The organism is Rhizobium sp. P38BS-XIX (genome assembly GCF_012641435.1).
GTDB lineage: Bacteria > Pseudomonadota > Alphaproteobacteria > Rhizobiales > Rhizobiaceae > Rhizobium.
On the sequence record NZ_JABAIJ010000011.1, the window covers coordinates 57,292 to 114,962 of the forward strand.

At 59.0% G+C, this 57,671-nt stretch carries 52 protein-coding genes and 1 riboswitch (2 of these 53 only partly in view); of the genes, 33 read left to right on the forward strand and 19 right to left on the reverse strand.

Features of this window, described 5'->3' with window-relative positions; genetic code table 11:
- The 4 genes from htpG to HGP17_RS27340 all read left to right on the forward strand — a co-directional run.
- Positions 1-1,077, forward strand: the 3' portion of a protein-coding gene (gene htpG, locus HGP17_RS27325; RefSeq protein ID WP_168813864.1) for a molecular chaperone HtpG. The gene continues 813 nt to the left of window position 1, outside the view; 1,077 of the gene's 1,890 nt are visible here — the last part of the coding sequence; its start codon lies beyond the left edge, outside the window; the stop codon is at positions 1,075-1,077.
- A gap of 251 nt (positions 1,078-1,328) precedes the next feature.
- Positions 1,329-2,099, forward strand: coding sequence for a siderophore-interacting protein (locus tag HGP17_RS27330; protein WP_168814098.1), 771 nt, complete (start codon positions 1,329-1,331; stop codon positions 2,097-2,099).
- A 325-nt stretch (positions 2,100-2,424) separates the two neighbouring features.
- Positions 2,425-4,161: a type I secretion system permease/ATPase gene (locus tag HGP17_RS27335; RefSeq protein ID WP_168813866.1), complete on the forward strand. Its 1,737-nt coding sequence runs from the start codon at positions 2,425-2,427 to the stop codon at positions 4,159-4,161.
- Positions 4,158-5,468, forward strand: coding sequence for an HlyD family type I secretion periplasmic adaptor subunit (locus HGP17_RS27340; RefSeq protein ID WP_168813868.1), 1,311 nt, complete (start codon positions 4,158-4,160; stop codon positions 5,466-5,468). The genes HGP17_RS27335 and HGP17_RS27340 overlap by 4 nt, the downstream gene beginning before the upstream one ends.
- 27 nt (positions 5,469-5,495) lie before the next feature.
- On the opposite strand, the gene HGP17_RS27345 is transcribed toward HGP17_RS27340, so the two are convergent.
- Positions 5,496-6,935, reverse strand: coding sequence for a family 16 glycosylhydrolase (locus HGP17_RS27345; protein WP_168813871.1), 1,440 nt, complete (start codon positions 6,933-6,935; stop codon positions 5,496-5,498).
- 305 nt (positions 6,936-7,240) lie between these two features.
- Between HGP17_RS27345 and msuE the strand changes: the two genes are divergently transcribed.
- From msuE to HGP17_RS27365, 4 genes are all read left to right on the forward strand, one after another.
- The gene (msuE, locus tag HGP17_RS27350; protein WP_168813873.1) at positions 7,241-7,801 is read left to right on the forward strand and encodes an FMN reductase; all 561 of its coding nucleotides are present in this window, start codon (positions 7,241-7,243) and stop codon (positions 7,799-7,801) included.
- 59 nt (positions 7,802-7,860) lie between these two features.
- The gene (locus HGP17_RS27355; RefSeq protein ID WP_168813875.1) at positions 7,861-8,040 is read left to right on the forward strand and encodes a hypothetical protein; all 180 of its coding nucleotides are present in this window, start codon (positions 7,861-7,863) and stop codon (positions 8,038-8,040) included.
- Between the two features lie 66 nt (positions 8,041-8,106).
- Positions 8,107-8,691: an alpha/beta fold hydrolase gene (locus HGP17_RS27360; RefSeq protein ID WP_168813877.1), complete on the forward strand. Its 585-nt coding sequence runs from the start codon at positions 8,107-8,109 to the stop codon at positions 8,689-8,691.
- A gap of 112 nt (positions 8,692-8,803) precedes the next feature.
- Positions 8,804-9,463 (forward strand): peroxiredoxin, encoded by a 660-nt coding sequence (locus HGP17_RS27365; RefSeq protein ID WP_168813880.1) that lies wholly within the window; start codon positions 8,804-8,806, stop codon positions 9,461-9,463.
- A gap of 57 nt (positions 9,464-9,520) precedes the next feature.
- Here the strand turns inward: HGP17_RS27365 and HGP17_RS27370 are convergent, their stop codons facing one another.
- The gene (locus tag HGP17_RS27370; protein WP_168813882.1) at positions 9,521-10,423 is read right to left on the reverse strand and encodes a LysR family transcriptional regulator; all 903 of its coding nucleotides are present in this window, start codon (positions 10,421-10,423) and stop codon (positions 9,521-9,523) included.
- A gap of 92 nt (positions 10,424-10,515) precedes the next feature.
- Between HGP17_RS27370 and HGP17_RS27375 the strand changes: the two genes are divergently transcribed.
- The gene (locus HGP17_RS27375; protein ID WP_168813884.1) at positions 10,516-11,550 is read left to right on the forward strand and encodes an aldo/keto reductase; all 1,035 of its coding nucleotides are present in this window, start codon (positions 10,516-10,518) and stop codon (positions 11,548-11,550) included.
- A 59-nt stretch (positions 11,551-11,609) separates the two neighbouring features.
- On the opposite strand, the gene HGP17_RS27380 is transcribed toward HGP17_RS27375, so the two are convergent.
- Entirely contained in the window at positions 11,610-12,641 is a 1,032-nt protein-coding gene (locus HGP17_RS27380; protein ID WP_168813886.1) for an aldo/keto reductase, read from the reverse strand.
- Between the two features lie 259 nt (positions 12,642-12,900).
- Between HGP17_RS27380 and recX the strand changes: the two genes are divergently transcribed.
- Positions 12,901-13,437: a recombination regulator RecX gene (gene recX, locus HGP17_RS27385; protein WP_168813889.1), complete on the forward strand. Its 537-nt coding sequence runs from the start codon at positions 12,901-12,903 to the stop codon at positions 13,435-13,437.
- 131 nt (positions 13,438-13,568) lie between these two features.
- Positions 13,569-14,117, forward strand: a complete 549-nt coding sequence (locus tag HGP17_RS27390) for a DUF922 domain-containing protein (protein WP_246704252.1) — start codon at positions 13,569-13,571, stop codon at positions 14,115-14,117.
- Between the two features lie 55 nt (positions 14,118-14,172).
- On the opposite strand, the gene HGP17_RS27395 is transcribed toward HGP17_RS27390, so the two are convergent.
- Both HGP17_RS27395 and araD read right to left on the reverse strand, forming a co-directional pair.
- Positions 14,173-14,898, reverse strand: a complete 726-nt coding sequence (locus HGP17_RS27395; protein ID WP_168813893.1) for a ribonuclease activity regulator RraA — start codon at positions 14,896-14,898, stop codon at positions 14,173-14,175.
- 18 nt (positions 14,899-14,916) lie between these two features.
- Positions 14,917-16,653: an L-arabinonate dehydratase gene (gene araD / locus HGP17_RS27400; RefSeq protein WP_168813896.1), complete on the reverse strand. Its 1,737-nt coding sequence runs from the start codon at positions 16,651-16,653 to the stop codon at positions 14,917-14,919.
- A 214-nt stretch (positions 16,654-16,867) separates the two neighbouring features.
- On the opposite strand from araD, the gene HGP17_RS27405 reads away from it, so the two are divergent.
- From HGP17_RS27405 to nadC, 5 genes are all read left to right on the forward strand, one after another.
- Positions 16,868-17,560: a GntR family transcriptional regulator gene (locus tag HGP17_RS27405; RefSeq protein ID WP_168813899.1), complete on the forward strand. Its 693-nt coding sequence runs from the start codon at positions 16,868-16,870 to the stop codon at positions 17,558-17,560.
- 113 nt (positions 17,561-17,673) lie between these two features.
- Positions 17,674-18,576 (forward strand): hypothetical protein, encoded by a 903-nt coding sequence (locus HGP17_RS27410; RefSeq protein ID WP_168813902.1) that lies wholly within the window; start codon positions 17,674-17,676, stop codon positions 18,574-18,576.
- A 69-nt stretch (positions 18,577-18,645) separates the two neighbouring features.
- Positions 18,646-19,617, forward strand: a complete 972-nt coding sequence (nadA, locus tag HGP17_RS27415) for a quinolinate synthase NadA (RefSeq protein ID WP_168813904.1) — start codon at positions 18,646-18,648, stop codon at positions 19,615-19,617.
- Positions 19,614-21,155, forward strand: a complete 1,542-nt coding sequence (locus HGP17_RS27420; RefSeq protein WP_168813906.1) for an L-aspartate oxidase — start codon at positions 19,614-19,616, stop codon at positions 21,153-21,155. Before nadA ends, HGP17_RS27420 begins: the two co-directional genes overlap by 4 nt.
- Position 21,156: 1 nt before the next feature.
- Positions 21,157-22,014, forward strand: a complete 858-nt coding sequence (gene nadC, locus HGP17_RS27425; protein WP_168813908.1) for a carboxylating nicotinate-nucleotide diphosphorylase — start codon at positions 21,157-21,159, stop codon at positions 22,012-22,014.
- Positions 22,015-22,135: 121 nt separating this feature from the next.
- On the opposite strand, the gene HGP17_RS27430 is transcribed toward nadC, so the two are convergent.
- Both HGP17_RS27430 and HGP17_RS27435 read right to left on the reverse strand, forming a co-directional pair.
- Complete coding sequence (locus HGP17_RS27430) at positions 22,136-22,912, reverse strand: SDR family oxidoreductase (protein ID WP_168813910.1); 777 nt, start codon at positions 22,910-22,912, stop codon at positions 22,136-22,138.
- 100 nt (positions 22,913-23,012) lie between these two features.
- Positions 23,013-23,873: a MurR/RpiR family transcriptional regulator gene (locus HGP17_RS27435; RefSeq protein ID WP_168813912.1), complete on the reverse strand. Its 861-nt coding sequence runs from the start codon at positions 23,871-23,873 to the stop codon at positions 23,013-23,015.
- Between the two features lie 224 nt (positions 23,874-24,097).
- Between HGP17_RS27435 and murA the strand changes: the two genes are divergently transcribed.
- From murA to HGP17_RS27490, 11 genes are all read left to right on the forward strand, one after another.
- Positions 24,098-25,354, forward strand: coding sequence for a UDP-N-acetylglucosamine 1-carboxyvinyltransferase (gene murA / locus HGP17_RS27440; RefSeq protein ID WP_168813914.1), 1,257 nt, complete (start codon positions 24,098-24,100; stop codon positions 25,352-25,354).
- Positions 25,351-26,241 (forward strand): N-acetylglucosamine kinase, encoded by an 891-nt coding sequence (locus HGP17_RS27445; protein WP_168813916.1) that lies wholly within the window; start codon positions 25,351-25,353, stop codon positions 26,239-26,241. Before murA ends, HGP17_RS27445 begins: the two co-directional genes overlap by 4 nt.
- Before the next feature lie 459 nt (positions 26,242-26,700).
- Complete coding sequence (gene murQ, locus HGP17_RS27450; protein WP_168813918.1) at positions 26,701-27,624, forward strand: N-acetylmuramic acid 6-phosphate etherase; 924 nt, start codon at positions 26,701-26,703, stop codon at positions 27,622-27,624.
- Between the two features lie 81 nt (positions 27,625-27,705).
- A complete protein-coding gene (locus HGP17_RS27455; protein ID WP_168813920.1) occupies positions 27,706-29,226 on the forward strand; it encodes an ABC transporter substrate-binding protein in 1,521 nt (506 codons plus the stop codon).
- A 121-nt stretch (positions 29,227-29,347) separates the two neighbouring features.
- Positions 29,348-30,307: an ABC transporter permease gene (locus tag HGP17_RS27460; RefSeq protein WP_168813922.1), complete on the forward strand. Its 960-nt coding sequence runs from the start codon at positions 29,348-29,350 to the stop codon at positions 30,305-30,307.
- A complete protein-coding gene (locus tag HGP17_RS27465; protein ID WP_168813924.1) occupies positions 30,307-31,146 on the forward strand; it encodes an ABC transporter permease in 840 nt (279 codons plus the stop codon). The genes HGP17_RS27460 and HGP17_RS27465 overlap by 1 nt, the downstream gene beginning before the upstream one ends.
- Complete coding sequence (locus HGP17_RS27470) at positions 31,143-32,882, forward strand: ABC transporter ATP-binding protein (RefSeq protein WP_168813926.1); 1,740 nt, start codon at positions 31,143-31,145, stop codon at positions 32,880-32,882. The genes HGP17_RS27465 and HGP17_RS27470 overlap by 4 nt, the downstream gene beginning before the upstream one ends.
- 36 nt (positions 32,883-32,918) lie before the next feature.
- Positions 32,919-33,920 carry a serine hydrolase domain-containing protein gene (locus HGP17_RS27475; RefSeq protein ID WP_168813928.1) on the forward strand — a complete coding sequence of 334 codons (1,002 nt, stop codon included), beginning with the start codon at positions 32,919-32,921 and terminating at the stop codon, positions 33,918-33,920.
- Between the two features lie 10 nt (positions 33,921-33,930).
- Complete coding sequence (locus tag HGP17_RS27480) at positions 33,931-35,046, forward strand: anhydro-N-acetylmuramic acid kinase (RefSeq protein ID WP_168813930.1); 1,116 nt, start codon at positions 33,931-33,933, stop codon at positions 35,044-35,046.
- Between the two features lie 108 nt (positions 35,047-35,154).
- Complete coding sequence (locus HGP17_RS27485; protein ID WP_168813932.1) at positions 35,155-36,105, forward strand: lytic transglycosylase domain-containing protein; 951 nt, start codon at positions 35,155-35,157, stop codon at positions 36,103-36,105.
- Between the two features lie 122 nt (positions 36,106-36,227).
- Complete coding sequence (locus HGP17_RS27490; protein WP_168813934.1) at positions 36,228-38,498, forward strand: FdhF/YdeP family oxidoreductase; 2,271 nt, start codon at positions 36,228-36,230, stop codon at positions 38,496-38,498.
- A gap of 102 nt (positions 38,499-38,600) precedes the next feature.
- On the opposite strand, the gene HGP17_RS27495 is transcribed toward HGP17_RS27490, so the two are convergent.
- Positions 38,601-40,217, reverse strand: a complete 1,617-nt coding sequence (locus HGP17_RS27495; protein WP_168813936.1) for a GMC family oxidoreductase N-terminal domain-containing protein — start codon at positions 40,215-40,217, stop codon at positions 38,601-38,603.
- Positions 40,218-40,696: 479 nt separating this feature from the next.
- Positions 40,697-44,401 carry a trifunctional transcriptional regulator/proline dehydrogenase/L-glutamate gamma-semialdehyde dehydrogenase gene (gene putA / locus HGP17_RS27500; protein WP_168813938.1) on the reverse strand — a complete coding sequence of 1,235 codons (3,705 nt, stop codon included), beginning with the start codon at positions 44,399-44,401 and terminating at the stop codon, positions 40,697-40,699.
- A gap of 184 nt (positions 44,402-44,585) precedes the next feature.
- Between putA and HGP17_RS27505 the strand changes: the two genes are divergently transcribed.
- On the forward strand, positions 44,586-45,047 hold the full coding sequence (locus tag HGP17_RS27505) for an Lrp/AsnC ligand binding domain-containing protein (protein WP_168813940.1): 462 nt from the start codon (positions 44,586-44,588) through the stop codon (positions 45,045-45,047).
- A gap of 144 nt (positions 45,048-45,191) precedes the next feature.
- Positions 45,192-45,458: a hypothetical protein gene (locus HGP17_RS27510; RefSeq protein ID WP_168813942.1), complete on the forward strand. Its 267-nt coding sequence runs from the start codon at positions 45,192-45,194 to the stop codon at positions 45,456-45,458.
- Positions 45,459-45,502: 44 nt separating this feature from the next.
- On the opposite strand, the gene HGP17_RS27515 is transcribed toward HGP17_RS27510, so the two are convergent.
- A complete protein-coding gene (locus HGP17_RS27515; RefSeq protein ID WP_168813944.1) occupies positions 45,503-45,688 on the reverse strand; it encodes a 4-oxalocrotonate tautomerase in 186 nt (61 codons plus the stop codon).
- 116 nt (positions 45,689-45,804) lie between these two features.
- Between HGP17_RS27515 and HGP17_RS27520 the strand changes: the two genes are divergently transcribed.
- The gene (locus HGP17_RS27520) at positions 45,805-46,689 is read left to right on the forward strand and encodes a LysR family transcriptional regulator (RefSeq protein ID WP_168813946.1); all 885 of its coding nucleotides are present in this window, start codon (positions 45,805-45,807) and stop codon (positions 46,687-46,689) included.
- A 68-nt stretch (positions 46,690-46,757) separates the two neighbouring features.
- Complete coding sequence (locus tag HGP17_RS27525) at positions 46,758-47,762, forward strand: LacI family DNA-binding transcriptional regulator (RefSeq protein WP_168813948.1); 1,005 nt, start codon at positions 46,758-46,760, stop codon at positions 47,760-47,762.
- Here HGP17_RS27525 and HGP17_RS27530 read toward each other — a convergent pair whose 3' ends face one another.
- The gene (locus HGP17_RS27530) at positions 47,763-48,635 is read right to left on the reverse strand and encodes a LysR substrate-binding domain-containing protein (RefSeq protein ID WP_168813950.1); all 873 of its coding nucleotides are present in this window, start codon (positions 48,633-48,635) and stop codon (positions 47,763-47,765) included.
- Positions 48,636-48,796: 161 nt separating this feature from the next.
- Between HGP17_RS27530 and HGP17_RS27535 the strand changes: the two genes are divergently transcribed.
- The gene (locus HGP17_RS27535; RefSeq protein ID WP_168813952.1) at positions 48,797-49,657 is read left to right on the forward strand and encodes a DUF1989 domain-containing protein; all 861 of its coding nucleotides are present in this window, start codon (positions 48,797-48,799) and stop codon (positions 49,655-49,657) included.
- A 102-nt stretch (positions 49,658-49,759) separates the two neighbouring features.
- On the opposite strand, the gene HGP17_RS27540 is transcribed toward HGP17_RS27535, so the two are convergent.
- The 7 genes from HGP17_RS27540 to HGP17_RS27570 form a co-directional block, all read right to left on the reverse strand.
- A complete protein-coding gene (locus HGP17_RS27540; protein ID WP_168813954.1) occupies positions 49,760-50,119 on the reverse strand; it encodes a hypothetical protein in 360 nt (119 codons plus the stop codon).
- A 160-nt stretch (positions 50,120-50,279) separates the two neighbouring features.
- Entirely contained in the window at positions 50,280-50,891 is a 612-nt protein-coding gene (locus tag HGP17_RS27545) for a thiamine phosphate synthase (RefSeq protein ID WP_168813956.1), read from the reverse strand.
- Complete coding sequence (locus HGP17_RS27550; RefSeq protein WP_168813958.1) at positions 50,888-51,661, reverse strand: thiazole synthase; 774 nt, start codon at positions 51,659-51,661, stop codon at positions 50,888-50,890. Before HGP17_RS27550 ends, HGP17_RS27545 begins: the two co-directional genes overlap by 4 nt.
- 2 nt (positions 51,662-51,663) lie before the next feature.
- On the reverse strand, positions 51,664-51,861 hold the full coding sequence (gene thiS / locus HGP17_RS27555) for a sulfur carrier protein ThiS (RefSeq protein WP_168813960.1): 198 nt from the start codon (positions 51,859-51,861) through the stop codon (positions 51,664-51,666).
- Between the two features lie 11 nt (positions 51,862-51,872).
- Positions 51,873-52,832 carry a glycine oxidase ThiO gene (gene thiO, locus HGP17_RS27560; protein ID WP_168813962.1) on the reverse strand — a complete coding sequence of 320 codons (960 nt, stop codon included), beginning with the start codon at positions 52,830-52,832 and terminating at the stop codon, positions 51,873-51,875.
- 4 nt (positions 52,833-52,836) lie between these two features.
- Positions 52,837-54,660 carry a phosphomethylpyrimidine synthase ThiC gene (gene thiC / locus HGP17_RS27565; protein ID WP_168813964.1) on the reverse strand — a complete coding sequence of 608 codons (1,824 nt, stop codon included), beginning with the start codon at positions 54,658-54,660 and terminating at the stop codon, positions 52,837-52,839.
- Positions 54,661-54,751: 91 nt separating this feature from the next.
- A riboswitch (TPP riboswitch) is annotated at positions 54,752-54,884 on the reverse strand.
- Between the two features lie 109 nt (positions 54,885-54,993).
- The gene (locus HGP17_RS27570; protein WP_168813966.1) at positions 54,994-55,737 is read right to left on the reverse strand and encodes a hypothetical protein; all 744 of its coding nucleotides are present in this window, start codon (positions 55,735-55,737) and stop codon (positions 54,994-54,996) included.
- Positions 55,738-56,351: 614 nt separating this feature from the next.
- Here HGP17_RS27570 and HGP17_RS27575 point away from each other — a divergent pair.
- Positions 56,352-57,446: a porin gene (locus HGP17_RS27575; RefSeq protein ID WP_168813968.1), complete on the forward strand. Its 1,095-nt coding sequence runs from the start codon at positions 56,352-56,354 to the stop codon at positions 57,444-57,446.
- A gap of 147 nt (positions 57,447-57,593) precedes the next feature.
- Here HGP17_RS27575 and HGP17_RS27580 read toward each other — a convergent pair whose 3' ends face one another.
- Positions 57,594-57,671 carry the 3' portion of a TetR family transcriptional regulator gene (locus HGP17_RS27580; RefSeq protein WP_168813969.1) on the reverse strand. 564 nt of this gene lie beyond the right edge of the window, so 78 of the gene's 642 nt are visible here — the last part of the coding sequence; its start codon lies off the right edge, out of view — the gene reads right to left on this strand; it ends in the stop codon at positions 57,594-57,596.

A 57,671-nucleotide genomic window follows, 5' to 3' on the forward strand; every position in this document is an offset into this window, starting at 1 on the left:
GGGCGCCATGAATATTCGGCGCTCGCCTTCGTGCCCGGTTCGCAGCCATTCGATCTGTTCGATCCGGACCGCAAGGGCCGCATGAAGCTCTATGTGAAACGGGTCTTCATCACGGATGAAGCGGAATTGCTGCCGCGCTATCTCCGTTTCGTGCGCGGCCTTGTCGATACTGCCGATCTGCCGCTGAACGTCTCGCGTGAAATGATCCAGGAAAGTGCGATCCTTTCGGCGATCCGAAAGGGCGTCACCAACCGCATCATCACGGCGATCGAAAAGCAGGCCGAAAGCGATCAGGATGCTTTCCTCAAGCTGTGGGCGAATTTCGGCAGCCTGATCAAGGAAGGGATTTACGAGGATTTCGAGCGTCGCACGCAGTTGCTGGGTCTTTCGCGGTTCCGCACAACGGCCTCGGGCGAAGGCTATCGGTCGCTTGCCGACTACGTCAAGGATGCCAAGGAAGGCCAACAGGCGATCTACTATCTCGTCGGCGGCAGCCTGGAGCAGCTGAAGGCCTCTCCGCAGCTGGAAGGCTTCCGCGCTCGTGGCATCGAAGTTCTGCTGTTGACGGATTCGGTCGATAGCTTCTGGGTAACCAACGCTCCGGAATTCGAAGGCAAGAGCTTCAAGTCGATCACCCAGGGCTCGGCCGACCTTGCTCAGTTCAAGAAGCTGGAAGATGATAAGAAAGACAACGATAGCGCTCCGGTCGAGGTCCAGGCGTTTATCGATTTCGCCAAGGAGACGCTTGTCAACGAAGTCTCGGACGTGCGTGCGTCCGACCGGCTGATCGAAAGCGCCGTTTGCCTGGTCGCGCCCGAGCAGGGGTATGATCGCCAGCTCGAAAAGATCTTGCAGGGCGCCGGGCGTATCGAGGCCGGTGCGAAGCCGATTCTGGAAGTCAATATGGACCATCCAGTAGTCAAGGCTATCGCGGCCAAGATCGACGCACCGTCGCTGCGTGATGACGCAGCGTTCTTGCTGCTCGATCAGGCGCGTGTTCTGGATGGCGACAAGCCTGCCGATCCGCGCGCCTTTGCCGAGCGCCTGGTCCGCGTTATGGAGAAAGCCCTCCAGTAGAAAAAATGATGCCGGCATGGCGCGGGCGCGTCGTGCCGGCATCGTTCCGACCATATAAACTTGTATCTCATACTCATATTTTCGTTGCGCGGTGAATTTCCTTCTTTTATAGAAGGATCGACATTGGCCCGGTTTCGCCCGGCCACGTAAGCGTTAACGTCACTCAACGCGTATGATCGAGCGGCCCGGCGGGCTCGGTCTGCGCGGCTATGTCCTGCAGATCGAGATTTAAGTGCCTCGAAAGGACAATGATGGACAATCCCACCTCAAATTCGAATGGTTCAGTTCCGAAAATAGAGCGCGTGCGTCATGAATTGAAGCGGCGCTCGCTGACGGTCTCCAAAATCGAGAAGATCACGCCGGCCATGCTGCGCATTGAGCTTGCGGGCGAGGATCTCGCAGATTTCGTCAGTCTCGCGCCGGACGATCACATCAAGATTTTTGTCGCCGGTAGCGGCGACGAAATGGAGCGGCGCGACTACACGCCGCGTCGATACGATAATGATGCCCGCACGCTCGTGGTCGACTTCGCAATCCATGAAGCCGGACCGGTCACCAAATGGGCGTTGGATGCACAGCTTGGCGATACGCTCGAGATTGGTGGCCCCCGCGGCTCAGCTGTCGTCTCGGCCGATGTCAAACATTGGCTCTTGATCGGCGATGAGACGGCGTTGCCGGCGATCGGCCGGCGGATCGAGGAAGCAGGCAGCGATGTACATATGACTGCGATAGTCGCGGTTGCGTCTGCCGCCGAGCAGCAGGAATTTCAAACGAAGGCTGAACTGAAGACGCATTGGGCGCATCGACCCTTATCCGATGCGACTGACCCATCGGCGCTCCTGGCCGTTCTGAAAACGGTGGATGTCGCGCCCGGTACCTTTGTCTGGATTGCGGCCGAGGCCTCGGTGACCCGCGCGCTTCGCAGCCATCTCGTCGAGGAGCGCAGCTATCCGTTGAGCTGGATCAAGGCATCCGGATATTGGGTCAAGGGCAAGGCGGATACGACCGAGAAATTCGAATAGGGGTCTATATGGTGGGCCGCCATCATCGGTATGCCCGCCAAACCCAATGCGAGGACCCGCCGCCTGTCGCAGGGATTGTTGTTCCGCAGCGTGGCACAACTGTCCCGTAACTGGACGCCATAAGATTGGGTTCACCTCGACTGCAATCAAGGCAAATTTCGACTTCCTAAATTGAGTGGGATCGCGGAAGGTTGCTGCAAGGCGCAAAGGGCGACGGCATCGTCGCCTCTCGTCTCGCAGTTCCAGGCGCCGGGCGGGAGGCGGCGCCGGTGAACATTTTGCAACCCCCGCCGCACGCGCCGGCCAAATTAAGGATCGAAGCGAGGTGCATGCCGTCTCGAAAGAACAGCCGCAGACCTTTGGCGCGTTGATGCTCTCCTCGCTGCGCAGGGCCTTTTTCAGCATCGCGCTTGCGAGTGGCGGCATCAACATACTGGCGTTGACCGGGTCCTTTTTCATGCTGCAGGTATACGATCGGGTCATTCCGAGCCGTAGCTTGCCGACGCTGTTTGGCCTTGCGGTCATCGTCGCGACGCTGTTTCTGTTTCAGGGTGCGTTGGAGCTTTTGCGCTCGATGCTGCTTGCGCGCATCGGCATGGCATTGGACGAGCGCCTGAACCACAAGATTTTTCGTGCGCTGCTGTTGCTTCCCACCCAGAAGCAAACATCCGACGACGGATTGCAGTCGCTTCGCGATCTCGAGCAAATTCGTACATTTATGTCCGGCAACGGCTCTGCCGCGCTCTTCGATTTGCCCTGGATGCCCTTCTATCTTTTGCTCTGCTTTCTGTTTCACGTCTGGATCGGCATCACCGCGCTCAGCGGCGCCATTCTGCTCATTGGCATTACCGTGCTTGCGGAAACCTTGTCACGACGTCCAGCGCTTGAGGCATCCAAAGCTTCGGCGACGCGTCTCGGTTTTGCCCAGGCCGCACGGCGAAACTGGGAAGCAGCGATCTCGATGGGATTTGCCGGCCGGCTGACCGCGAAATGGACAGGCATGAATGACGATTATTTGCGACATCAGAGCGTTGTGGGAACCACCGTCGGCGCGCTGACGATTACTGCGAAGATGGCGCGCATGATGCTTCAATCCGCCGTTCTGGCGGTCGGAGCCATCCTCGTCATTCGCCAGCAGGCAACGGGCGGCATCATCATCGCAAGCTCGATACTGGTAACGCGTGCCCTAGCGCCCGTGGAGCTTGCAATCGGGCAGTGGAAGGGGTTCGTTACCGCGCGTCAGGGCTGGAAGCGGCTTTCAGGCCTGCTCGACGCCGTGCCGTCGGCACGGCACTCACTCGACCTGCCGGCGCCGACCAGCGAACTTAGTGTCGAGAATATAACCCTGACTGCTCCCGGCGGTCGCGATCTGATCCTGCGCAATGTCTCGTTCAAGGTCAAAGCAGGAACCGTGCTCGGCGTGATCGGACCAAGCGCATCTGGCAAGTCATCGCTTGCCCGGGCGTTGACTGGTCTCTGGCCCGTCGTAATCGGCAGCGTAAGGCTCGACAAGGCGGCGCTTTCCCAATGGGATATCAACAAGCTCGGCCAGCACATCGGCTATCTTCCGCAGGATGTCGGCCTGCTCGAAGGCTCCATAGCGGAAAATATTTCGCGGTTTGACAGCGATATGATCGCCGAGGAGATCATCGGCGCGGCCAAGGCCGCGGGTGTCTACGATATGATCGTCAAGCTGCCGGACGGTTTCGACACGATAATCGGGGAAGGGGGATCAGGGCTTTCGGCCGGCCAAAGGCAGCGTATCGCACTGGCGCGCGCCCTATACGGAGATCCTTTTCTGGTCGTCCTGGATGAGCCCAACTCCAATCTCGACGCGGAAGGAGAAACCAGCCTGACTGCCGCCTTGAACGGTGTGCGCGCGCGTGGTGGTATCGCTGTTGTCATTGCCCACAGACCAAGCGCTCTTGCGGCCGCCGACACGGTGATGATTGTTGCCGCAGGACAGTTGCAGGCTTTCGGCGCCAAGAAGGATGTTCTTGGATTGCCGCCCAAGCCTGTCGGATCTGCAGCGCTTTTGACTGCTTCGGGAGACGTGCGATGAGCGACGGAGCCTCACCTGCAACCGAACGCGCCATTCGTCGCCTGTCTCTGTTGATAGTATCGGCGATATTGCTTCTGTTCGGCGTCATGGGCGGTCTTGCGGCTGCAACCAAAATTTCCGGCGCGGTGATCGCTTCCGGCAGCCTTGTGGTCGACAGCTATGTGAAGCCGGTGAAACATCTGAAGGGTGGTATTGCGAGCACCATCTTGGTGAAGAACGGCGATCGAGTGAGCGCCGGACAGGTGCTCCTGAAGCTGGACGACACTCAGACGAATGCCAATCTTGCGATTATCCGCAAACGTCTGAACGAACTCTCCGCCCGAACGGCTCGTCTGGTTGCGGAGCGGGACGGAAAGAACGAGATCACGTTCCCGGCCGATCTGCTGTCGGCTGCGGGCAAGGCGGATATGAGAGCCGTTCTCGATGGCGAGCGGCAGCTTTTTCTAGACCGCAAGACATCGCGCGAAGGCCAGAAATCGCAGCTGCGTGAGCGAGTTCAGCAATTGAACCGCGAGATCGAAGGACTTGTTGCGCAGGAAGAAGGCAAGCGACACGAGATTGCCTTGATCGGCAAAGAACTCGGCAGCCTTGAAGGTCTGCTCAACCAGGGCATCATTTCTGCGACAAAGGTCTATTCGCTGCAGCGTGAAAGTGCTTCCCTCACCGGCGATCTCGGCAATCTTGTCTCTTCGATCGCCCAGACCCGCGGGAAGATCGCCGAAACGCAATTGCAGATCTTGCAGATCGATGCCGATCAGAGTTCTCAGGTCTCCGAGCAACTGCGCCAGGCGGAAAGCGATATCGGACAGTTCTCAGAGCGACTTGTCGCGGCCGAGGATGATCTCAAGCGTATCGACATCAGGGCGCCACAGGCGGGTGTCGTGGACCAATTGAGTGTTCACGCCGAAGGCGCTGTCATCTCACCTGCCGAGACGATCATGCTGATCGTTCCTGATAAGGACGCGCTTGTTGCGGAGCTTAAGCTTTCGCCGCAGGATATCGATCAGATTACTGTCGGGCAGCCGGTGTCGCTGCGGTTTCCCGCCTTCAATCAGCGGATCACTCCTGAGCTGAACGGGCGCGTAGAGACCGTGTCCGCGGATCTGGCGACCGACCAGCGATCCGGCCAAAGCTATTATGTGGTGCGCGCTCGTATCTTGAAGCCGGAATGGGATCGGCTGGGACGGCTGACGCCGCTGCCGGGCATGCCTGTGGAGGCTTTCATGCAGACCGGCAACAGAAGCATCCTGGCCTATCTCACGAAGCCGATGACCGACCAGATCAGGCGTGCGTTCAAGGAAGATTAGGGTGCCTCGAAAGGCACCCTTATACTTCTAGATATGCCAGTCCGATGCATGAGCGGACTGGGCGTTGGCCGCAAGCTGTGAGGTATGGTCATCAAGCGAATAGGCCTTGATGTAATCGATCTTCATTTCAGATCCATTGTGCAGCCCATCTGCCGGGGTGCCCGCCACGCCACCGACCGCGAGATCGACGAGCATATACATGGGGCCGTGCATGTCGGCAGGCGTGGCAGCATGGGCGACGGCAACATCATCGAAATACCAGGTAATCTGGTCCTTGTCCCAGAGCACGCCGTAATTGTGAAAGCCATCCGTGTTGGGCACTTCGACGGGGATGGAGGTCATTGTGTGCTCGCCGCTGGCATTCGAATGAACTGTCACATTCACAGTATTCGGGTTTTGCCCGCGCATCTCGACGACGTCGAGTTCCGGCGGCCATGAACCGTCCTCCGGCAGCAGCCAGAAGGCCGGCCAAACGCCCTGATTATGCGGCATTTCTGCTCGCATTTCGAAGTAGCCATAGGTTTGCGAGAACGTGGAATGGGTGGTCAGCAGGCCGGATGTGTAGTCGTGATTGTCAACGATCGACTTCAAGGCATCGGGCGTCGGCTTGGCCGTAATGGTCAGAATGCCGTCTGAGGAGATCGAGAACGGATTGGCGGATGCCGTCGGCGCATAGGACGGGTTGATGTACCACTGCAGCTCGGTGTTAAGGCTGCTACCTTTTTCCGGTGCCCAGGAATATTTCGCATCCCAGGTGCCCTGTGTCCCCTCATGCAGAGAGAGCGTGTTGAAATCGTCCGAAAAGGTCTGCGTCAGCGCGGATCGATCGAGCCCAAGCTGGAACTGGTCCGCATGCAGGTCGCCAATGGCTTTGTTGGCCAGCACCAAGCTTTCGCCATTGCCAAGATCGAGCCGCACGTTGGCGCCTTCCTGGGTGGAATGGCTGATCACTTGATCGAAGGATGTGAGGCCATATTGATTGAGGCGAACCTTGTCGTCATCACTGAAATCGGTGATCAGATCGCTGCCGTTCCCCTTTGTGATGATGAAAGTGTCTGCTCCGCCGCCGCCGGTCAGCACATCGTTGCCGGCGCCACCGTCAATGGTCTGGCTGCCGCTGCCACCAGTGATGATGTTGTCGGCATCGTTGCCATAGGCGTGGCGGTTGTTGCCCGTCACGGTCAGATTTTCGAAGTTCTCTGGAAGCGTATAGTCCATCCAGGTGTTGATGGTATCCACGCCGGAATTGGGCGCTTCGTAGGCGTGGTTGAGGCTCGAATACAGATAATAGATATCGTCACCGGTACCGCCCATCATCGTCACGTTGACGGAACTGTCGCCCCACATGGAATCGTTGCCGGCGGTGCCATGGAGCACCGGGCCTGATCCCGTCGCGGAAAAGAATCCCGTCGAGGTGTCGCTATAATAAAGGGGCTGGCCAAGAGCATTCAAAACAGAATTGGGCATGGGGAACCTCTTCCTTCCTGCAGGACTTTCTCCTCCGTCGACCTAATATTTCTCCCCGCTCATATACATCAGATAGCGTGCTTTGCTTTCCCGCACACCCCTGACGGTAGGTTTTTTGGCGAGAGGTGCTGAATGGGTGCTTAACGTCCCTTTCACCTGCCTCAAGAAGGGTCGGCCAACCTCGTATCAGAGAAGAGATTTTCGGTTTTGCCGCCAAGGTGAGACAGCTGTTCCTTTTAATCTACTATTTTTATCGACAATATTCGCATGATCGAAAACATGCCCGATGTTCGGAAGGGATCAGAATGAGTGCGCCTAAAATTATCGGTATCGCCGGCAGCTTCAATCGGCCATCCAAGACCTACTCGCTGGTGAAGACCGTCGCTGATCTGGCGAGCGACCGGTATGGCTTCGCCAGCAAGGTTTATGATTTGCATGACGTCGGCCCCTCGCTTGGAACGGCGCAATGGCGCAGCGACCTTGATGCTCAGGCCGCAAGCGTGATCGACGACATCGTCTCCGCCGATGCGCTGATTGTCGGCTCCCCAACCTTCAAGGGATCGTATCCCGGCCTCTTCAAGCATCTGATCGATCTGATCGACCCGCACGAGCTGCGGGCAAAGCCGATCATTATCACCGCAACCGGCGGCGGGGACCGACATGCGCTGATGGTCGAGCACCAGTTGCGGCCGCTCTTCGGCTTCTTCATGTCCCATACACTGCCAACGGCAGTTTACGCCTCGGATCGCGATTTCACCGATTACAAGGTTTCGTCCGCGCCGCTTTCGAGCCGCATCGACGACGTCGTCGCCGAACTCGGCGCGTTCTTTCCGCAGGCAGTGCCCCTGCTGGCGGCGGCGGAATAGCGTTCGTCGAGCCCGTTCGGCAGGCAGCGAATTTCGAATTCAACGAAATGGAGGGTTGCATGACGTCCAATATCATCAGTCGCCTGAAGGCGCTTTTGGGTTTTCTCAAGGTCGATCAGGCAAACGAGAAGTCCGTATCCACGCACAGCTTCGCCTCGGCCAATTATCCCGAGCGGGAGCCGTCGGCGCGAGACTACGAGATCTATTACTGGTGTGCTTCGCCGGCCCCTTGGTATTGAAGAGGAGGCGTCTTTGGCTTCTTGTCGTCCGATGGGTTGTTTGCCGGCATCCGTTGTGAGGCCGATATGAGCAAAGTGCTGATACTGCCCGGATTGTTTGGGTCAAATGAAGGGCATTGGCAGCGTCACTGGCTGCAAGACCACTCAGACGTGCGGCTCGTTGAGCAGCAGGACTGGGATTTTCCACATGTTTGCGATTGGATGGAGCGCCTGGAGGCGGCTCTCGAAGATGCCGGTGACGCCTATCTCGTCGCCCACAGTCTTGGCTGTATCCTGGCTGCGAGACTGGCTGGGCGTCCAGCCGCGCGAAGGGTCAAGGGCGCGCTTCTCGTTGCCCCTTGCGATATTCCGGCGACCGAAAGGCTCCACGCCGGCCATCTCTCTTTCGGATCCATGCCGACCGACGCATTGCCGTTTCCAAGTATCACCGTCGGTAGCCTGAACGATGTCTACATGACGCTCGATCGGCTCACGCTGTTCGGGCGCCTCTGGAATTCCGATGTTCGCAACATAGGCCTTGCCGGCCACATCAACATCGCCAGTGGCTTCGGACGCTGGCCAAGCGGCTATGGCTTTCTAGACATGTTGAAGGCTCGCGCCAGGCATCGCCGACCGCGTGGATTTTCGACAGCAATCGCCGCTTCCGTTTGAAAGAGGGCTTTTCATATGAAGCATTCGACGCCATTGTGCGGCCGAATTTTTGACCGTGTTCTTTGATCGCCATCAGGGCATGCGACGAAGGTCACATTTTGGAGGTAGTCTCATGAGTTTGCGTATCAACGATATTGCTCCCGATTTCGCCGCCGACACCACGCAGGGCGAAATCCAGTTTCACGACTGGATTGGCGATGGCTGGGCCGTTCTGTTTTCTCACCCAAAGAATTTCACGCCTGTCTGCACGACCGAACTGGGCGCTATGGCTGGCCTTGAAGGCGAATTCCGCAAACGCGGGGTTAAGATTGTCGGTATCTCCGTGGATCCGGTCGAAAGCCATGCTCGCTGGAAGAACGACATCAAGACGGCGACCGGCTTCGAAGTCGACTATCCGCTGATCGGCGACAAGGATCTCAAGGTCGCGAAGCTCTACGACATGTTGCCCGCCAGCGCCGGGGACAGCTCCGAGGGCCGCACACCGGCAGATAACGCCACGGTTCGCTCCGTTTTCGTGATCGGCCCGGACAAGAAGATCAAGCTGATCCTCACCTATCCGATGACGACTGGCCGCAATTTCGGGGAAATCCTGCGGGCGATCGACTCGATCCAGCTGACCAGCAAGCATCAGGTTGCAACGCCTGCTAACTGGCAGCAGGGCGACGATGTCATCATTACCGCGGCCGTTTCCAACGAAGATGCGATCACCCGCTTCGGTTCTTTCGATACGGTATTGCCGTATCTCCGCAAGACCCGCCAGCCATCTGCCTGAGCGGCGACAGATATCATGCAAGTCGATGCAATGCGGCCTCTACGGCCGCATTGCTTTTTAGAGCTTCACGTTTTCGCGCAGAAATTCCAGAAGTGCACGTACGCGGGCGGGTAGCGGTCCCCCCTGACCTATATAGACGGCGTAAAATTCCTCGACGTCTCCCGGATTGAGGTCTTCCAGGACCGGCCGCAGCCGGCCGGAGGCGATGTCCGATTTGACGGTGAAGGCAGCAAGTCGCGCCATGCCGGCTCCCGCAAGCGCCAGATGGCGCATGGCTTCGCCATCTCCCGCCCGTAGGCTCAGCGCCATAGGGATGGTCTTGATGTCGCTGCCGAACCGCAGGGGCCACGCTTCGACGGCACGAGAATAGGCAAAATCGATGCGGCAGTGCTTTTCAAGCTCGGCAGCGGAGCGGGGCTTTCCATGCCGTTGCAGATAGTCGGATGACGCGACGATTATGTTGCGAGCCGTCCCAAGCTTGCGCGCCGTCAGCCTTGAGCTTTTCAACGGCCCGGTACGGATCGCGACATCGGCCCGCTCCTCCATCAGGTCAACGACCTTGTCGGTGTGGAAGATTTCCAGCGTGACGTCCGGATAGAGCGTCATGAAGGCGGGCACGAGCGGCGCCAGTACATGATTGCCGAAGGAGGCGCTGGTGTTGATGCGGATATGGCCGGCAGCCCTTTCGCCCGCCGAGGCATGCCGCTCTGCCTCGGTGATATCGGCGAGGATCGCCATACTGCGCTCATAAAAGGCGCAGCCCTCCGGTGTCAGCTGCAACCGTCTCGTGGAGCGGTTGATCAGGCGGGCGCCGAGACGCTTTTCGAGGCGCGTCACCAGTTTGCTGACGGCTGAGGGCGTCATCCGGCATGCGGCAGCGGCGGCTGTGAATCCGCCGAGTTGCACGGTACGGACAAAGACCTCCATTTCACCGGAGCGATTGATGTCTTGGCGGGACATGATGAATTCAAGTCACAAATCTGTTTCTTACAGGCAATCTATATCATGCAAGTGCGGGCGTCTATCTATTGGGAAAGCAAAGGAGATAGACGATGGACTACAGAAATCTTGGTGCTTCTGGCCTCAGAGTGCCCGTCCTAAGTTTTGGGGCAGGGACGTTTGGCGGTAACGGGCCGCTGTTCAGCGCATGGGGCTCTACAAACGCGGCGGAAGCAACCCGCCTCGTCGATATTTGCCTGGAGGCAGGGCTCAATCTGTTCGACACTGCCGATGTCTATTCGGCCGGCTCTTCCGAGGAGATACTGGGCGCGGCAATCCGGGGAAGGCGCGATGCGGTGTTGATCTCCACCAAGACCGCGTTGCCGATGGGTGATGGACCGGCTGATTGGGGCACTTCGCGGGCGCGCTTGATAACATCCGTCGACGCCGCGCTGCGCCGTCTCGGGACGGACTATATCGATCTGCTGCAATTGCATGCCTTCGATGCCTCGACACCGATAGAGGAGGTGCTTTCTGCCCTTGATGGCTTGGTGAAGGCGGGCAAGATTCGCTACATCGGCGCGTCGAATTTTGCCGGCTGGGAACTGATGAAATCGCTCGCCGTTTCGGAACGGCACTCTCTCGTTCGCCATGTGGCGCATCAGGTCTATTACTCGTTGGCCGGTCGCGATTATGAATGGGAACTCATGCCGCTCGGTGCAGATCAGAAGGTGGGTGCACTTGTCTGGAGCCCGCTGGCGTGGGGTCGCCTGACCGGCAAGATCCGCCGTGGTCAGCCCCTGCCGGAGAAAAGCCGCCTGCACGAAACCGCATCTTTCGGTCCGCCCGTCGATGATGAGAAACTTTTCGATATCGTCGATGTGTTGGATCAGATCGCCACCGAAACCGGCAAAACCGTGCCGCAGATCGCGATCAATTGGCTGTTGAACCGTCCGACCGTGGCGAGCGTGATCATCGGTGCGCGCAACGAAGAGCAACTGCGCCAAAATCTCGGCGCTGTGGGCTGGACACTGTCCACAGAGCAGATCGAAAGGCTGGACAAGGTCAGCGCCGTCGCAGCACCCTATCCCTACTTTCCATATCGGCGTCAGGAGGGTTTCGCCAGGCTTAATCCTCCGGTGGTCTGATAAGCCCTTGCGGTGAAGGCGGCGGCGAGACCAAGAATTGCCTCGCCGCCATCCATATTTTAACGGCCACCCTCAATCTTGCGGTGGCGCTGGTTCCGGCCGCTTTCGCCATAGGGGTAGGCTGCGGGCTGCGGCGCGCTGATGTCGTTCAGCCTGTCCATCTCGGCGTCCGTCAGTGTTAGTTTCGCGGCACCCAGATTGTCGGCGAGCTGTTCGGACGTTCGGGCGCCGAGAATGACGGATGTCACGGCCGGGCGCGCCGCAGTCCAGGCAAGGGCGACCTGCGCCATGCTGACGTCGCGCGCCTTCGATATATCCCGGACAGCATCGATGATGGCCCAGGTGCGCTCTTGGGCATTGCGGCCGGCATAGGCCTCGCTGCCGCGGTTGGGGTTTTCGCCGAGCCTGGTGGCACCCGTTGGCGCCTCGTCGCGCTTGTATTTACCCGTCAGCCAGCCGCCACCAAGAGGCGACCATGGAAGCATGCCCATGCCGGCATCCAGGCATGCGTCGACGATCTCGAGTTCGATGTCGCGAATGAGAAGATTATATTGCGGCTGAAGCGTCACCGGCCGCGTATAGCCTTGCGCCTTGGCGATCTCGACGGCCTTGGCGATGTGCCAACCCACATAGTTGGAGAAGCCGTAATAGTCGATCTTGCCGGCGCGCACGGCATCGTCGAGAAATCGCAACGTTTCCTCGATCGGGGTCAAGGCATCCCACGCATGCATTTGATAAAGATCGATATGCTCGATGCCCAATCGGTGCAGAGAGTCGTCCAGAGCCTGGTTCAGATGCCGGCGCGAGAGGCCGATGTCATTTGGCCCGCTGCCCATTGGGAACCGGCCCTTGGTGGCGATAACTGCCTGGCGTGCTTCGCTCGGACGCGCCTTCAGCCAGCGGCCGATGATCTCTTCCGATTTACCCGCACTATAGACATCGGCAGTGTCGATGAAGTTGCCGCCCCAGGCGAAATAATCGTCGAGCAGCTTGTGGGATGCGGCTTCGTCGGCTTCCGCGCCGAAGGTCATGGTGCCAAGGCAATAGGCTGTGACGACGGCCCCGCTTGGGCCGAGCTTGCGATAATCCATTCCTGCCTCCTCTGAACGGAGCGCCGGTGCCCGATCGGCAAAGCCGTTGGGTGAGCCGCAGGCTCCGTGATCCATAGCAATGTGGTGCTTGAGACGGCCTCCACCGTCGATGGGATTCGACGCGCAGCATGTTCAATGCTGTGGCCGCAGAGCTACTTTAGCCAATCATCCCATCATTACCAAGCGCATTCATTGCCTGCGCTGCGTGGCTTGCGTAAAATTATGCGTGATGATTCCTTTTTCGCCAGATGTTCCATCGATGGATGAAACACCAACAAGCCGCATGCTCTCCTGGGCGCGCAACTCGACCATTTATCGGCTCGAGCGCCGTATGATGACCGAGAAGCAATTGTTCGATGCGATCACCAAAAAGGCGAAAAAGAAATTCGAGGATATCAGCGATCAGCAGATCAAGGCGCTCGCCGACTTCGCCGTCAAATTCGCCTATGAGCTGAAAGTGCTCGACGATGTCGCCTTCGCCGAGATCAGCACGCGCTCGGCGGTTCGCTCCGGCAAGTCGAAGAAAGCCATCGCCTTCAAGCTAGCCTCCAAGGGTATTGACGGCGAAACCGTCACGGCAGCCGTTGAGGACGTGGACGATCTTCAGTCCGCCGTCATCTTTGCCAGGAAACGCGGCTTTGGACCTTTCCGCCGTGGCGAAATGGACGACAAACGCAAAGTGAAAGAACTCTCCGCCTTTGCTCGCAATGGCTTCAGTTTCGCGACCGGTAAAAGGGTCTGCGAGATGGAGCGCGAGGACGCCGAGGACATGCTGAGCGCGAGTTCGTCATTTTGACGCCATAAGCGCGTTGAAATACCCACAACCTCCAGCTAGCTTCGCCGCGCTTGATGGGGGTGAATATGGGGACGTTCGTGAAGGCAGTGATTCGATCGATCGTAGCGGCACTATGCATTGCTTCGTTCCCAATGGCCGCTCATGCGGACTGGCAGGCGGCTGAGACGATCAAAACCTATGCGATCACTGGAACATCGGGGCGCGAGCTTTACGATTCCATCGGCGAGCGCGGCCCGCTGCTCGGACCTAAGATCAGGGCGATTGCCCATACCGACTTCAAGCTCACCTGGACGCGGAAATATGAGCCGCAGCCAGACGGCGCCTGTACGATCACGGTCAATGTACCAAAGCTGGTTATTAGCTACACCCTGCCGAAACCCTCGTCCCAGCTGTCGGCGACCGTCCGCAAAAGCTGGCAGAAATTCATCGCCGGCGTGGAAGCGCACGAGCGCGTGCATGGCGGGTATATCAAGGACATGGTCCGGGAAATAGAGGCGATGAGCGTTGGTTTTTCCGTGCCCGACGATCCGAAGTGCAGCAAGATCCGCGTCGAGTTGACGAAGCGCCTAGGCGAGATTTCCAATAAGGAGCGGCGACGAAACAGCGATTTCGACAAGGTCGAATTCAGCGACGGCGGTAACCTTCAGCAGCTTGTTCTGAAGCTGGTCAAGGAAGAGTAGCGGATAGGCAGTGCAGCCGGCGGCATGCGTCCGGCTGCGTCTTTGTGACAAACGATTAGCGACCTTTCTGCTTTCGCCATTCGGCGAATTTCTGCTTCGGCGCGTCGCTTGTCGCCGGATAAAGGCCGATAATGGTTGCGCCGTTCATGACTTCCTCCGTGACGAAGTCCTCGTAAGCCGTCATTTCCACGGTCTCGTTGGCGATCTCATCGGCGAGATGCGCCGGAATGACAATAACACCTTCATTGTCACCGACGAGAACGTCGCCGGGAAAGACGGCAACGTCGCCACAGCCAATCGGGCCATTGATTTCGATCGCCTGATGCAGCGTGAGGTTCGTCGGAGCGGATGGGCGATGATGATAAGAGGGGATATTGAGAGCGGCGATTTCGGGGCTATCGCGGAAACCACCGTCGGTGACAACGCCGGCGACGCCGCGCACCTGCAGTCGCGAGATGAGGATGGAGCCAGCCGAGGCGGCACGGGCGTCCTTGCGGCTGTCCATGACCAGAACGAAGCCGGGTGGGCATTGTTCGATCGCGGCACGCTGCGGATGTTCTGGATTGCGGAAGACCTCGAGAGTGTTCAAATCCTCGCGCGCCGGAATGTAGCGCAGCGTGAAAGCCTGGCCGACCATGTTCGTCTTTTTCGGCGAAAGCGGTCGCACATCCTGGATGAACTGGTTGCGCAGGCCGCGCCGGAAAAGCGCGGTGGCGATCGTCGGTGTCGCGACGCCCATCAGTTTGTCGCGTGTTTCGTTGCTCAGCACATAATTGCTCATGCGATATATCCTTTGGAATCAATAGATGTCGGGTTCGCCCGGCGTCGGGCCGAAGCTGTTTTCAAGGAAATCGAAATCGCAGCCGGTATCGGCCTGCGCCACATGGCGCGAAAACATCCAGCCGTAACCGCGGCCAAATTTCTCAGGCGGCTTGACCCAGGTGTCGCGCCGGCGCTGGAGTTCGTCTTCGTCAACAAGCATGTCGATGCGCCGTGCTTCGAGGTCCAGGCGGATAATGTCTCCGTTTTTAAGCAGCGCCAGCGGACCCCCGACATGGGATTCCGGCGACACATGCAGGATACAGGCGCCATAGCTCGTGCCGCTCATGCGGGCATCGGAGAGGCGCAGCATATCCCTGTGCCCCTTCTTGAGCAGCGCCTTCGGGATCGGCAGCATGCCCCATTCCGGCATGCCTGGTCCTCCTTGGGGACCTGCGCCGCGCAGGACCATAACGTGATCTGGCGTGATATCGAGATTTTCATCATCGACCGCAGCCTTCATCTCGGGATAGCTGTCAAATACCAGTGCAGGGCCCTGATGCTTGTGGAAGCGGGGGTCGCAAGCGGCCGGCTTGATGACGGCGCCAGTCGGCGCGAGATTGCCCTTCAGAACAGCCAGGGATCCCTCGTGATAGATCGGGTCGTCCAGCGAGCGGATCACGTCATCATTGTAGCACTTTGCCCCTTCCAATGTTTCGCCGAGGGTGACGCCGGATACGGTGAGTGTTGTAAGATCGAGCTTGGAAGAAAGCTTTGACATCAGGGCACGCAGGCCGCCGGCGTAATAGAAGTCCTCCATCAGATAGGCCTTGCCCGTCGGTCTGATATTGGCAAGCACCGGCGTCGTGCGTCCAGCCTGATCGAGATCGTCGAGCGAGAGTTTGGTGCCTGCGCGTCGCGCCATCGCGATCAGATGGATGACGGCGTTGGTGGAACAGCCCGTCGCCATCGCGACGGCCACGGCATTGTTGACGGCGGCCTGTGTGACGATCTTCGAGGGAACGAGATCTTCCCAGACCATTTCGACGATCCGGCGACCGACAGCCGAGGACATGCGAATATGATTGGCATCCGGTGCGGGAATGGAACTGGCACCGGGCAAGGTCAGGCCCAGGGCCTCGGCGATGGCCGTCATCGTGCTTGCCGTCCCCATGGTCATACAGTGGCCGTAGGAACGAGCGATGCCGGCCTCGACATCGACCCATTCCTTTTCCGAAATGGTGCCGGCGCGACGTTCGTCCCAGAATTTCCAGGCGTCAGATCCGGATCCCAGATATTCGCCGCGATAATTACCGCGCAGCATCGGCCCGGCCGGCAGGTAGATCATCGGCAGCCCCATGGAGAGCGCGCCCATTACGAGGCCGGGCGTGGTCTTGTCGCAGCCGCCCATCAGAACGGCACCGTCGACCGGATGCGAGCGCAAAAGCTCTTCGGCCTCCATCGCCAACATGTTGCGATAGAGCATCGTCGTCGGCTTCACATAGCTTTCCGACAGCGACAGGGCAGGCAGCTCCAATGGAAAGCCGCCGGCCTGCAGGATGCCGCGCTTCACGTCCTCGACGCGATGCTTGAAGTGGGCATGACAGGGATTGGCATCGGACCAGGTATTGAGGATGGCGATGACGGGTTTGTCCACCCATTCCTCCGGTGCATAGCCCATCTGCATGGTGCGCGAGCGATGCCCCGAACTTCTAAGATCATCCGGTGCAAACCACCTTGCACTGCGAAGTTCCGACGGCGTTTTCCTGCTGTTCATAGTCTTCGAGCCTTGTTTGTGACGATGGTCGAAAAGGGATGTGACCTTCGGCTCCCGGCATGCTTGCCGATAGCGAAACCTCAGCGCTCACTCCTCCCAAGCGGTCCAACTGCAAGAACAGAGTTGGCACCAATGGACTAAAGCACTAATGTATCAGTGCTTCAACCCTGAAGCTGTGGCTAATCAACCCAACGCTCCGACAGAAAGGCTGCCAGTGAAGCTCAATCCGAAAGAATTTGCGCTGGATCGCTCGCGGCAAGTCGCGCCGCAGATCCTGGAGATCCTGAGATCCCGCATTCTTTCGATGAGCCTGCCGCCGACGACGGTCCTGTCCCGCCTCTCGCTGCAAAGCGAGTTCAATGTCAGTCAGACTCCGGTTCGCGACGCCCTGATCCGCCTTGAGGAGGAAGGGCTCGTCGAAGTCTATCCGCAGTATGCGACCGTCGTTTCGCGGATCGATGTCCGCAATGCCATCGAGGCACATTTTCTGCGTCTGTCCATAGAGCTTGAAGCCATTCGGCGGCTTACTCTGGAATCGCCCGCCGAGACGGCCGAGGCGTTCGCCGCCATCCTGTCCCGCCAGAAACGCGTGATGTCGCCCGAAACCTATGACCTCTTTGATACCCTCGACAAGGATTTCCACCGGGTTCTTTATGAGCGGGCCGATATTCTCGGCCTTTGGTCGACGGTTCGGCGCCAAGGTGTCCATCTCGACAGGCTGCGGATGCTGAATTTGCCAATGCCGGGAAAACTTGAGCAGATCATCGCGGATCACCAGATGATCGTTGATGCCGTCGGCGCAGGTGATCCCGAGGCGGCGGTCACAGCGCTTCGCAAACACCTATCTGGAACATTGTCGATTATCGATCTCATCTGCGAACAGCATCCGGATTATGTGAGCCGATAGTCGTCCGGAAGTCTCTGGGTCTATTCGGACATGTGGAGCAACAGATCCTGCGCATTGGCTTGGACCCGGCTTCATGCGAGAAAGATAGCGATGAAACATATCATGGGGTTCGCTTGACCATCGGGCTTGCACATGCCGAGTTGATTGCGGTTCTGACGGCCGTTACCGGCGGCGATCCGAGGGTCATGACAGTTCGGTCCGGCGATACATTGCCGTCCGGTCCCTTCGAACTCGGCCATCGGACGCTACAAAGTGGACTGCGGGAATGGGTCCAGGAGCAGACGGCTCATCCTGTCGGCTATCTGGAGCAGTTGTACACCTTCGCCGATCGCGATCGAAACAACGAGATTCTCGGCGGTCGAACGATTTCCATCAGCTATCTCGGCCTGGTACGCGAACAGGCCGCCTCCGGCGCCGGCATGGCGGGCTGGCACGGCTGGTACGAGTATCTTCCCTGGGAAGATCATCGGAATGGCGTGCCTCCCATTCTCGACAGGATTTCCGCGCGCCTCGTTTCTTGGATCGAGGAAGACGACACGCGGCGGGACCAGCGTCGCAGGCGCGCCGATTATGATTTTGGGCTGAACGGCTTGCCATGGAACGAGGATCTCGCTCTGCAGCGCTATGAGCTGCTTTACGAGGCGCGGCTGGTCACAGAGGCGGGTTGCGACCTCAAGGAGAATTTCGGCAGACCGATGTTTGCCGATCATCGTCGTATTCTGGCGACCGGTATGGCGCGACTGCGGGCCAAGATCAAATATCGCCCCGTGGTGTTCGAACTCATGCCCGCGACGTTTACTTTGCTGCATTTGCAGAAGGCGGTTGAGGCTCTGGCGGGGTTGACGCTGCATAAACAGAATTTTCGCCGGCTAATCGAGCAGCAGGATCTGGTCGAGGAGACGGGTGGCACAGAAAGCGAAACCGGCGGCCGCCCTGCCAAGCTCTTCCGCTTTCGCAGAACCGTGCTTGAAGAACGCGAATTCGCCGGAACGAAATTACCGCTCTCCCGCAATTGACATATACTCAAACTGAGAATATCTATTTGCGCATAATATACTCAAAATGAGCATAATAAGGAGTCGGTCATGAATTCCCCCGTATCCGCATCCTCCCTCTATGATCGTGTCAGCCGCGTTATCCCGAAAGCCGAATGGCTGTCGTTTCAGGATGATGTCGAGGCGATCCTCGAATTGAAGCGGCGACACAACGCCGTCATCCTTGCTCATAACTATCAGACGCCGGAGATCTTCCATGGGGTTGCCGATATCGTCGGCGATAGTTTGGCGCTCGCCCGCAGGGCGGTCGAAGTGGATGCAGATATCATCGTCCTTGCCGGTGTGCACTTCATGGCCGAGACGGCCAAGTTGCTCAACCCGGAAAAGACGGTGCTGATCCCCGATATGGAAGCTGGCTGTTCCCTGGCGGAATCGATCACACCAGAGGACATCGCGTTGCTCCGCCAGGCACATCCGGGAGTACCCGTCGTGACCTATGTCAACACGTCGGCGGCCGTTAAGGCCGCGTCGGATATCTGCTGCACCTCGGGCAATGCGCGGCAAGTGGTGGAATCTCTCGGCGTGCCGAAGGTGCTGATGCTTCCCGACGAATATCTGGCGCGCAATGTCGCGCGTGACACCAATGTCGAACTGATCGCCTGGCATGGCCATTGCGAGGTTCATGAGCTTTTCACGGCGGGCGATATTCGCGATCTCCGCGAGAATTATCCGGGCGTGACGGTGCTTGCCCATCCGGAATGCCCGCCAGATGTCGTCGAGGCAGCAGATTTCGCCGGCTCCACCGCCGTCATGTCCGATTATGTAGGCAAGACGCGTCCATCACGCGTCGTGCTGCTGACTGAATGTTCGATGAGCGACAATGTCGCCGTGCATCATCCGGCAGTCGAATTCATCCGCCCCTGCAATCTCTGCCCGCACATGAAGCGCATTACCCTCGGCAATATACGCAAGGCCTTGGAAGAGGGGCAGCATGAGGTGACGGTCGACCCCGCAATCGCCGTCGATGCGCGCCGTGCCGTGGAAAGGATGCTGGCGATATGAGCGAGATCCTCGAAGAACTGAACGGCCGCACCGTCATCGTCGGCAGCGGCCTTGCTGGGCTAATGACTGCTTTGACATTGGCGCCCGAACCGACCGTGATCGTCACCCGTGCCTTGATCGGCGGGGAGACGTCGAGTGCCTGGGCGCAAGGTGGTATCGCCGCCAGCATAGGTGAGGGCGATTGTGCGGCGCTGCATCTGGCCGACACGCTGGGTGCGGGCGACGGGCTCTGCGACGCGACGATGGCTGCTGGGATCGTTGCCGAAGCCTCCGACACCATTGCCGCGCTGGAGCGTGCCGGCGTCGAATTCGATCGTGATGACGCCGGCCAACTGTCCCTTGGTCTTGAAGCCGCGCATTCGTTGCGACGCATCGTCCATTCCAAAGGGGATGGTTCGGGTGCCGCCATCGTGCGCGCACTTGCCGGAGCCGTTGCTCGCACGCCGTCGATCACGGTGCTTGAAGGCTGCCAGGCACAGCGATTGTTGCTGGACGGCGATCGTGTTGTTGGCCTTCTTTGCCTTGGCGAGAAGGGGAGCGTCGTATTGCCATCCTCGAAGGTCGTCCTGGCGACCGGCGGTATTGGTGGCCTGTTTGACGCCACCACAAATCCTGTCGGCAATTTCGGGCAGGGCATTGCTCTTGCGGCCAGGGCAGGTGCCAAGCTCGCCGATATGGAATTCGTGCAATTCCACCCGACGGCGCTCGACAGCCGCAGGCGGCCGCTCGCGCTTGTCAGCGAGGCGGTTCGAGGCGAGGGCGCGCTTCTCGTCAATGAAGGCGGCGAGCGCTTCATGGCTGCGGTTGACGGTGCCGAGCTTGCGCCGCGAGATATCGTCGCAAGAGCCATCAGCGCCGAAATCGCCCGTGGCGGCAAGGTGTTCCTTGATGCACGAAACGCGCTCGGCCAGCGCTTTGCCACGCGTTTTCCAGTCATCGAGACCCTTTGTCGCGAAGCGGGCGTTGATCCGGCCAGCGATCTCATTCCCGTCCGTCCCGCCGTTCACTATCACATGGGCGGCGTAGCGACCGACGAACGTGGGCGTAGTTCTGTCCCTGGCCTCTGGGTCGTAGGCGAGGCGGCGTCGACCGGTCTGCATGGCGCAAATCGATTGGCCAGCAATTCGCTGTTGGAGGCCGCCGTCATGGGTATGCGGGCAGCGCGCGATATAGCCGGTAGAGATGGGCGCGTAAGAAGGTTGCAAAGTGATCTTCCCACGACCTTCGCTCCGGATCTGACCCTCGTCCGGCAGATCGTATCCCGTCATCTCGGTGTCCTGCGCAATGGCGGCGCCATTCACGGAGCGATCGCTGCTCTGCTACCGCTTTGCGAAAGCGAGAGCCCGACAACTGACCCGGCCATCGTGGGCCTTCTGATCGCCGTCTTCGCCAGTTTGAGAATGGAGTCGCGCGGCGCTCACGCCCGCACGGATTTTCCACTGAAGCTGCCGCACGCGCAACGCCGCACGATGCATTTGTCCGACGCACGGGATGTTGCCAGATCCGTCCTCACTCAAACCATGGCAAGGAGTGCCTGATATGATGCTTGCCCCCCTCCCGCGTCTTATTGTTGAACCGCTGGTACGCAACGCGTTGGCTGAAGATCTTGGCCTTGCCGGCGACGTCACCTCCACCGCCGTGATACCGGCGGAGCATCGCTCTCGCGTCGAAATGGTCACCCGTCAAGCGGGTGTGATTGTCGGCCTCGATACCTGCGAGCTGGCATTTCAGCTGGTTGATCCCGGAATTATCATGACGCGCCACGTGCCTGATGGAACGAAGGTCGGCATAGGCGAAATCGTCGCGACGATCGAAGGGCCTTCGCGCGGCCTCCTGACCGCAGAGCGCACTGCCTTGAATTTCCTGGGGCATCTATCCGGCATTGCTTCCGTGACCGGCGCAATCGTTGCGGCGATCGCGGGCACCAAGGCGTCCATAGTCTGTACACGCAAGACCACACCGGGTCTGCGCGCTCTGGAAAAATACGCAGTGCGTGCTGGTGGCGGTATGAACCATCGGTTCGCGCTCTATGACGCGGTGTTGATCAAGGACAATCACGTGGCGATCGCCGGCGGCATCAGCGAGGCCATCCGTCGCGCCAAGTCAGGCGTCGGCCATTTGGTCAAGATCGAGGTCGAAGTGGACACGCTGGTACAGCTTCGCGAGGCGATGCAGGAGGGCATCGATGCCGTATTGCTCGACAATATGACGCCGGATCAATTGCGCGAAGCGGTCGATATTGTCGGTGGCCGTGCCATCACTGAAGCCTCGGGTCGCATCACGCCGCAAACCGCTGCCATCGTTGCCGCGTCCGGTGTCGATCTCATATCCGTCGGCTGGTTGACGCATAGCGCGCCGACGCTCGACATCGGGCTGGATTGGAAGGCCGTCGCTTGAGGCGGCCGATCTCAGGTCTGAAGCCCATCGCAATCTCCAGGCCTTGCGTCCGGCGCTTTCAGCTTTTGATCTTGCGAATGTCATTACCGCGCAAACGCCGAACACCGCTGCGTGACCTTGTCTAAACGACGACCGGCGCCTGTGCACCGTCCATACTGATCACGACTCCGGTCACGTAGCTTGCCTTGGCCGAACTCAGGAAGGCGACAACGTTGGCGATATCGGCGGGATCGGCCATGCGACCGATTGGAATGCGCTTCAAAGCGTCGGCAAGCGCGTCCTGTTCGCTCATGCCGCCGGCCTTTGCCGACGCCTTCAAGCCTTCGGCGACACGATCCGTTTCCGTCAGGCCGGGATTGAGCCCGACGACACGTACGCCGTTGCCGGCATAGGCGTTGGCGAGGCCAACGCTTGCCAGCATGAGCGCGGCATTGGCCGAGCCGCCGGCCAAATGAACAGGCGAGGCGATCTTCCCGCCATTGCCGATGATATTGATCACCGTACCCGATCGGCGGGCGCCCATGCGCTTGATGACTGGATCGACCACGTTGATATAGGAGAAGAACTTTGCATCCATGGCGGCTCGCCAGATGGCGGGATTGAGATCGTCGGCTGGCGTACGGGCCGCCGCACCGGCGCTGTTGACGAGAATATCGATCGGGCCGATATCCGCCTCGACCTTGTTCACCATGGCAAGTGCCTGTGCATCGGAGGTCAGGTCCGCGGCGTAGCCACGTGCGCCGGAAAGCCTGGAAAGAGCCGCGTCGATATTGGACTGCGAGCGCGAGCAGATGGCGACCCTTGCTCCTTCCTGCAGGAAGAGGGCTGCGCAGGCATAACCGATGCCCTTAGAGCCGCCCGTAATCACAACGACTTTATCCTTGAGGCCAAGGTCCATGGAATTTCTCCTGTGTGATTTGCTGTGGTGCAAAGCTACGTGGCGATATCGCGGTCGTACAGGGCCGTGATCGTCACAGCTTGGTGACCGGGAGGCGATCTCAGGAGAGACGCTTTGCCTTCAGCACGGAAACGGCCGTCTCGCTATTATGAACATAATCGTAAGCATCGGGTTGACGCTGTACCAGGAGAATGAACAGCAGATCGGTCAGCATGAGCTGGGCGTCGCGGGCGGTGATGGCCGAGGAGCGCACGCGGTCCTCATCACCGACGGTGTGAAGGCAAATATCAGCGACGTGGGCGAGCGGGTTATCCTGCAGTCCGGTGACCACAATGACGGTTGCCTGGCGCTGGCTTGCGAGTTCCGCGATGCGCAAAGTTTCGATACTTGTCCCTGAATAGGAAAGCGCGAAGAGCAGATCATCCGGCCCCAGCGTCGAGGCGTTGGCCATTTGCACATGGCTGTCGCTGTCGTGCAGCACATTGCGGCCAAGTTTCATAAGCTTGTAGGAAAAATCGCGTGCAACCAGCGAGGAAGCTCCGACACCGGCAAGATGAATGCGCCGGGCATCGTGGAGAGCCTCGAGCGCCTTCTCGATATCGGATTCGTTGTTGACTGAGATGGTTTGCTGCATTGCCTGCAGCTTGCTGCTGAACAGCTTTTGCAGGATCGTGAGATAGCCGTCACCAACTTCGATCGTTCCGTGGATCATGCCGGCGGGCGCCTGCCATTCCTGCGCCTTGGCCTCGCTCACGGCAAGCTTCAGTTCCTGATAGCCGGCATAACCGAGCTTCTGGCTGAACTTGACGACGCTCGACTGGCTTCGGCCTGTTTCCACCGCCAGAGCCGCTGACGACAGCCGCAACATCTGATCAGGATTGTCGATGATGAATTGCCCGATCTGACGATCGGCAGGGGCCATGGTTTCGAGCTGGGCGCTGATTTTCCTGAGAATAGACATGTGTCCTTTCCAGCCATCGCGGCCGTTTCAAAGATCAAAGCGAGGACGGCGAAGATACCACTCGTCTCAAGGTCGGCAATCGCGCTTAAACCGATGAGACCTTAGCACAGCAAATTGGAATAAAAAATTCCAATTCCCGTTGACAGAATGGAATGGTCGAATAGTCTTGAACATGACTGACAGCGACGCGTTATCGTCTGCCTTTTCCTAGACGGATTTTCAGCATGGACAAACTTCGCATCTCTGGCGGCAAGAGACTGCAGGGCGCGGTGACTATTGCCGGCGCCAAGAATGCTGCGTTGCCGCAGATTGCCGCCGCGCTCTTGAGTCCGCATCCCGTGGAGTTGACGAACCTACCGCTTGTGAGCGACGTCGAAAACATGCTCGGCGTCGTCGCACTCCATGGTGCCAAGGTGACACGAGGTTCGCACGGAACGACGCTCGATGCAGGCAACATCGTGTCGACCGAAATCTCCTATGATACCGTCAGGCGTATGCGCGCAACCGTACTGGTGCTTGCGCCCTTGCTCGCTCGATTTGGTCAGGCGCGCGTCTCGCTTCCGGGTGGCTGCGCCATCGGCGCGCGACCCGTCGACATGCATATCAAGGCGCTTTCCATCCTGGGTGCCGATATCGCGATCGAAAGTGGCCTGATCGTCGCGTCGGCGCCAAACGGGCTGAGAGGTGCTCGGATCGTCTTGAGTTCACCATCCGTCGGTGCGACAGAGACGGCGATGATGGCGGCCTGTACCGCCAAGGGCGAGACCGAGATCCTTAATGCTGCACGCGAGCCCGAGGTGGCGGATCTCGCGGCCTGCCTGAGCGCCATGGGCGCGCGGATCGAAGGGGCGGGGACGCATCGTATCCTCGTCGACGGCGATACCGCCTGGCGCGCCGCCAAACATCATGGCATTCCCGATCGAATCGAGGCCGGCACTTATGCTGTGGCAGCGGCGATCACCGGCGGTCAGCTCGAGCTTATCCATGCGCGCTTGGAGAATTTGGCGTCCGTCGTGCAGGCGCTCGAAGCCATGGGCGTCAGTGTCTGGCCGAGCGATCGCGGTCTGGTCGTTTCGAGAGACGGTCCGCTCAAGGCAGCCGATATCACCACCGAACCCTATCCCGGTTTCCCGACGGACCTGCAGGCACAGTTCATGGCTCTTGCCTGTTGTGCTGAAGGCGCGACATTGATCCGCGAGACGGTATTCGAAAACCGCTTCATGCATGTACCGGAACTGATGCGGCTTGGCGCCAATATTACCTTGCAGGGGACGACGGCGCTGGTGCGCGGCGGCGCGCCGCTCAAGGGGGCGCAGGTGATGGCGACCGATCTGCGTGCCTCCGTGTCTCTGGTTCTCGCAGCGCTCGTTTCCAAGGGCGAAACGATCGTAAATCGCGTTTACCATCTCGATCGCGGCTACGAGCAGCTCGATCGCAAATTGCGCCTGTGCGGTGCCGATATCGAACGGCTGACATCATGACCACCGCAGCGCACCGTACGCCATATTTTCTCGGGATCGACGGAGGTGGCACCGGCTGCCGCGCGCGCATCGAAGATGCCGAAGGGACGATCCTCGGGCAGGGATTGTCTGGGCCGGCCACCACTCGTCTCGGGATTGCTGAAGCGTGGGCATCGATTTCACGGGCCTTCGATGCAGCCATCGAGGAAGCGGGGCTGGGTGCCCCTGACATCGCACGCATACATGCCGGGGTTGGACTGGCGGGGATCGGTCGCAAGGGTGCGCTTGATGCATTAAAGGCAATTGAACACCCCTTTGCCAGCGTCGATTTCGTCAGCGACGGTGAGGGCGCATGCCTTGGTGCGCATTCCGGCCGGGATGGCGCTATCGTCATTGCCGGCACCGGGTCCATCGGCCTCGGTCTCGTCGAAGGGCGGCAGTTGAGGGTTGGCGGTTATGGGTTTCCGATCTCGGACGAGGGCAGCGGTGCCTATCTTGGGCTGAAGGCCGTGCAACTGGCGCTGCGCGCCAATGACGGCCGCGAGCAGAAGACGGCCTTGCTGGCTGAAATGATGCAGCGCTTCCAGAACGAACCGATGGAGGCGGTCGCCTGGATGGACCGAGCATCGGCAACGGATTATGCGACATTCGCGCCCATGGTCCTGCGCCATGCCGATCAGGGCGATGCGATCGCGCGCCGGATCGTGCAAAGTGCTGCCGGCCATGTGGATACGCTCGTGCGCAGTTTGTTTGACAAAGGGGCGCCGCGGGTCTGCCTGCTTGGAGGACTTGCAAGCCCATTGGAACCATGGCTTGCGCCTGATGTGCGTCGTCGCCTGAAGCCGATCGACGGGGATGCGGTCTCCGGAGCGATCATTCTGGCGAAGCGATCCGTTTGCCAGGACTGACGATTGCGGGTGGCTCGTCGTCATAGGTTCTACAGATAAGGAAGGTCTGTTCCATACATTGGACGAGCAAATCGCCGGGCGCTAGCAACGGTCCGCACGGACCGTGGTGAGATCTAGACCTTCATTCATGTGCTCGCCCCGCCGATGATCATTGACCGCCTAATCGCAGCGTAAATCTTGTCCGAGACGTCGAGATCGCGCGACGTTTTTCGTGAACCCATCATGGAATATTTTATTCCTTTATGCGTTGACGATGGGAATAAACGGACATAATATTAACCTAGGTAAACAGGGAGTGGACGGGGAATGAAGCCGTAAAGGCCGTCTCGCGTCCCGGGTGACTTCGGTCGTCCGTCAACTCGAAAATGCTAATCTTTGCTATGGCGGGTCCGATCAACAACTGATCGAACCCGTCATTCTGACCCATTGATATCGAAGCGTTATTTCGCGAGCGAGCCCATGACAGAGCAGAAGTTGATATCCGAACTGGAGCAATTGGTTTCCGAAGGACGCAATCCGAACACGATGCATATCGATCTCCTGCCGACCTTCGATATTCTGCGCGAGATCAATTATGAGGATCAGACGGTTCCGGTTGCCGTCGAGAAGGTCATTCCGGCAATCGCTGCCGCCGTCAATCAGATCGTTGCCGCCTTCCAGAAGGGAGGGCGACTGGTCTATATGGGCGCCGGCACGAGCGGCCGCCTTGGTGTTCTCGATGCCTCGGAATGCCCACCGACGTTCAGCGTTCCCCCGAGCATGGTTGTTGGATTGATCGCCGGTGGTCCGGATGCCCTGCGCCGCTCGATCGAAGGCGCGGAGGATGATCCGGAGCAGGGGCGCCAGGCATTGGAGGATATCAAGCTGACGAAGGTCGATGTCGTCGTCGGTATCGCGGTCAGCGGCCGCACGCCTTACGTCATCGGAGGCCTGAACTACGCCAAGAGCATCGGCGCCTTCACGGTCGCGCTGTCCTGCAATCCGAATTCCATCATCGCAGGTATTGCCGATCTTGCCATTTCGCCTGTTGTCGGTCCGGAGATCCTGACCGGTTCGACGCGATTGAAATCCGGCACGGCGCAAAAGCTCATTCTCAACATGCTGACGACGGCTAGCATGATCCGGATCGGAAAGAGCTATCAGAATCTGATGGTCGACGTCAGTGCCAGCAACAAGAAGCTCGTGGCGCGCGCCTCGCGTATCGTCATACAGGCGACCGGTTGTACGCAGCAGGAGGCACGCCGCGTCCTCGATCTGACCGGAAACGACGTGAAGCTCGCCATTCTCATGGAAATTACTGGTATGGGCATTGAAGAAGCTCGCGCGGCATTGCAAAACGCTGGAGGATTCCTGCGCAAGGCTATCACCGCTCGCACTGCTTGAAACAACCATCGCGGCGCGCCGCGGCGGCAATCAATAGGCCAAAATCGGCCGGGAACATTTAAGAAATTTGGAGGACAGGCAATGAAAGGGAATTTTGGAAGGAAACTATTTTCAGGAGCGGCACTGGCTGTCGGACTTGGGCTGGCGATAGTTGCGATGCCGGTGGAGGCGGCAACCTTGCGCATGGCATGGTCGCAGGACGCAACCGGTCTCGACCCGCACAAGCAGACGGCTTTTTCCTCCATCCGCCTGTTGGAACTGATTTACGAGCCTCTGGTGCGCCTCGACGGCAATCTGCAGATCGTGCCCGGAGTTGCCGAAAGCTGGCAATTCTCGTCCGATGGCAAGCAGCTGACCTTCAAGCTCAATGCCAAATCCAAATTCCAAAATGGCGCGCCCGTCACGTCGGCTGACGTCAAGGCTTCGTTCCAGCGTATTCTTGATCAGGCAACCGCGGCCGTCGCCCGTGCCAATTTCCTGTCGATTGCCAGCATCGATACGCCCGATGCCAATACGGTGGTTTTCAATCTGTCGCAGCCCGACGTTCCGCTTTTGACGGCAATGACGAGCCTGAATGCTGCCGTCGTGCCGGCGAGCGAAATTGCCGCCGGCACCATCGGCACGAAAGCCATCGGCTCCGGCCCGTTCAAGCTCGACAGCTGGGTACCGAACTCCAAGGAAGTCTTGAGCGCCAACAAGGATTGGGCCGGCGGCCCTGTTGCTGTCGATGGTATCAACATCAGCGTGTTGCCGGATGAAACGGCAATCCTCGCTTCGCTGCGCACCGGCCAGATCGACTTTGCGCTGCTGAACGATCCGCTCGTCGCAACGCTGGTGCCGAAGGAGCCGAAACTGCAGCTCACCCGTACACCTGTTCTTTCCTACAACGTCCTGCAGCTCAATCCCTCGCGCAAGCCAACGGATCAGCTGGCCGTGCGCCAGGCGATTTCCTGCGCCATCGACCGCAAGGACGTGATGGATACCGCCGCTCTTGGCGAAGGCAAGGTGACGGGGCCGCTGACGATGCCGCTCTATGCAACTGACCCAAGCAAGCTCTTCTGCTACACGCGCGACGTTGCCAAAGCAAAGAAGCTGATGGCCGATGCCGGCTTCGCCAACGGCTTTTCCGCAACCGTGATTGCCGCAACCGGCGAACCGCCCACTGCAACGGCCGAAGCGCAGGTCATCCAGTCGCAGCTAGCCGAAATCGGCATAAAGCTCGATATCAAAGTCATGGAACTCAACGTCTACGTCGATACATGGCTCAAGGGTAATTTCGACATGGCAGTCGCGCTTAACGGCGGCAGTGCCGACCCCTATTCGATGTACAACCGCTACTGGACGAAATCGGGCAATCTGCAGAAGGTCGCCAACTATATCGACGATACGCTCGACAGCCTGATGCAGAAGGGCCGTGTCGAGACCGATCCAGCCAAGCGCAAGGAAATTTTTGCCGAGTTCGAGAAGCATATCGCGGAAGTTTCGCCCTGGATCTGGCTCTATACGGCTTACGGCTACACGGCCGAGCAAAAGAACGTCGAGGGTTTCGTCCCGACACCGACCGGCTCGCTCTTCGGTCTAAGCAAAGTGACCATCAAGTAACGGCAGGCGGTATCTGGAGCATTTTCGGTTCAATTCGAGAAATGCTCCAGCTCCGCCTTCATGCGGCTTCGGAGGCAGGCGCCAGCCCTGCATCGATCGAGACTGCTCTAGAGGAATTGCAATGGCATACCTGACACGCCGGCTGATGACATTCCCCCTGATCATGCTGGGCGTGTCCATCTTCGTCTTTGTCGCCATACGACTGGTGCCAGGCGATGCGATTACGGCGATGCTTGGAACCAATGCGGGCTTGCTGACACCGGAGCAGCGCGAGGCTCTCACCACCTATTTCGGCATCGACCAGCCCTGGCCTGTTCAATACTGGCATTGGCTGCTCGGCGTATTCGGCGGTAATCTCGGCATCTCGGTCACCTACGGCAAGCCGGTGCTGGATATGATCCTGGAGCGCTTCCCGCTCACGCTCGAGCTTGCTTTGCTTTCGATGGTCATCGCACTTGCAATCGGCCTGCCGGCAGGCGTCTTTGCAGCGACGCGAAACGAAAAACTGTCCGATCTTCTGGTGCGCATCGTCGCGATGATAGGACAATCCACGCCGAATTTTGTTCTCGGGCTGCTGCTGATTTATGCCTTGTCCGCAGGATTTGGCGTGCTGCCGACGATGGGCGCCTTCACCCCTCTTTGGGAAAACCCACTCGAAAACCTCGGCCAGATGATCCTTCCCGCACTCACGCTTGGTTTTGCCTTTGCGGCATCTGTCACTCGCGTCGTGCGCTCAGCGATGCTCGATGTCCTGAGCGATGATTATGTGCGCACGGCTCGTAGCCGTGGCGTTCCGGCCCGTGGCGTCATCTGGCGGCATGCTCTGCCGAACGCGCTGATCCCGGTGGTGACGCTGAGCGGTGTCGAATTCGGTTATCTGCTCGGCGGCGCGGTGCTGGTCGAGCAGATCTATGCGTTGCCGGGCCTGGGCCGTATGGTGCTGGACGCTATCCTGCAGCGCGATTACGCCCTGGTTCAGGGCAGCGTGCTGTTCATTGCCTTCAATTTCATGATCGTCAACCTGCTCGTCGATCTCGCCTATGTCGCTCTCGACCCGCGCGTTCGACTGGGAGAAGGCTGATGCGGATCGTCAAAGCTATTTCTGGGCATATGAGCGGCCGGATCGGCGGCACGATCGTCATCATGTACATTTTGCTCGCTATTCTTGGGACGCTGGGCGTTACTCCTCACGATCCCCTGACGCAGAACCGGATCGATCGTCTCCATGCGCCAAGCCTTACCTATTGGATGGGCACGGATCTTTTCGGCCGCGACGTGGCAAGCCGCCTTATGAACGGCATCGGAGAATCTTTCACTGTGGCCTTTTTCTCCGTTGCCGTTGCAAGCCTGATCGGCACACTGCTGGGACTAACGGCGGCATGGTCCGGCAAACGTTGGGACGGCGTCATCATGCGCACCATGGACGTGTTGCTCGCCTTTCCGGCGATCCTGCTTGCGCTTTTGATTATCGCCATCGTCGGTCCCGGTACCTGGACCAGCGTTGCGGCAATCGCAATCGTTTATACGCCGATCTTTACCCGCGTGGTGCGTGGCCCCGCTCTTTCGCTGAAGAACCGCGACTTTGTCGATGCGGCGCGCACCTTCGGCAGCAGTCGGTCTTATATTCTGACGCGGCATCTCCTGCTCAATCTCGTGGCTCCCCTGACTGTGCAGGTGACGCTGGCGCTTGCCTGGTCACTATTGACGGAGGCAGGCTTGAGCTTCCTCGGCCTGGGAACGCAGCCTCCGGCTTCGTCGTTGGGCCTAATGCTGAGCGACAGTCGAAATCTGATGGAAACAGCGCCCTGGTTGCTGATCTTTCCCGGCGTCACCATCATGATCTCCATTCTCGGCTTCAACCTGCTCGGCGATGCCTTGCGTGATATTTTCGACCCCAAAATGCGGAGGTCGACTGTATGACCCCACTTCTTTCGGTCTCAGATCTCAGTGTCGGTTTTGGGCGCAACCCTGCGGGCTCTCCCATCGTACAGAACGTCAGCTTTGAGCTTGACGCCGGCAAGACGCTGGCGATCGTCGGCGAGAGCGGCTCGGGCAAGTCGGTGACGGCGCTGTCGATCAATCGTCTTGTTGATTTCGGAGGTGGCCGGATCACAGGCGGATCGATCCGCTTGAGGCGGTCCGACAACAGCCTCCTCGATTTGGCGAGAGCCAGCGAGGCTGAACTGACGAAGATCCGCGGCGGCGAGATCGGCATGATCTTCCAGGAGCCGATGACCTCCCTTAATCCGGTGCTGACCATCGGAACGCAGATCGAAGAGTCGTTCCGGTTGCATCGCGGGTTGACGGGAAGCCAGGCGAAAGCTGCAGCCAAGGATGCTCTCGATCGCGTGCGCATTCCCGACGCCGCGCGCCGTCTCAAGTACTGCCCGAACCAGCTTTCCGGCGGCATGCTGCAGCGTGTGATGATCGCAACGGCCCTTGCCTGTAATCCCCGTCTGTTGATCGCCGATGAGCCGACGACCGCGCTCGATGTCACCGTGCAGGCGCAGATCATGGCGCTGCTCGCGGAATTAAAGCGCGAGACCGGCATGTCGATGATTTTCATCACCCACGACATCGGCCTAGTCGCGGGCATTGCCGACAAGGTCATGGTGATGCAGGGCGGGCAGGTGGTGGAACAGGGTGAGCTTGACGAGATCCTTGATCGCCCAACGCACCCCTACACACGGCATCTTCTTCATTCCGTCCCGCACTTCTCGTCCGGGCAGGCCGCGCGCACTGATTTTCAACGCACGGAGACTACGGCTAAGCCGGCTTTGAACGTGGAGGGCCTGACCGTTCGCTTCCCCGTCAAAGGCGGCATTTTTCGACGGTCTAGCGGCGCCGTTCATGCCGTCGAAGGCGTCGGTTTTGATCTTATGCCGGGTGAGACACTGGCAATCGTCGGAGAAAGCGGCTCAGGAAAATCCACCACCGCCCGCGCGATCCTTGGGTTGGTGAAGTCGACCCGGGGCAAGCTGACGAGCAATGGCCGGTTGGCCGACGAGCACACCAGCGCGGTGCAGATGGTCTTTCAAAACCCTTACGCGTCGCTCAATCCCAGGCTTCGTGTCGACAACATCCTCGCCGAGCCGATGATCGCTGCAGGTCGCCGCATGTCTGCCGAAACGCGGGAACGGATGACCATGTTGTTGAGGCGGGTAGGCCTTCCGGAAAATTCGCTGGAGCGTTACCCGCACGAGTTTTCCGGCGGACAGCGGCAGAGACTGTGCATTGCGCGTGCATTGATGCTCAATCCGTCCGTGCTGGTACTTGACGAAGCGGTGTCAGCACTCGACGTCTCGGTGCAGGCTCAGGTCCTGGAGTTGCTGATAGAATTGCAACGAGAATATGGGTTGGCCTATCTGTTCATCTCGCATGACATGGCGGTCGTTGAGCGCATCGCCCATCGTATTGCCGTGATCTACGCCGGGCAGATCGTCGAGATCGGTGACGCTGCTTGCGTCTTGTCGGAGCCGAGGCATTCCTATACCAGGCGACTGATCGCGGCAGTTCCGACGGTTGCCCGGCGCAAAGAGACCTTCACGCTCGACACGCGCCAGGTTCCATCGCTGGTGCGGCCAGCGGGCTTTGAGCCCGTTATGCCGGAATGGCGCCGCTTTGCTGCCGATCACATCGCCTTGGCGGAAGTCTGAGCGGGGCTGCAAGGTGTCTTGAAGGCAGGAGGGAGCATGCAGTTTCAGGAGGGCTTCGACCGGGCCTTTGCTCCGCTCGAACAAGCAGTCGCAACAGACCGCATTCCCGGCGGCGTGCTGGGCATGGTTGATCGTGGCGGTATCAGGCAGGTCCGCGCGATCGGCTCTGCCCAGAAAGTGCCCGATGTCAGACCGATGCTTGCGGACACCTGGTTCGATCTGGCGTCTCTCACCAAAGTTATTTTTACCACACCGCGCATTCTTGCCTTGGCCGAGGCCGGGACGATTGACCTCGACGCTCCTTTGATCGAACTTTTGCCCGATCTGCGCCAGTACAGCGCCGAAGCTTGGGAGCGTAAGGTGACGTTCCGCCAGTGCCTGGGGCATCAGACGCCGTTCCCGGCGGTCGAACCGATCTACACTTATGGCCGTGATCCGGAGCTTCTGCGCGCCTTCATCCTGCAGCGAGAATGGCGTCCCGGGCCAGCCGTTTATTCCGATATCAATTTCATTTTGCTTGGTTTCGCCCTGGAGCGCCTAAACCGACGAACGATCCGTGCCCTGGATCCCGGGCCGGGATTTGCGTTTTCCGCGCCCTCAGACTTGTCTGCCGCAACGGAGGACTGCACCTGGCGCCACCGTGTTCTGTCAGGCGAAGTCCATGATGATAATTGTTCCGCCCTGCAAGGTGCTGGCCATGCGGGGCTTTTCGGAACGGCCGCCGCGATCCTCGATTTCGCCGAGGGGTTGCTTGACGGCAGTGGTGCCGCGGCAGGTTCGATTGCCCTGATGCGCACGCCGCTTTCGGCCACGCGCACGCATGGCTGGGAGCGGCCGCACGAGGGCTGGCATGGCGGCAGCCTCTGTTCTCCAGGGACCATCGGCCATACGGGGTTTACCGGCACGGCCCTCTGGGTCGACTTCGACAAGGGCAGGGCTTGGACCTTGCTCACCAACCGCATTCATCCGACACGCCACTTTGACAGCGGCATTCTGGCGCTTCGTCAAACGGTGAGCGATCTCGTCAACGCATCTTAGGAGCCTGACCATGGAACCAATCTGGGCAGTCGGTCTGATGACCGGGACCGTCCTCGACGGCAATATCGATGTCGCGATGTTAAAGACGGATGGCGAGCGCGTCGAAGAGTTCGGACCTTATGTTCTGGCGCCCTATCCCGATTGGATTCGAAGACTTCTGGAGGAAACTCTGGCAAAAGCCCGTCTCTGGAATTTCGAGGGAGCCGAGCCGGCTATCTTCAAGGAGGCCGAAGAGGCGTTGACGCGTGCCCAGTCGGAGGCCGTCAGGCAGCTTGTCGAAAGCAACGGTATGACAATGGCCGAAATCGGTGTTGTCGGTTTTCATGGTCAGACGGTGCTTCACAGGGCGCCGCAGAAGGATCGCCGGGGTCAGACGCGCCAGCTCGGCGACGGCGAGCTGATGCGCTCGATTCTCGACACGAAAGTCGCCTACGATTTCCGCTCCGCCGACATACGCGCCGGCGGGCAGGGCGCGCCGCTTGCTGCGGCCTATCATACTGCGCTGCTGCGTGGCGCGGGCGCTGCTGGCGAAGCCGCCATTCTCAATCTGGGTGGCGTTGCCAATGTCACCTGGTGGGATGGCGCGGGAAATTTCGTTGCTTTTGACACCGGTCCGGCCAACGCGCCGCTGAACGATTTTATCAAGGCTCGCGGGTTGGGAGAGATGGATCGTGACGGGGCGCTTGGGCGGGCTGGCACGGTCGACGAAGGCCGGCTCGAAAAATTGCTGCAACATCCCTACCTGACTGCGCCCTATCCAAAATCGCTGGATCGCTTCGATTTCGGCGCCTCCATGGCGGATGGCCTTAGTCCGGAAGACGGGGCAGCGACGCTTTCGGCCTTCACGGCAAGCGCCGTGGGCAAGGCTCTGGATCTGTTGCCGCGCAGGCCGACAAAGGTCGTCGTCAGCGGCGGCGGCCGTCACAATCCGACGATCATGTCGATGCTCCGGAGCCGGGCAGGCGTCGAGCCGATTTTTGCCGAGGATCTCGGTTGGCGCGGGGATGCCGTGGAAGCGGAATGCTTTGCTTTTCTCGCCGTTCGCGTTCTTCGCGGCATGCCTATCAGCTTCCCGGGTACAACGGGCGTTCCTGCGCCGATGCGAGGCGGACAGTTGGCGCAATAGCTGCCTGACGAAGAGGCATTATCGCATCGGAGGTTTTCGCTTACGTCCATCGATGATATGTAAGGCCGCGAATTTGCGATCGGTTGGTCTCGGACGGATATCGCTTAGATGGCAGGCAAGCAGTCTCGAACGGGCGTCGTCGGCATTATCGTTGCTTTTACGATCGCATCGGTTCTGGCTGCCCTTGACGGCAGCTCTGCAATCGCACAGCCGGAGTGGAGCGTGGCGCCCCCTGCCTGTATATCCGGTCCGCTGACAACGGAAACGGGCGGGACACTTTGCCTGCGCAAGGAAAGCTACAATCGCGATCTCTGTTTGGCCATCGAGTATTTCGCCCATGCCAATCATCTGCCGCCGGATTATCTGGCGCGGCTGGTTTGGCGCGAGAGCCTGTTTCGCTCTGATGCCGTCAGCCCCAAAGGGGCTCGCGGCATTGCGCAGTTTATGCCGGGGACGGCGAAGCTGCGCGGCGTGCGCGACAGCTACGATGCGCTTGAAGCGCTCGGCAAGGCCGCAACCTATCTCGACGAGTTGCGCAACCGGTTCGGAAATCTCGGTCTTGCCGCCGCCGCATATAATGCCGGCGAAGCAGGTCTCGCGAATTTTCTGAATGCGGGCGGCCTCCCGTACGAGACACGCAATTATGTGAGCGCCATCACAGCACATAGTGTTGAGGAATGGCGAGATGATCCGCCCGACATGGCCGCACCCGAGCTGGATAAGAGCAAGCCGTTCGTCGATTCGTGCGTCGCTCTTGCCGATAGCCGGCGATTCAAGCCCGTGCCGCTAGAGCAGGAGCGGCCCTGGGCGCCTTGGGGCGCCCAATTGGCCGAGCATTTCCAGGTGAACGCTGCACGCAGTCTTTTTGCTGCAAATATCCGCAATTTGCCGGCGCCGTTGAACGCCGAGAAGCCCCTGATCGTACGTCAGCGCAATGCCGATTTCGGTCGCCGTGTCCGCTATGCGGCGCGCATTGCGCGCCAGACCCGCCAAGAGGCCGACGCAGTCTGTATCCAGGTGCGCCAGCAAGGCGGCTCCTGTCTCGTTTTCAAGAACTGATGTCCGAGAGCCAATGTCTGATCATGTCAGGCCGATTGTGCTTTACTCGCTGATGTCACAGGATTATTTCTTGAAAATCCGGCCTTTGGGAGGAAGTCGTTGGGTAACCAAAGGAGCCTATGATGGCGCAAAAGCGTGAAGTCCCTGGTATTCGTCCCTACAACAGTCCCGCAGGTGGCTGGGGAGCGCTGAAGGCCACCGCCAAGGCAGTTCGCGACCAGATGGATGTCACCGAAGCGCCGGGTCTTCTCTTGCGGACCAACAAGCCGGCGGGATTCGACTGCCCCGGCTGCGCATGGCCGGACAAAGAGCATACTTCCACCTTCCAGTTTTGTGAAAACGGCGCAAAGGCTGTGACCTGGGAGGCGACGAACAAGCGCGTAACGCCCGACTTCTTTGCCAAGCATACAGTAAGCGAGCTTTTGACCTGGAGCGATTACGAGCTCGAGAACGCAGGTCGGTTGACGCATCCGATGGTTTACGATCGCGCCTCCGACACCTATCGGCCGATTGCCTGGGAAGACGCTTTCGCCCGCATCGGCGACGTCATGCGAAGCCAGTCCGACCCTGACATGGTCGAGTTTTATACCTCAGGCCGCGCTTCCAACGAAGCCGCCTTCCTCTTCCAGATCTTTGCCCGCGAATATGGCACCAACAATTTTCCCGACTGCTCGAACATGTGCCATGAGGCAACGAGTGTCGGCCTGCCGCAATCGATCGGCATCGGCAAGGGCACGGTCTCGCTTGATGACTTCGACGAATGTGACCTGATCATTTCCATGGGCCACAATCCCGGCACCAACCATCCGCGTATGATGGGGACGTTGCACGAATGCTCGCGCCGTGGCGTGCCGATCATCGTCTTCAATCCTTTGAAGGAAAGAGCGCTGGAGCGGTTTGCCGATCCGCAAAGCCCTGTCGAGATGGCGACCTTCGGCTCCACGCGCATTGCGTCCTCATACTATCAGGTAAAGATCGGCGGTGATGCCGCCGCGCTCAAGGGCATCATGAAGGCGGTATTGGCACTCGCCGAAACCGAGACGGATATTCTCGACCAGGCCTTCATCGCCGAACACACCATAGGCTTCGATGCTCTGGTTGCAGACATCGATCAGACCGACTGGACGGACATCGAGCGTGTATCGGGTCTGGCGCGCGCGGATCTTGAGCGCGTTGCCGCGATCTACGCCAAGTCGAAGGCGACGATCGTCGCTTACGGCATGGGCATAACCCAGCATGCCAAGGGAACAGCGAATGTGCAGCAAATCGCCAATCTTCTGTTGCTGCGCGGCAATTTCGGCAAGCCGGGCGCCGGTATTTGCCCGTTGCGCGGCCATTCCAATGTGCAGGGTAATCGTACGGTCGGGATTACGGAAAAGCCGACGCCAGCCCTGATCGAGGGCATCGAGCGGGCCTTCGGGTTCACGTCTCCGTCCCATCACGGTCATGATGCTGTTGCTGCCATGCAAGCCATGGCAGAGGGACGCTCCAAGGTGTTGCTGTGCCTTGGCGGCAATTTCTCGATCGCACTTCCTGATCCGGATCTATGCGCAAAGGCGATGCGCAAACTCGATCTTGCCGTTCATATGAACACCAAGCTCAATCGTTCCAATCTTCTGATCGGAAAAGAATCGTTCCTGTTTCCCGTGCTTGGACGAACCGAGCTGGACGTTCAGGCAGCCGGAACGCAATCTGTCACGATTGAGGATTCCATGTCGATGGTGCATGCCTCGCGTGGCCGGTTGAAGCCGGCCTCAGATCAGTTGCGTTCGGAACCTGCCATCGTTGCCGCGATGGCTCAAGCGACGCTTCCGGACAGCAAGGTCGCCTGGATGGAACTCGTCACCGATTATGATCTGATCCGCGACAAGATCGAAATCGTTTACCCGGATTTCGCAGGATATAACGAGCGCATCCGCGTGCCTGGCGGCTTCCGTCTGCCACTCGGGCCGACGGAGCGCGTCTGGAAGACGCCGTCGGGCAAGGCGGAATTCAAGCCGTTTTCAGGCCTCAACGAGGATATCTCCCTTTCCGACCGCAGCATTTTGAAGCTCGCGACGATCCGCAGTCACGATCAGTACAATACGACGATCTATGGCTTGGACGACCGCTATCGCGGCGTCTTTGGTCGCCGCGATGTTCTGTTCATGAATGATAAGGATCTAGCGGCAAAAGGCCTGGAACACGGCGATCTCGTAGAGATCGAAACGGCCCTCCCGTCCGGTGGCAGACGCTTGCTGCAGCTGACGGCCATTTCCTACGACATTTCCGAGGGCTCGGTCGCCGCTTATTATCCGGAAGCCAATTGCCTGATCCCGCTGGATTATCAGGACAAGGAAAGCGGTACGCCGTCCTACAAGTCTATTCCGGTGCGCATCGTCAAGGCGGCATGATATTGGCAGCTCGGCGGCTGCTTTCATCATGGTCGCAACACAGGCGACGCGCTCTGGCGCGTATCGGCTCGTCGGTTTGATCGCAGCCGACAAGTTTCAGGATTAAGCGTCGGCCGCGATCATGTGTGCTGCCTTGGAGCCGATTGCCATCGCCGGGGCGTTGGTGTTGCCCGATGGGATGAAGGGAATGATCGAGCAGTCGATGACCCTCAGGCCATCAATGCCGCGCACCCTCAACCTCTCGTCGACAACAGACATGGGATCGTTGCTTGGCCCCATGCGTAGACTGCCGGAAGGGTGGTAGTTGGTTTTGACGGTCTGGCCGGCGAATTTGGCAAGGGCCTCATCATCCTGCATTGCCCGCCCGGGCAGAATTTCGTCGGCGATCTTCGACTTGAATGGTTCTGTTTCAAGCAGCTGGCGGGCAACTTTCAGCGAAGCGAGCGTCAGACGCAAATCGTCTGGGTCGCCGAAGAAATTGCAGTCGACTAGCGGCTGGTCTGCCGGGTTGGCCGAGCGCAGCTTGACGCTCCCGCGCGCCTTTGGCCGCAGCAGACATGAGGTGAAGGTGACACCATGGGTCGGCTTTGCGGATGAAACGTCGCGGTCGAGATAGACGATCGGTGCGCAATAGAGTTGGATCGTTGGCCGCGCGCCGCCGTCCGGATCATAAAACAGGCAGGCTTCGATACCCGTTGTCGTCACCGGACCGGAGTTGAATAAAAGATACTGGAGACCGTTACGAAACATAGGCCAGCCCTTATCCTCACCGAAATAACCGGACTTTGCTTTTGTTGTGGCGATGACGGGCACTTCATGATGATCCTGCAGGTTGGCGCCGACACCGGGAAGATCCAATATCACGTCGATGCCGTGGGCTCGCAGATGATCCGCCGGCCCGATGCCGGAAAGCATCATCAGCTTGGCGCTGTTATAAGTCCCGGCCGCAACAAGGACTTCGCGGAGAGCGCGGACCGTATGGCTCTGCCCATTTTTCATATAGCTCACGCCCGTCGCCCGACCGTTTTCAATCAGAATGCGGTCGATGCGCGCCTCGGTGATGATATCCAGTCGTTCGTCGCCAGCAAGCGGATCGAGAAAGGCTTTCTTGGCGTCGGAGCGTTCGGTCTTTTTGCCCCATAATCCATAGGTGTGTTGCATGATGCCGACGCCGTTTTGCCTGACACCGTTGAAATCCGGATTGTAGGGATGGCCGAGACCCTGAGCTGCTAGCAAAAAATCCTGCGTCGTGTCGCAGATATGTCGGGGTTCGGAGACGCGCAGATTACCTGCGATGCCGTGATACTGGTCGTTGAAGCGAGCATTGCCCTCGATCTCTTTGAAATGCGGCAGCATATCGCCGTAGGACCATTCCGTTCCGTTGCCGAGATGAGCTGCCCAATGATCGTAATCCTCTTTTTGGCCGCGCATATAGACCATGGCGTTTACGGCGCTGCCACCGCCGAGGGCCTTGGCAACGGGAACGATCGGACCACGGCCGCCAAGCTGCGGTTGCGCGGTCGTGCTGTGCATCTCGAGGAAATCATCGCGCGCAAGATATTTCATATAGCCAGCTGGAAAGGCCATCAACTTGGCGATATCGCGCGGGCCGCGTTCGATGATCAAAACTGAAAACCCGTAATCGCGGACCAGCCGCATGGCCGCGACGCAGGCTGAAGAGCCGCCGCCGGCAATGATGAAGTCATATGCTTTTGCCATGAAAACCCCTCTGACCCCCTCGTGTATCGGCCAGCATCAATTCGGCGTATGCCACGAGAATCCCACGTCAACTCTCTTCAAATCATCCAACTGCGTCAAACGATGAGTGGGTGGGTGGTGCGAAAACATCTGATTTATCGAAGTCGCGCCCTCGTTTGCCAAAATGCCGTCGTCGGTCGGCTGGACATCTTCCGTCTGACGTTAGAGGTCGTGTGTACCGCCGATATATTCGGTGACGACCCTGATGCGCAGGTCGTTCTCTGTGCTGGAGTTGAAATGGAGGCGCAGGGGCGCGTAACAACACGCATCGGACTGCACGAAAAAAAGCAGCCGGACTTCGATCAGCCCGACTGCCTTGATCCCGTTTTGCCGTTAGCGCGGTTCAGCTTTTCACGGAATCCCGAACCGCTCTATCTCTTTGTTTTCACGCAATTCCGGACGGAAAAACGCTGCGCACTTTTCCTGGAATACTCTAGACTTCAGCCGATCGTCATCAAGCTCGCATTGCCACCGGCTGCTGCCGTATTGATCGAGGTCGTGACTTCCTCGAGCAACCAGTTCAGGCAGTAGGCGTCGGGGTTCTCAGCAATTTCCTCACTGGAGGCTGCCTGTGTCAGGACCAGCGGTCCGGGGATAGCGGAGATTGCCTTGATCGCCTGCCTCATGCGGTCCGCATTCCCCTCGATGAGGGCGCCGGCGAATGGTCCGTCTGCGGCCCAGTCCTTGGACCATGAAATGAGGGCTGCTACTTCCCCAGGTAAATCGCGAAGCTCTTCCTGGAAACCGGACGCGGCGTCGATCACGATCGAATTGCCTGTCGCCAGTGCGGCTGCGATCTGCGAGTGCAGGCCGAAAGCAGTCTCGGGGACGAGAAGAACGCGGCCGCGCGGATGGAGCGCATAGAGGTTCATCTCGCCAACGGGGCCCGACAATTCCGTATTGAAGCCCAGAGACGATCTGGCTGCGATGTCCCGTGCCCGCTTGGCGGCATCATCCGCTCCCTTGCTCTCCAGCCAGCGAAGATAGTCCGTCATTGCCTGGGTGGATATCACGGACGCGTCGCGCAATGGCTCCGTCGCGGATACCATCAGACGGCGCAGGTACATGGGGCCGCCTGCCTTCGGGCCGGTGCCGGAGAGGCCGCGTCCACCGAAGGGTTGTACACCGACGACGGCTCCGATGATGTTGCGGTTGACGTAAAGGTTGCCCGCTTTCACGCGTCCCGTAACATGTGCGATCGTATCGTCGAGCCGGGTGTGGAGGCCGAAGGTGAGGCCGTAACCCGAAGCGTTGACATCGTCGATCAGCTTGTCGAGCCCCTTGCGCTTGTAGCGAATGATGTGGAGGACGGGGCCGAAGACCTCGCGTTTCAGGTCGGAAAGTCTCTTTAGTTCAATAATCGTCGGCGCGACAAAAGTGCCGTTGGCGGCGCTATCGGGCAGATCGAGCTGCTCAACGCGGCAGCCAAGCTCGCGCATCCGCTCAATATGCTGGTTGATTCCGCGCCTGGCGTTTTCATCGATGACGGGGCCGATGTCGATAGCAAGGCGATCGGTTCGGCCAACGGAAAGTTCGCGAAGCGCGCCGCGCAGCATGGTCAGGGTGCGATCCGCGACCTCGTCTTGCAGGCACAGGACGCGGAGTGCGGAGCAGCGCTGGCCCGCACTGTCGAAGGCGGAGGCGATGACATCAGCGACGACCTGTTCGGCCAATGCCGAGGAATCGACGATCATGCCGTTCTGGCCGCCGGTTTCCGCGATTAGCGGGATGGGCTTGCCGAACTTCGACAGCCGGTCGGTAAGCTGCGTCTGAATGAGACGTGCGACTTCCGTCGAGCCAGTGAACATAACGCCGGCAGTTTGAGGCGCGCCAACCAGTGCCGCGCCCATGCTGCCGCTACCCGGCACGAACTGCAAGACGCCGCGCGGAATGCCGGCTTCATGCAGGATACGGACGCCCTGAGCGGCGATAAGCGGCGTATTGCCGGCCGGCTTGGCGACGACAGGATTTCCGGCAACCAGCGCGGCTGCGACTTGACCCGTGAAGATCGCCAACGGAAAGTTCCATGGGCTGATGCAGACGACCGGGCCGAGCGGCACGCTCTCTGGTGACAGCACGTCGCGTGCCTGTGCGGCGTAGTAGCGCAGAAAGTCGATCGCTTCTCTGACCTCGCCGACTGCATTTGCAGCAGACTTTCCGGCCTCGCGGATCGCCAAGCCGACGAGCGCGGGCATGTCTGCCTGCATCAAATCAGCGGCGCGCTCGAGAATGGCCGCGCGTGCATCGGGCGTGACCGCTGCCCATGTGGCGGCCGCTTCCGCCGAAAGGCGCATGACGTCGGCAGCATCCTCAGGAGCAAGCTCTGTGACTTCGCCGACACGGTCGGAGTGATCGGCAGGATTAAGGATCGGGCGTACTGCGCCGCGCTCCGAGCCATCGGCCAGCAACGGCTTTGCGACCCAGTCATTGGCAGCCGAGGCAAGAAGCTGTTGCGAGAGATTGTAAAGCGCCGCCTCGTTTGACAGATCGATACCAGCCGAGTTCCTGCGAACGCTCCCAAACAGGTTCGCGGGAAGGGCAATCCTCTCGTGTTGTGCACCCATGACAGGCATAGACCGCACCACGTCCACCGGGTCGGCAATCAGCTCGGAAACGGAAACTGCGGGATCGGCGATCTTGTTGACGAAGGATGAATTTGCGCCGTTCTCCAGCAAGCGGCGGACGAGATAAGCAAGCAATGTTTCGTGCGTGCCGACAGGGGCATAGATCCGGCAGGGCCGATCAAGATTTTCGCGGCCGACCACTTCTTCGTAAAGGGGCTCGCCCATGCCATGCAGGCACTGGAACTCATATTTGCCCACCGTGAATTCGCTTCCAGCCATCTGGTAGATGGTGGCCAGCGTCTGGGCGTTGTGCGTGGCAAATTGCGGGAAGACGACATCGGTTGCCGAAAGCAGCTTTTTGGCGCAGGCGACATAGGAGACGTCTGTATAGATCTTGCGTGTGTAGACTGGAAAGCCTTCCAGACCCTCCAGTTGCGCGCGCTTGATCTCGGCATCCCAATAGGCACCCTTGACCAGGCGCACCATCAATCGGTGTCCCGAGCGCCGGGCAAGATCAATGATGAAATCGAGAACGAAGGGGCAGCGCTTGCCGTAGGCCTGGACGACGAAGCCAATGCCATCCCAACCGGACAGATCAGGATCGAGGCAGAGCGCCTCCAACAGATCAAGCGACAATTCCAGCCGATCCGCCTCCTCGGCATCAATATTCAGACCGATGTTATATCGCTTGGAAAGAAGAGCGAGCGCCTTCACCTTCGGCAACAGCTCACGCATGACCCTGTCGGTCTGTGAACGCGAATAGCGCGGGTGCAGCGCCGAGAGCTTGATGGAAATGCCCGGACCTTCGTAGATGCCGCGTCCGGCAGAGGCCTTGCCGATTGCGTTGATGGCGGTCTCATAATCCCGATAGTAGCGCTCGGCGTCGGCATGCGTCGTTGCGGCTTCGCCGAGCATATCGTAGGAATACCGAAAGCCTTTGGCCTCGAGGGAGCGGGCACGCCGCAACGCCTCATTGATCGTTTCGCCCGTCACGAATTGCTCGCCCATCATGCGCATGGCCATGTCGACGCCGCGGCGAATGACCGGCTCGCCGGCGCGGGCTATAAGCCGTGTCAAGGACGCCGAGAGCTTGCTCTCGCTGACCGTCGATGTCAGCTTGCCGGTAACGACCAAACCCCATGTCGCGGCATTGACGAACATTGAGCGACCGCCACCCAGATGCGATTTCCAGTCACCGCCGGCGATTTTGTCGCGAATGAGGGCGTCGCGGGTTGCTGTGTCGGGAATACGCAGCAAAGCCTCGGCAAGGCACATCAGCGCCACACCTTCCTGGCTCGACAAGGAATACTCCTGCACCAGTCCCTCGACGCCCGTGCCCTTGTGTTTGGCGCGCAGTGCCTCGATGAGTTTCTTCGCTGTCTTCTTTGCTGCCTCGCGAACCGGCTCCGGCAGAGTTGCCGCTTCCACGAGTACCGGGACACACTCAGTCTCGGGAAGACGATAGGCGGCGGTGATCGCTTTTCGAAGCGGGCTTTGAGGCTGGATCGGCGGAGCAAATTGCGAAAACGGGGCAGCTTCCGGCGAGGGTTCTTCCGTGGCGCTTGCGACAGTGGCAGTCATGATAACCTCAAGGTGCAAGGGGACCGATGATTTGACGGGGCGTTAGCGACACGGCCCGGGAAACCCTCCCGTTGCTTCGCTGCGAACATACTTCATTCCGAAAAAGCGTTCCGCCTTGAAACTATGGCTTTCCAGGCATATTGAACTTCAATGAAGTCAATTTCAAATAGGAATGCCTACAAAAATGATCAAATCCAGTGAAATCGACCAGTTCGATCAGAAGATCCTCGATGCACTGGTCGAAGACGGGCGTATGTCGATTACCGAGCTTTCCGAGCGGGTCGGCCTTTCCAAGACACCCTGCCAGGCGCGGCTGAAGAAACTGATCGATTCAGGTTATATCGATGGCTTCAAGGCGGTGCTTAATCCCATCAAGCTTGGCCTCGATCATGTCGCCTTCGCCGAGGTCAAACTGACGGATACGCGCGAAGAGGCCCTGCTCAGCTTCAACAATGCGATCAAGAAGATCAAGGAAATCGAGGAGTGCCATATGATTGCGGGGCGCTTCGACTATCTGCTGAAGGTGCGCACATCGGACATCCGTCGCTACCGTATCGTGCTCGGCGAAAAGATTTCCAGTTTACCGTTCGTCGCGAGCACATCGACCAATGTTGTCATGCAATCCGTGAAGGAAAACTGGTCGTAAGTCCGGGGGGGCGTCAGGGACATCCTTACTCGCTGGAGAGAGGCGCCATCCTCCAATTCATCTTGCCGGCTAAACAATCACCTAGATTTTGCCATCCGAATCGGATCAACCCGCCAAAGCCAGAATGAGTATGGTGGAGTATGCATGGAAATGAATGCAAGCGACCGCGACCTTGTTGAGGTCATGAAGCGGTACTTTGCGGTGAAGGCCGAAGTTGACGATGTGAAGACCCGGCTTGAAGCGGCAAGACGGGAAAGCGGCGAGGAAATCGTCGTGTTTTACAACCCGCGCACCAATGGCGACCACGCCGCCGATATCATGCGTTCGCACGCGCTCAAGCAGGAATTGGCGCGTCTGATGGAATGGGCAGAGGCCTGGGGTCGGCAGAGTCTGACGAACGACCGCGCCTGACGATCGCATTCGATCGCCAGGCGTGATGATGAAATCGGATAAGTTTAACTATCCGATTTCAGCTTGCCTGCCGTCGCCCAGGAATCCTTCGAAATTTCCGTGATGACGATTTCTACCGATTCTGGCGGGCAAGCGAGCGTTTCGACGGCAACCTTGGTTGCCTCGCGAACGAAGGCACGCTTCTGGTCTTGTGTGCGTCCGGGATGCATTTCCAAGCGCAAGATAGGCATGACGACTCCTTGATAGAACATGGCCTGATATTCGGCCGACGCGGACTATCCTGCAAAACCTCCGAATGATAAATACGCTATTAATTGCGTCATTCCAAACCTGAGGGTTGGTAATCATGGATAAGCTTGCTGGTATGGCGATGTTCGTGAAGGTCGTCGAGGAAGGCAGCTTTGCCGCTGCGGCGGAGATCAGCCGCGTATCGGCGACGATGGTCGCCAAGCATATCGGCACGATCGAGAAACGCCTCGGGGCACGGCTGCTTCACCGAACGACGCGCCGTCATCATCTGACCGAGGTGGGCAGGCTCTATTACGAGCGCTGCAAGACGGTCCTTGCGGAAGTCGATGCCGCCGAGGCGTCCGCATCGGAGTTGCAGTCGGCGCCGCGCGGTCGGCTTCGACTGGTGGCGCCCGTCAGCTTCGGAACGCAAAGTCTCGTCCCGGCACTCGTCGATTACATCAATCAGAATCTCGAGGTCAGCGTCGATCTGGCACTCGACAACAATCCGCACGACTTGATTGGAGAGGGCTATGAACTTGGGATTCATATCGGTGATCTGAAGGATACCAATCTGGTGGCGCGGGCGCTGAAACCTTATCGACGCATCCTTGCCGCATCGTCTGATTATCTCAACCGCTTTGGCCGGCCCGAATGTCCCGAGGATCTCGTCAATCACATGTGTCTCGGCCATTCCTATTGGCGGCTGCAGGGGCGCTGGCATCTGATGGGGCCTGGCGACGAAGTGCGGGAGATTGCGATCAAGGGCCGCTTCACCACGAACCAGGGTGGGGCCTTGCGGGTTGCGGCTCTTCATGGAGCAGGGATCGTTCTGCAACCGGAGTTGCTTTTGGCCGCGGATATTGATGCCGGCAGGCTCGAACTCGTCCTGCCGCAGTGGTCTTACAAGCCGGTCCCCATGCATTTGGTGTACGCGCCGGATCGCCGTCCAACTGCGATGCTGCGCAGCGTTATCGATTTCCTGGTGGCTCGCTTTGGCTGATAGGTCGGCCCTTTCACGGCGCACGAAACTATGATCGAATCTGATCATGGGCTTGAAGGAGTGAGGGTGTGGGCAAGGTCACACTGAAGGATGTCGCGGCTGCGGCGGGCGTTGGACCGGCGACGGTAGAGCGTGCGCTGAATGGGCGCGGGAATGTCTCGCCCGAAACGGCAGAAAAGATATTGATTGCCGCCAAGCGGCTCGGCTATCGCGCACCTCTTGCTGGAACCAGGCACGGACTGGTGCGCATCGAAGTCGTGCTGCTCCGACCCGAGACCTATTTCTACTCGAGGCTCAATCGTGCCTTTGAGCGGATCGCCGCTTTGCTTGACAAGGATATTTTGATCCAACGGACCTTCGCAAAGGAAGACGATCCCGTCGAATTCTCGCGCCACATTATGAATCCGCAGGCACGCCGTTCCGCCCTGATCGTTGTTGCGCCGGACCATCCCGATGTGGTTGGAAGCGTTCGTAAAGCGGCTGGCGGCGGCATACCGGTGGTGCAGATCATGACGCGGCCTGCGCCCGAACTCGCCTACGTTGGTATCGACAACGAGGCGGCAGGCCGCACCGCCGCCTTCTATATGACTCGCATGCAGGCCGGCACTCCGGGAAGGTTCGTCGCACTCTGCCACAGCGGCGCTTATGAAAACCATAAGGCCCGTATTCGGGGCTTTTCCGATTATCTGCTGGCCCATGCCAATCCGGGACATCGCTTCGTTGAAGTGATGTTCGATGAAGACGATGAGATGAAGACGATGGAGATGCTGTCGGCCGCATTCGCCAGGTATCCGGATCTTTGTGGCCTTTATAGTGCCGGCGGCGACAACGCGGCAATCGCGACGATCCTGCTGCGTCATCGCAAGCAGTCGATCTTCTGGGTGGGACATGAGCTTTCGGAGGCGACCCGTGGTTACCTCAAAGAGGGCTTGATGACGATCGTCCTCGACCAAGCGCCGGAAGTTCAGGCACGACGCGCCGTAGATCTGACGTTGAAGCGTCTTGGCCTGATCGATACCGATATTGATTCCGAGCCTGTTCGCTTTTTGACGATGACGTCGGAAGGCCTCTGATCACGCGGGAAAACGTTCGCTCGCGGCCAACAGCCAATCGCGAAACGTCTCTGCCTCCGTTGACAGACGGCTGGCCTGCAGAAGCCAGTAAGCTTTTTCCGTATCAAGAGGTGTATCGAAGAGCGTCAAGAGGGTCCCGTTGGCAAGCTCATCGGTGATCAAAGCGGTCGGGCATAGGCCGATGCCCTGACCGCCAAGGACAGAGCCGATCATTAACGTGAAGTCGGCAAAGATCGGACCGGGTTTCGGCGATGTGCGGATGCCGGCGAGCGCGAACCATCGTGCCCAGGCGCTTGTCGTTTCGTCATGAAGCAGTTCGGCATGCAGTAGATCCGAAGGTGCGTCGATCGGGCCGGCGCGGTGCCGGAACTCTGTCGAGCAGGTCGGCCGGGTCTCGGCGCTCAAAAGAGCGACAGCGTTTGCCGTCGGCATGGGCCCGTGGCGGATCATCAGATCTACGCTCGCAGCCTCCGGCGTCCTCGCATCGAGCGCGTAGACGATGTTGATGCGAATATCGGGATGCTTGCGCCTGAAATCCGGAAGCCTTGGAATCAGCCATCGGGTTGCAACCGAAGCGATGCACGCGACACTGACAGGCCGGTCTTTGCCATCCTGCCTCAGTTTTTGCGCTACGCTCTCAATATGCCCAAGACCGTGGGCGATAGCAGCCCCGAATTCACGGCCAGCGGCCGTCGCAGTCACGCCACGAGGGTGGCGGGTAAACAGTGGAATGCCCAGCCACGCCTCCATCGCACGAACATGCTGGCTGATCCCCGCTGCCGTCAAATTCAGCTCTACCGCCGCCTTGGCGAAGCTTTCGTGACGGATGGCGACTTCGAAGGCGCGAAGGGAAGCCTGGGGGACGGTGCGCATGGACAAAGGCTAAGTAAGACTTGGCCAAAGCGCAAGAACAATGATCGTTGTGCGTGGCGAACGGCACGCTAGAGTGTGGGGAAAGCAGTGACCTGCCTGCGTTCGCATGACGGCTGCAGCCAGCGGACGAAGTTTGGAATTTTCAGGAGACAGCAATCAAAATGCACAGCATCCAAGGTATTACGGCGCCATCCGACGCCGAAGAGCGGCGCAGCAAACCTGCTGTTGTAGTCTATCCGAACGAAACGCTGCCGCCGGTCGATCTGGATCGACTCCTTGCTGCAAGGCAAAGTATGACGAAGGTTGCTGAGGTCGTCGTGCCGCCGCGTGAGGGGGGCAGCTTTCGCGTGCCCAGGGGCCATTTCTTTCGTATCGTCAGTGTGGAGGGTGCCCAGGTCGGCGATCTCAACCTATGGAACGCAGAGGATCTCTCCGAGCGGTTTTTCAGCGGTAAGACGCGCGCGCTGCATGCCACTCATGTCGGTCGCGGCGATCGTCTGTGGAGCAGCCTGCCATTTTTGCGTCCGATGGCGACAATCACTCATGATACGCTGGGCTGGTACGGCTGGGATGCGGACGGAGCAGGCGTTCACGATGTCATCGGCACCCGGTGTGACCCCTATACGAACCGGCTGCTAAAAAATGACGACTATCATCACTGCTGCCACTCCAATCTGTCGCGAGCGCTTGCAGCGGAAACCAACATGTCCGTTCAGGACGCGGAAGTCCATGTTCACGATGTTCTGAATGTTTTCATGTGCACGGGCTTCACGCATGACACGCATCAGTATTTCATGAAGGCAAGCCCGGTGCGGCCTGGCGATTTCATCGAGTTCTTTGCGGAGATCGATCTTCTGGGAGCCTTGTCGGCTTGTCCTGGCGGGGATTGCGGCAGCGGCCATTCGAGTGACGAAGCGGCTTGCTACCCCTTGCTGGTGGAAATCTGGCGCCCACAGCCGGATAGCTTGACGGGTCGAAAGTTTCCCGAGCGCAGCGGCTATCCGAGAACGCATGGTCTATAGGCAGTACGTTGCGAAAAATTTTGCCGGCGGTTTCCACCGCCGGCATCGGAATTTGATTATAAAGCGGAATACATCTTAGAACGACGCATCCCGCCGATCATTTTAATCGCAAACGCGCATGCGTTCGTAGTGATATCCGTCGTCATACTGGTTTTGGACCGGGCGGCTTTCAAACCAGCAACGCGGCGGCGGCGGTGGCGGTTCTGCGTAAACCGGGCCACTGTTATTGTTCACGATAGCGCCGCCGATCAGGCCACCGATTAGGCCTGCGGCCACGCCGCCGGCAATTGCGCCGCCATTGCCGTGGTGATGATGGCGACGCCAGTCGTCATGACCGCGATAATCGCCGCGATACGGCGGGCGGCCGTCATATTGCTGCGCTTGGGCAACGCCGACTGGCGCCAATGCGCCGCCGACGACCGTCGCAGCCAGCAAAACTGTAAGAACCGTTTTCTTTATCATGACTACCTCCAAAGCAGTCTTTATGCTCAGCGAAATGCGCGAGACTTATATTCAACGTCCTAAGCATGATTATGTTCAGCTGAATATTTAATGAATGTGCCGTTCATCCGCTGAAAAGCCTGCAAAATTAGGCTTTTGCAACAGTTCTATCTCCGAATTATCAGGTTTTGAGATGGCCGCGTGTGGCGCGAATCCATTCGAGGGTTCGTGATTCGGGGTCCGGATTGCGGGTGACGTCGGTCACGACAGCCGCGCTATCCGCGCCATTTTGGAACACGCCGGGAATTCTCTCGACACTAAGCCCGCCGATCGCAACAAGGGGGATGTTGCCGATCGTCGTCTTCCATTGGCCGATGCGCTCCAAGCCCTGTGGTGCCCAGGGCATGGCTTTCAATATCGTCGGATAGATCGGCCCGAGCGCGATGTAGTCCGGGATTGCCGCGAGGGCGGTCGTCAATTCCGCTGCGTCATGGGTCGAAAGCCCCAACTTCAAGCCGGCGGCGCGTATGGGACCGAGATCCGCGACCGCCAGATCTTCCTGACCGAGATGGATGAAATCGCAATCCTCTTCGATCGCTGCCTGCCAATAGTCGTTGATGATCAACTGGCAGCCATGATCAGCGCAGACAGCCCTGGCAGCACGAATCTCCGCGCGAATTTCGGAAGCCGCCCGATCCTTGATGCGCAATTGGACGAGTTTGACGCCGAGCGGCACCAACCGTTCAACCCAGACAGCGCTGTCGACGATCAAATAGAAGGGATCAAGCGTCACAGGAACACCGCCTTTCCGATGAGGGGCGTCGAGGGAACGGCCATGTCGCGAGGCTCCAGCATGCCCGCCTCGAAAGCCTGCCTGCCGGCATCTATCGTCTTGGAGAAGGCTTCTGCCATGCTGGCCGGGTCTCCTGCTCCGGCGACGGCTGTGTTGAGCAGTACGGCGTCGAACCCGAGCTCCATGACCGTTGCCGCATGCGAGGGACGACCGATACCGGCATCGACGATCAGTGGCACCTCGGGGAAATTCGCCCGCATTGATCGGAGTGCAAAGAGATTGAGCGGCCCTGCCGCTGTTCCGATCGGCGCACACCATGGCATCAGCACCTTGCACCCGGCTTCAAGCAAGCGCTCGGCGACGACCAGATCGTCGGTCGTGTAGGGAAAAACCTCGAAGCCCTCGTCGATGAGGATGCGGGCCGCGTCGACCAGCGCAAAAACATCCGGCTGCAAGGTATCATGAGTGCCGATGACCTCGAGCTTGATCCAGTTGGTCCGAAAAACCTCTCGCGCCATCTTCGCGGTCAGCACCGCTTCGGAGATGCCGTGGCAGCCGGCGGTATTTGGAAGAATGCGGGTGCCAAGCGCCCGGATCATGTCGAAGAAGGCGCCACCATTGCGGCCGCCTGCCGTTTCACGGCGCAAAGATACGGTCAGGATTTCCGTTCCTGAGCGTTTCACCGTCTCGGCAAGCACGGCCGGCGAGGGATAACGCGCGGTACCAAGAAGAAGACGGGACGCAATTTTATGTCCATAGAGCTCAAGCATGATCAGCCTCCCTGCATCGGCGTCAGGATTTCGACGCGGTCATTATCGTTCAACGCGTGGTCATCGCGGTCTTCACGGTGCACGAGTTCGCCGTTGACGGCAGTTGCCAGCCAATCGCCTTCATAATCGAGCGCGCACAAGAGCTGCGAAAGTGTGGTGGCGGCAACCGTTTGAGCTTCGCCGTTGATGATCAGGCGCATTGGGATTCCCTCTATTCGGACTGTTGGCAAAAAAGCATGTCGGCAGCTTGGGCGGCCATCGCGGGCGCGAGCAGAAAGCCATGACGGTAGAGCCCGTTAAAGGTGACGATATTGTCCTGCCGCGTCACACGCGGAAAATTGTCTGGGAAGGCGGGGCGGATGCCGACGCCTGTCTCAACGACGGTGGCATCGGCAAATGCCGGATGGACCGCATAGGCGGCGTTGAGCAGCTCCATCAACGAGCGCGCAGTGATCGGGCCGTTGAAATCGCTCTCGATCATGGTCGCGCCGACCATGAACAGGCCGCCTCCGCGTGGGACGATATAGATTGGGATGCGCGGGTGCAGGAGCCGGATGGGGCGGGCGAGTGTTACTTCTTCCGTATGAAGATAGAGCATTTCGCCGCGTACACCACGAAGTTCGCTGGCATCCCCGATGCGGGCGGCGCCCGTGCAATCGACGATCTCGGTAAATTCGCGCGCATCCACATCTGTCTTGGTGAACGCGACACCCTGCGCTGAAAGCTTCTTCTTCAAGCCGAGCAGCGCGCGGCGCGGATTGAGGTGAGCTTCCTGGCGAAAGAACAGTGCCTGCTTGAAGCGGCCGGAAAGAGAGGGTTCGAGGGAAGCGATCTCGTTTTCCCCCATCCAATCATGCCCGGTCGTGCGGCTGGCGAACCGCTTGAGTTCGCCAAAATCGCGCGGCGGCGCGATGACGAGCGTTCCGTTGCGCACGACTTCACCGGGCAGCATCTTATCCCATCGATCTGCGGCGTCGAAGCCGCGCGTCAACACGGCTTCTTCGGCGTTTTCCCGCTCACAGAAGGGCGCGAGCATGCCGCCGGCAAGCCACGAGGCGGCATGGCTGAAGTCGACGTGCGGATCGGAAATGGTCACATCCGCTCCACGCGCGCTAAGTTCATGGGCAACCACGAGGCCGGCAACGCCGGCCCCTTTGACAAGGACGTGCATTTTATTAGGCCGGACGTGCGGACGTGTCGATTGGCATATAGAGATCGCCGCCTTCCCGGTACTTTGCCGCCATGGCTTTCAGCCCTTCTTTCTGCGCTTCGGCACGAATGTCGTGCGAGATCCGCATCGAGCAGAATTTCGGACCGCACATCGAGCAGAAATGCGCGACCTTGTGCGCTTCCTTCGGCAGGGTTTCGTCGTGGAAGCTGCGGGCGGTGTCCGGATCGAGCGACAGATTAAACTGATCCTCCCAACGGAATTCGAAACGAGCTCGCGACAAGGCGTCGTCACGTACCTGGGCCGCCGGATGGCCCTTGGCCAGATCGGCGGCATGTGCGGCGATCTTGTATGTGATCACACCGGTCTTGACGTCGTTTCTATCCGGCAGGCCCAAATGTTCCTTCGGCGTGACGTAGCAGAGCATCGCTGTTCCGAACCAGCCGATCATCGCAGCGCCGATTCCCGAGGTGATATGATCGTAGCCGGGTGCGATATCCGTCGTCAGCGGCCCGAGCGTATAGAAGGGCGCTTCGCCGCAAACGGCGAGCTGCTTGTCCATATTCTCCTTGATCTTGTGCATCGGCACGTGGCCGGGGCCTTCGATCATGACTTGACAATCCCTGGCCCAGGCAATCTTCGTCAACTCGCCGAGCGTCTCCAGCTCGGCAAACTGTGCGGCGTCGTTGGCATCGGCGATCGAGCCGGGGCGCAACCCGTCGCCGAGCGAGAAGGAGACGTCATAGGCACGGCAGATATCGCAGATTTCCTCGAAGTGCTCGTAAAGGAAGCTCTCGCGATGGTGATGAAGACACCACTTGGCCATGATCGAGCCGCCGCGTGAGACGATGCCGGTGACGCGGTTGACGGTTAGTGGAATATAATGCAGCCGCACGCCGGCATGGATGGTGAAATAATCGACACCCTGTTCGGCCTGCTCGATCAGGGTATCCCGGTACACTTCCCAGGTCAGCTCCTCGGCGATACCGCCAACTTTTTCCAAAGCCTGATAGAGCGGCACCGTGCCGATCGGCAGCGGCGAGTTGCGGATGATCCATTCGCGGATGTTGTGAATGTTGCGGCCTGTCGACAGGTCCATGACGGTATCTGCGCCCCAGCGCGCTGCCCAGACCATCTTCTCGACTTCTTCGGCCATGGATGAGGTGACTGCGGAATTACCGATATTGGCGTTGATCTTCACGAGGAAGTTCCGGCCGATGATCATCGGTTCGCTTTCCGGATGGTTGATGTTGGCCGGAATGATGGCGCGGCCGGCGGCCACCTCCTGGCGGACGAATTCGGGGGTTACGTGATCTGGAATATGGGCGCCAAAGCTCTCGCCGTCGCGGATCAAAGCTTCCGCCTTCGCCTTGCGACCGAGATTTTCGCGGATGGCGATGAACTCCATTTCCGGCGTGATGATGCCGGCGCGCGCATAGGCGAGCTGGGTGACGGCCTTGCCGTCCTTGGCGCGCAGCGGCGGGCGTTTGGCCGGAAATTCCGGCGTCAGCCGATCGCCGCTCACGAAGCCGTTATCCTCGGGACGCACGTCGCGACCCTCATAGGCCTCGACATCGCCGCGGGAGAGCACCCAGTCGCGGCGCAACTGCGACAGGCCCTGTTCGATACGGATATCGGCTCCTTCGATCGTGTAGGAACCGGAGGAATCATAGACGACGACCGGCGGTTCGCCTGATGTCGGATGGACGCTGATTTCGCGCATCGGCACCCGGATGTTGGCGTGGATCTCTCCGGGGATATAGATCTTCCGCGAGGCCGGCAGCGGGCCGGTGGTAACGGTCGGGGTGAGGTTCTTTGCGGCAATGTTCATGGTTTGAGGCTCCAAGTTGCAGTTGGAGACCCAGTCCTCAGCCGGAATGATGGAAAGACGCCGGCACGGAATCCACGCGGGAATCCAAAGCCATCGAGCGCTTGCACCGTCCCTACGCCAGTATGAACTGGATCAGGTTCAACGGGTCACTGCGCCCACAATCGGCAAAGCCGAATTGCTCAGCAGTATCTCAGCCCCTTGCCGGGACCCCCCTGGTGAATGTCAGAAGGCTATGCGCTCTCTTCTGCTGCTGTCAACCCTGTAGCAGTGAACGCGCCTAGCCCGGTATTGCCATATGGCTTGTCTTTTGGCTTCCGATCGATGCGCTTCGGCTCAGTAGCGAGGAGCGGTATTGCCGACGAAACGGTGAGGACCGGTATGGTTCAGCTTGCTCGCCGTATCGAGCCAGATCTTGCCGCCCAGCGCCCGCCAGCGACGGCAGAAAGCAAAGTCCTCACTCAAATAGAGGCCGGTTTCTTCCTCGATCATGCATTCGAACAGAGCGTATTGCGTTCCCGGTGACCGCTTTGTGCTCGGATAGGCATGGATGGCATTGTAGCTCAGGCCCGGATAGGCCTCGGTCATCTGCTCAATGACGGTCCGCTTGATCAACAACATGCCCGTACCGGCATAAACGGCACTGACAAAGTCTCCATCGCGCTCGGCACTCTGTCCGACTATCGGCGTGCCGACATAATGGAGCGCGGCGGCAGCAAGCGAGGTTCCTTCCTGCGAATTCGTCTTGGCCGCCATGTTCCAATCATAATCCTTGATGGGATACATCGCGGCGACGACATCCTTGTCGGACTCCAGCAATCGCATCACCTGATCAGGTTCGAAGCTGATGTCTGCGTCGACGAAGAGCAAGTGAGTCGCAGTCGTGTCGTTCAGGAAGGACGACACCAGCGTGTTGCGGCTGCGGGTGATCAGCGCGTCATTGCCAAGCAGCGCAAGCGTCAGCTGGATGCCAGCCTGCGCGCCCGTCTGCATGAGCGAGAAAATGGATTGCATGTAATCCTTGGTTACGAGGCCGCCGAAACAGGGAGTGGCAATAAAGATCAGCCGATTCTCGGTCATTCGCAGTGAGTCCCTTTCCGGTGCGCGCGAGTCGCCGGAATCTAGGGAGATTCAACATTTCTGTGTGTAGCGAATTATTGAAATTTGTTTCTCATTCTTTTCTGAATGTTTCTGACAATGCTGATCGCGTCCGGCAATCAGCTGCGCAAATCATGTCTTGCGCGTGAATTCGAGCTCTCGCAGATCCGTGATCGGCGGCCTGAATCTCCCGGTTTATCGTCCGTTTTTCGGGCCACCGAGCGCGACGCAGCCTCCCATTGGCGCCATTGATGAAAGGAAACACCGGTGAGGTTGACGCAGTTGCATTTAAGCAACAGCGCTCAAGAGTAGCATTCGTGCGGTTTTCACATAATTGACAAACATACGGGCTGTTTGTAATCCAAATGCAGGACACAAAAATTGTCTTACGGTCGACCGTTCGGCCGGATCGGTAGGGGCATTTCGTTACCCTTGCCGCGAGGTCAATTTTGGAGGTTAGAGGGGACTCAAGCCAACAATAAGGTGCGTATTTGCCGGGTTACCTGGTCGTAGTTAGACCGAGCCGATTTTCAGGTGGTATTCCAGTTCTGTTCTCGCGGTAAGATAGAAATGCATATTACAACCAGGAGTTTAATATGAACATCAAGAGCCTTCTTCTCGGCTCCGCTGCTGCACTCGCAGCAGTTTCCGGTGCCCATGCAGCTGACGCAATCGTTGCTGCTGAGCCCGAGCCGCTGGAATACGTTCGCATCTGCGACGCATACGGTGCTGGCTACTTTTTCATTCCGGGCACGGAAACCTGCCTTAAGATCGGCGGCCGTGTACGTTCCGAAGGTGAATGGTACGACGCCTACAACCCGAACAGCAAGGTTGGCACGCTGTGGCACACCCGCGCTGAACTGAGCCTCGACACCGCAACGGACACCGAATACGGTCCGCTGAAGACCAACACGGTTTTCCGTTGGGACTGGAATGACGGCGGCGCCACCAGCACGAAGCTTCTGTTCGCCAACATCAGCCTCGGCGGCTTCACTGTTGGTAAGCTCGACTCGCAGTACAACCTGTATGTCGGCTACGCTGGCGACGTCATCAACGACGACGTGATCTACGACGGCCCGTACGAACTCAACCAGTTGACCTACAACTACGACGCAGGCAACGGCTTCACCGCTGTCGTCTCGCTCGAAGACAGCAACTCGGCTTCCGACGGCTCTGCATCCTACGGCTCCAGCTGGTGGACGGACGACAAGTCCAACCATTACGCTCCTGACGTTGTCGCCGGTCTCGGCTTCAAGTCCGGCGCATGGGGCGTCAAGGTTGTTGGCGGTTACGACTCGATCGTTGAAGAAGGCGCTGTCAAGGTTCGCGTAGACGCTGACTTCGGCGTATTCTCGGCCTTCTTGATGGGCGGTTACAACACCGACGGCGACAAGCTCAACAAGTATGCTGGCACGAACCTCGACCGTTCTGCTTGCCCGGTTGACGATGCATCGAAGTGCGGCTGGGGTGACTGGGCTGTCTGGGGCGGCGGTAGCGTTCCGATCAACGACAAGCTGAAGTGGAACATCCAGCTCGCTTACACCGACTCCAAGATCTTCGCCGCTACGACGAACCTCACCTGGAACCCGGTTAAGAACCTGACGCTTCGTCCGGAAGTTTCCTACACCAACTTCGATTCTGTGAACCAGGATCAGTGGGCTGGTATCATGCGCTTCGAGCGTAGCTTCTAATCAAGAATTACCCGGCCTTGGGCCGGGTAAAAGAAGCCTGGCGTTCCAATCCGTCAGGCTTCTTGAAATGATCGGTTGACCTCCGATCAAAGAGAAAGGATCCGGCTTTCCCTCCGGATCCTTTTTATTTTGGGCATTGATTTGCCGTCAGGCAGCCGAGCTTGCTATTGCCTGCGTTTGACCGGCCGGGAACCAGGTTTTCAAGACCATTTTGATAAACATCTG

Coding starts and splice junctions, on each gene's coding strand:
- HGP17_RS27420 (WP_168813906.1), top strand. CDS start 19,614: ATGAGCGAGATCCTCGAAGAACTGAACGGCCGCACCGTCATCGTCGGC.
- HGP17_RS27380 (WP_168813886.1), bottom strand. CDS start 12,641: ATGGATTATCGCAAGCTCGGCCCAAGCGGGGCCGTCGTCACAGCCTAT.
- HGP17_RS27360 (WP_168813877.1), top strand. CDS start 8,107: ATGAGCAAAGTGCTGATACTGCCCGGATTGTTTGGGTCAAATGAAGGG.
- HGP17_RS27345 (WP_168813871.1), bottom strand. CDS start 6,935: ATGCCCAATTCTGTTTTGAATGCTCTTGGCCAGCCCCTTTATTATAGC.
- HGP17_RS27515 (WP_168813944.1), bottom strand. CDS start 45,688: ATGCCTATCTTGCGCTTGGAAATGCATCCCGGACGCACACAAGACCAG.
- HGP17_RS27375 (WP_168813884.1), top strand. CDS start 10,516: ATGGACTACAGAAATCTTGGTGCTTCTGGCCTCAGAGTGCCCGTCCTA.
- HGP17_RS27390 (WP_246704252.1), top strand. CDS start 13,569: ATGGCCGCTCATGCGGACTGGCAGGCGGCTGAGACGATCAAAACCTAT.
- murA (WP_168813914.1), top strand. CDS start 24,098: ATGGACAAACTTCGCATCTCTGGCGGCAAGAGACTGCAGGGCGCGGTG.
- HGP17_RS27395 (WP_168813893.1), bottom strand. CDS start 14,898: ATGAGCAATTATGTGCTGAGCAACGAAACACGCGACAAACTGATGGGC.
- HGP17_RS27475 (WP_168813928.1), top strand. CDS start 32,919: ATGCAGTTTCAGGAGGGCTTCGACCGGGCCTTTGCTCCGCTCGAACAA.
- HGP17_RS27435 (WP_168813912.1), bottom strand. CDS start 23,873: ATGTCTATTCTCAGGAAAATCAGCGCCCAGCTCGAAACCATGGCCCCT.
- HGP17_RS27355 (WP_168813875.1), top strand. CDS start 7,861: ATGACGTCCAATATCATCAGTCGCCTGAAGGCGCTTTTGGGTTTTCTC.
- HGP17_RS27365 (WP_168813880.1), top strand. CDS start 8,804: ATGAGTTTGCGTATCAACGATATTGCTCCCGATTTCGCCGCCGACACC.
- thiO (WP_168813962.1), bottom strand. CDS start 52,832: ATGCACGTCCTTGTCAAAGGGGCCGGCGTTGCCGGCCTCGTGGTTGCC.
- thiS (WP_168813960.1), bottom strand. CDS start 51,861: ATGCGCCTGATCATCAACGGCGAAGCTCAAACGGTTGCCGCCACCACA.
- msuE (WP_168813873.1), top strand. CDS start 7,241: ATGAGTGCGCCTAAAATTATCGGTATCGCCGGCAGCTTCAATCGGCCA.
- HGP17_RS27530 (WP_168813950.1), bottom strand. CDS start 48,635: ATGCGCACCGTCCCCCAGGCTTCCCTTCGCGCCTTCGAAGTCGCCATC.
- HGP17_RS27465 (WP_168813924.1), top strand. CDS start 30,307: ATGCGGATCGTCAAAGCTATTTCTGGGCATATGAGCGGCCGGATCGGC.
- HGP17_RS27570 (WP_168813966.1), bottom strand. CDS start 55,737: ATGACCGAGAATCGGCTGATCTTTATTGCCACTCCCTGTTTCGGCGGC.
- HGP17_RS27340 (WP_168813868.1), top strand. CDS start 4,158: ATGAGCGACGGAGCCTCACCTGCAACCGAACGCGCCATTCGTCGCCTG.
- HGP17_RS27505 (WP_168813940.1), top strand. CDS start 44,586: ATGATCAAATCCAGTGAAATCGACCAGTTCGATCAGAAGATCCTCGAT.
- HGP17_RS27485 (WP_168813932.1), top strand. CDS start 35,155: ATGGCAGGCAAGCAGTCTCGAACGGGCGTCGTCGGCATTATCGTTGCT.
- thiC (WP_168813964.1), bottom strand. CDS start 54,660: ATGAACATTGCCGCAAAGAACCTCACCCCGACCGTTACCACCGGCCCG.
- nadC (WP_168813908.1), top strand. CDS start 21,157: ATGATGCTTGCCCCCCTCCCGCGTCTTATTGTTGAACCGCTGGTACGC.
- recX (WP_168813889.1), top strand. CDS start 12,901: ATGGATGAAACACCAACAAGCCGCATGCTCTCCTGGGCGCGCAACTCG.
- HGP17_RS27535 (WP_168813952.1), top strand. CDS start 48,797: ATGCACAGCATCCAAGGTATTACGGCGCCATCCGACGCCGAAGAGCGG.
- HGP17_RS27330 (WP_168814098.1), top strand. CDS start 1,329: ATGGACAATCCCACCTCAAATTCGAATGGTTCAGTTCCGAAAATAGAG.
- HGP17_RS27430 (WP_168813910.1), bottom strand. CDS start 22,912: ATGGACCTTGGCCTCAAGGATAAAGTCGTTGTGATTACGGGCGGCTCT.
- HGP17_RS27510 (WP_168813942.1), top strand. CDS start 45,192: ATGGAAATGAATGCAAGCGACCGCGACCTTGTTGAGGTCATGAAGCGG.
- HGP17_RS27575 (WP_168813968.1), top strand. CDS start 56,352: ATGAACATCAAGAGCCTTCTTCTCGGCTCCGCTGCTGCACTCGCAGCA.
- HGP17_RS27495 (WP_168813936.1), bottom strand. CDS start 40,217: ATGGCAAAAGCATATGACTTCATCATTGCCGGCGGCGGCTCTTCAGCC.
- putA (WP_168813938.1), bottom strand. CDS start 44,401: ATGACTGCCACTGTCGCAAGCGCCACGGAAGAACCCTCGCCGGAAGCT.
- nadA (WP_168813904.1), top strand. CDS start 18,646: ATGAATTCCCCCGTATCCGCATCCTCCCTCTATGATCGTGTCAGCCGC.
- HGP17_RS27490 (WP_168813934.1), top strand. CDS start 36,228: ATGGCGCAAAAGCGTGAAGTCCCTGGTATTCGTCCCTACAACAGTCCC.
- HGP17_RS27370 (WP_168813882.1), bottom strand. CDS start 10,423: ATGTCCCGCCAAGACATCAATCGCTCCGGTGAAATGGAGGTCTTTGTC.
- HGP17_RS27460 (WP_168813922.1), top strand. CDS start 29,348: ATGGCATACCTGACACGCCGGCTGATGACATTCCCCCTGATCATGCTG.
- HGP17_RS27445 (WP_168813916.1), top strand. CDS start 25,351: ATGACCACCGCAGCGCACCGTACGCCATATTTTCTCGGGATCGACGGA.
- HGP17_RS27455 (WP_168813920.1), top strand. CDS start 27,706: ATGAAAGGGAATTTTGGAAGGAAACTATTTTCAGGAGCGGCACTGGCT.
- HGP17_RS27550 (WP_168813958.1), bottom strand. CDS start 51,661: ATGCTTGAGCTCTATGGACATAAAATTGCGTCCCGTCTTCTTCTTGGT.
- murQ (WP_168813918.1), top strand. CDS start 26,701: ATGACAGAGCAGAAGTTGATATCCGAACTGGAGCAATTGGTTTCCGAA.
- HGP17_RS27520 (WP_168813946.1), top strand. CDS start 45,805: ATGGATAAGCTTGCTGGTATGGCGATGTTCGTGAAGGTCGTCGAGGAA.
- HGP17_RS27480 (WP_168813930.1), top strand. CDS start 33,931: ATGGAACCAATCTGGGCAGTCGGTCTGATGACCGGGACCGTCCTCGAC.
- araD (WP_168813896.1), bottom strand. CDS start 16,653: ATGAACAGCAGGAAAACGCCGTCGGAACTTCGCAGTGCAAGGTGGTTT.
- HGP17_RS27540 (WP_168813954.1), bottom strand. CDS start 50,119: ATGATAAAGAAAACGGTTCTTACAGTTTTGCTGGCTGCGACGGTCGTC.
- HGP17_RS27470 (WP_168813926.1), top strand. CDS start 31,143: ATGACCCCACTTCTTTCGGTCTCAGATCTCAGTGTCGGTTTTGGGCGC.